This is a genomic window from Pseudarthrobacter sp. WHRI 8279, assembly GCF_040224115.2.
Classification (GTDB): Bacteria; Actinomycetota; Actinomycetes; order Actinomycetales; family Micrococcaceae; genus Arthrobacter.
Map to the genome: position 1 here is coordinate 282,174 of NZ_CP168162.1, position 57,671 is coordinate 339,844.

Consider the following 57,671-nt stretch of genomic DNA (forward strand, 5'->3'; position numbering starts at 1 on the left):
GCAACTCGGACCGCCGCGCCCCGCTGTCCGTAAAGAACTACGCCCGCCAGAACCCGCACTCCATGGGTGCCTGGACTGCCGAGTCAAAGACCAACGTGGCCACCATGGGCCAGGACGACTTCCGCTCCAACGAGAAGTCCGTTGTTATCGACTCTGAGGGCACCATCGCCATCCAGCTGGTCCGCGAGGACGGCTCCGTCAAGGTCCTGAAGAAGGCTTTCCCGGTCCTGGCCGGCGAGGTCATCGACGGCACCGTCATGCGCGCAGCCGCCCTGGACGAGTTCCTCCAGGCCCAGGTTGCCCGCGCCAAAGAAGAGGGCGTGCTGTTCTCCGCACACCTCAAGGCCACCATGATGAAGGTCTCCGACCCCATCATCTTCGGCCACGTGGTCAAGGCCTACTTCTCCGAGCTGTTCGAGACCTACGGCAAGCAGCTCGCCGCCGCCGGCATCAGCCCCAACAACGGCCTGGCCGCCATCCTGAGCAGCCTCGAGGACCTGCCGGAGGACGTGCGCGAAGGCGTGCAGAACCTCATCAAGAAGGGCCTCGAAGAAGGTCCCGCACTGGCGATGGTGGACTCGGACAAGGGCATCACCACACTGAACGTCCCCAGCGACGTGATCGTGGACGCCTCCATGCCCGCCATGATCCGCAGCTCCGGCCACATGTGGGGCCCGGACGGCGAGGAAGCTGACACCCTGGCCGTCCTCCCGGACAGCTCTTACGCCGGCATCTACCAGGTGGTTATTGATGACTGCCGCGCCAACGGCGCCTACGATCCCACGACCATGGGCACCGTTCCGAACGTTGGCCTTATGGCCCAGGCTGCCGAAGAATACGGCAGCCACGACAAGACGTTCGAAATCCAGGAAGCCGGAACGGTCCAGATCGTTGACGGTTCAGGGAACGTCCTGATCGAACACCAGGTTTCCGAGGGTGACATCTGGCGCGCCTGCCAGACCAAGGACCTGCCCATCCGCGACTGGGTCAAGCTGGCCGTGACCCGTGCCCGCGCCTCCCAGACTCCGGCCGTGTTCTGGCTGGATGAGGAACGCGCGCACGACGCCAACCTCATCGCCAAGGTCAACGAGTACCTCAAGGAGCACGACACCGAGGGCCTGGACATCCAGATCATGTCCCCGGTCAAGGCCATCGCCTTCACCCTGGACCGCATCCGCAAGGGCGAGGACACCATCTCCGTGTCCGGCAACGTCCTCCGCGACTACCTCACGGACCTGTTCCCCATCCTTGAGCTGGGCACCAGCGCCAAGATGCTCTCCGTTGTTCCGCTGATGAACGGCGGCGGGCTGTTCGAGACCGGTGCCGGTGGGTCCGCCCCCAAGCACGTCCAGCAGCTGCTCAAGGAAAACCACCTGCGCTGGGACAGCCTGGGCGAGTTCCTGGCCCTGGCCGTCAGCTTCGAGCACCTGGCCACCACCACGGACAACAAGCGCGCCCAGGTCCTGGCCGACACCCTGGACCGCGCCACCGGCACGTTCCTGCTGGAGAACAAGTCGCCCAGCCGCCGTGCCGGCGAGCTGGACAACCGCGGCAGCCACTACTTCCTGGCCCGCTACTGGGCAGAGGAACTGGCCAAGCAGACGGACGACGCCGACCTGGCCGCCTCCTTCAGCTCCATCGCCGGAGAGCTTGCCTCCAAGGAGCAGGCGATCGTTGGCGAGCTGGCTGAGGTCCAGGGATCGCCGGTGGATATCGGCGGCTACTACCACCCGGATGACGCCAAGGCTTCTGCCGTAATGCGTCCTTCGGCAACGCTCAACAAGGTTATTGCAACCCTGAGCTAGGCCTCCACAAAGCGGCGTTCCGGAGATCCGGGACGCCGCTTTGTTGTCTCTTAGGGTAGGCGTGGAGCTTGTGGCGGCCGGAATCGTTGCTAGGGTAGTAAGTACGCTTAGTATCTCGGTTTGCGCCGATGACTGCTGAGGTTGCCGATCCTGAGGAGAAAAAATCGTGCCAGAAGAGAGCAATATCCACATCCCCGGTGTCCCCGCCAGCGAGCCTGCCAGCCTCCAGGAACCCACGACGCCGCGCGAACCGCTGCCGCCGAAACCGGACCAGCAGGCACCGGAGGCTGTGTCGCCCACGGGAAGCCCCACCGGCGCACCGGCCACTGCCCGCGCCCAGTCCGGCCAGTACCTCACCACCGCGCAGGGCCTCCGCCTCGGCGACACTGACCACTCGCTGAAGGCCGGCTCCCGCGGTCCCATCCTGCTGCAGGACCACCACCTGCGCGAAAAGATCACCCACTTTGACCACGAACGCATTCCCGAGCGCGTGGTCCACGCCCGCGGTGCGGGCGCCCATGGAGTGTTCCGTTCCTACGGGACCGCAGCCAACATCACCCGCGCGGGCTTCCTGGCCAAGGACGTGGAGACTCCCGTCTTTGTCCGGTTCTCCACAGTGCTGGGCTCCCGCGGCTCCGCCGATACGGTCCGCGACACCCGCGGCTTCTCCACGAAGTTCTACACGGACGAGGGCACTTACGACCTGGTGGGCAACAACATCCCGGTTTTCTTCATCCAGGACGGCATTAAGTTCCCGGACATCATCCACGCCGGCAAACCGCACCCGGACCGCGAGATCCCTCAGGCCCAGAGCGCCCATGACACGTTCTGGGACTTCGTTTCCCTGCACACCGAGGCGCAGGCCCACACCATGTGGAACATGTCCGACCGCGGCATCCCGCGTTCGTACCGCACCATGGAGGGCTTCGGTGTCCACACCTTCCGTTTCATCAACGCAGAGGGCAAGACCACGTTGGTGAAGTTCCACTGGAAGCCGAAGCAGGGTGTCCACTCGCTGGTGTGGGAAGAAGCCCAGATCATCAACGGCATGGACCCGGACTTCCACCGCCGGGACCTTGCCGACGCCATCGAGGCCGGCGCCTACCCTGAGTGGGAGCTTGGTGTCCAGACCTTCCCGGACACTGAAGACCAGATGTTTGAAGGCATCGACCTGCTGGATCCCACCAAGTTCGTCCCGGAGGAGCTGGCCCCGGTCCAGCCCATCGGCGTCATGACGCTCAACGCCAACCCCACGAACTACTTCGCCGAGACTGAGCAGGTGGCCTTCCACCCCGGACACTTGGTGCCCGGAATCGACGTCACCAACGATCCGCTGCTGCAGGTGCGGCTGTTTTCCTACCTGGACACGCAGATCTCCCGGCTGGGCGGCCCCAACTTCGCCCAGATCCCCATCAACCGGCCGCAGGCACCGGTCAATGACATGCTGCGCGACGGCATGCACCAGCAGGCTGTCCACGGCGGCGCGGCCCCGTACCGGCCCAACTCGCTTGACGGCGGCTGCCCGTTCCTGGCCGGACAGGATGTGGGGGCCTTCATTGACGTCCCGGAGGAGCTGGCTGCATCCATCAAGGAGCGGAAGAACCCGGCGTCCTTTGACGATCACTTCAGCCAGGTGCGGCTCTTCTTCCGCAGCCTCAGCCCGGTGGAGCGGGACCACGTCATCCAGGCCTACACGTTCGAACTGGGCAAGTGCTACGAGAAGTCCATCCGTGAACGCCAGCTCGCGGCCCTCGCCAACGTGGATGCGGAACTGTGTGCCGCCGTCGCGAAGGGGCTGGGCCTTCCCGCGCCGGAGGCAACAGAACAGGTACCGGATTCAGATCCCAGCCCCGCACTCTCCCAGGTGGGCAAGACCTGGCCGGTGGCCGGCCGGGTTGTGGGCATCCTTGCGGACGGGGACAGCGACCTGGCCGCCGTCAATGCCGCCCGGAAGGCTTTGGACGCGGCGGGCATCGTGCCGCTGGTCATTGCTCCGGCGGGCGGCTTCCTTGGGGCCGAGAACGACGGCGGGGTCCCCGTTCAGCGGACCTACCTCACCGCTCGTTCCACCGAGTTCGATGCCGTCATCGTGGCGGCGCCAGCCACCCCGGCTCCCGACGCCGCACCTGGACTCGACGCGAAGGCCGGCGCTCCCGGCGGTGCCTCCGACCCGCGGGCGGTGCTGCTGCTCACGGAAGCGTACCGGCACGCCAAGGCAATCGGCACATGGGATTCCGGCGCCGAAGCCTTGGCCGCAGCGGGCATCCCGCAGGAAACCCCGGGCATCGTGTCCGCGGGCGACGCCGAGTCACTGGTGTCTGAGCTGACGGCGCTGCTGGCCGCACACAGGGTCTGGGAGCGGTTCCCGGCCTCGCCGGCCCAGTCCTGAACCAGCGCCGTCGCCGGGGCAACCGCGGCGTTGCTGCAACACATGATGCACGCAACCGCTGACTGACCGGGGCCCCGCCGGGGAAGCCCCCTTACAGGAGGGGAGCGCCGCCGTCGTTATGACGGGCGCTCCCTTCCTTCGCGTCAGTCGTTGCCTTTGCCCTTGCCCTCATTGTCCTTCTTGTCGTCGTCCTTCTCCGCCTCCGGCGCTGGTGCCGGCGCTGGCGCAGGGGCGGGGACCTCGGCGGCTGGCGGGGGAGTGGCCGCGGCTGCCTGCTCCGCAGCGATCCGTGCCTCTTCGGCTGCCTTGTCCGCGGCCGCTTTTTCCGCCGCTGCAATCGCTTCGTTGAGGTCTGCCCGGACGGCGGTGGCAATCGTGGTGATGCTCCGGCGGCGTTCCTCGGAAATCTGGCCTTCGGACTGCGCCGCTTCCAGTTCGGCTTCCAGCCCCTCCAACGCCCGCAAGGCTGCGGCGGGGTCGTTTTCCGAGGACGCCTGGGTCACTTCGAGGACGCGTGCCTGCAGCTGCCCTGCTGCCTCGCGCTCGAGGCCGGCCTCCGTCGTGGCGCAGCTGGCCAGGAGCGCGGCCGCCAAAACGGCAGCGGAGCACGCGAGCACGGACGTGCGTCGAACAGGGAAGGCCCTCACGGTTCCACGCTCTTCTGGAGCTCCTCAAGGTGTTCGCCCAAGACTCCGGTCACCGTGGGATAGGGCACGACGTCGGGCGGCGACTGGGAGGACAGGGTCATCAGGGCCGCAGCCACCGCGGCTGCGACAACCACCAGCGCCAGGACCGCCGCCAGCCAAAACCGTTTTGTCCGCTTCTTGCTGTCCTTCGCTCGGTCCTGGCTCAGGACCTCGCTCGGGCTGGCTGGAACCTGCTTCCCGGCCGGGGCTGCGTCCGGCCCGGCAGCCTCCCGCAGCTCATCCACAGATTCCTCGGCGGTGATGGACGGCGGGTGGAAGGGCATGGCCGGCAGCACCCTGGTGGTCTCCGGCGCAAGTTCACCCGGGGTGGATGCCGGTGAGACCAATGCCTGTCGCAGCGCGGTTTCAATGTCCGCCGCGGCTGGCCGCTCAAGCGGTTCGAGCGCAGTCATGGAGCGGATGAGGTCAGCCCATTCGGAGGGCAGGTCCTCGGGAATTTCCGGTGCCCGGTGCAGCCGCGCCACAGCCGATTCCACCGCGCTGCCGGGGTATTCCACTGTGCCCTTGATGCATTCGAGCAGCACCAGGCCTAGCGAGTAGATGTCTGTGGAGGGGGCCAGCGGCTGGCCCAGCGCCTGTTCGGGGCTGAGGTAGGCGGCCGTTCCCACCATGGTCCCCGTAGCGGTCAACCGGGTTGAGTCGACGATCCGCGCGATGCCAAAGTCGGTGAGCTTGGGCCGCAGCGGTTCACCGGGGCGGATCTGGACCAGCAGGATATTACCAGGCTTGATGTCCCGGTGGATGATTCCGAGGCCGTGGACATATGCCAATGCGTCTGCGATGCCGGCGCCGACAACGGCCAGTTCCTCCAGCGGTACGGTGCTGTGCCGGATCCGGGCGCGCAGGTCCTGGCCTTCCACGAGTTCCATGGTGAGGAAGGGCCTTGGCTCGTCAGGAATCCGGGTATCAATACCGGCGTCGAACAGCGTCACCAGTCCGGGGTGGTTCAGGGTGGCCAGAAGCTGGATCTCCGCTTCCTGGCGCTTCAGCTCATCGGCGTCCGGGGCTTGCGGAGCGAAGAGCTTCAGTGCCACCTCGCGGCCCAAATTTTCGTCGCGGGCACAGTAGACCGATGACATACCGCCGCGGCCAATGACCTCACCCAACCGGTAACGTCCGCCGACCACTTCATTCTTGATGGAGCTAGGCGATTCCGCCACCATGACCCGTTCCTCCCGGTGCGCTGCGGCACTGTCGTACCTCAAATTATACGGGCGGTGGAGTAAACGGAAGATTCATCCTGGTTTGGCGAACTGCGGCACGCCTGCGGTCCGGCGGCGAAAACTCCCGCCACCGGACCGCCGTTCACAAGGACATGTGTGCTGAATACATGTTGTGCGTGGTCTTGTTTCGTTGCCTGGCCAACCTCCTTTCCCTCAGCCCGCCCCCTGCTGCCGCTTCAGGCGCGTGGGGCAGGCGCTGTCAGTAGGTGGTCGGCGCTACGACACTTTCCGCTTGCGGAGCATCAGGAGTCCCGCCGCCAGAAGCAGCAGGGCGAGCGGGGCAAGGGAGGCGTCCATGCCGGTCTTTGCCAGCGCAGTGGCCCCTTGGCCCGGCGTGTTGCGGGCCCCGGTGATGCTTGCAGCGGTGTCGACGGCGATGGCCCCGCCAACTGCGGTGGACCCGGCAGCAGGTGCTGCGGAGATTCCTCCCGCAATGGCACCTGCGACGCTTCCGTTGCCAGTGGTGCCGGTGGTGCCCGCAGTTCCGTTGTCAGCGCCGGGATCCGTGCTTCCCGAGTCCACGGCGCCGGCGCCGCCGGCGTTGCCGTTACCCGGATCAGTGGTGCCAGGGTTCTCGGTTCCGGGTGTTCCCGTGCCCGGGTTTTCGGTGTCGACGGTGCCGTTGCCGCCGATGCCCAGATCAACGTTGGCGTCGACGAGTTCGCCGGTGGTGCCGTTGTTGCCGCCGATGGTCAGGTCAACGTTGGCGTCTGCGAGGTCGCCGGTGGTGCCGCCGCCGGTGTTGTTGCCGCCGATGGTCAGGTCAACGTTGGCGTCTGCGAGGTTGCCGGTGGTGCCGCCGCCGGTGTTGTTGCCGCCGATGGTCAGGTCAACGTTGGCGTCTGCGAGGTTGCCGGTGGTGCCGCCGCCGGTGTTGTTGCCGCCGATGGTCAGGTCAACGTTGGCGTCTGCGAGGTTGCCGGTGGTGCCGGTGCCGTTGCCGCCGATGGTCAGGTCAACGTTGGCGTCGACGAGGTTGCCGGTGGTGCCGGTGTTGTTGCCGCCGATGGTGAGGTCGGCGTTAGCGTCAACGAGTTCCCCTGTGGTTCCATTGCCGCCCAGGGTGGCATCGACGTCGGCATCTACGAACTCGCCGGTGGTGCCGGTGCCGTTGCCGCCGATGGTGAGGTCGACGTTGGCGTCTGCGAGTTCCCCTGTGGTGCCATTGCCGCCAATGGATGCGTCCACGAGGACCGCCGCGGCGAGGGCTGTGGTGTCCGTGGCCGTGCCGGTGGCACCGCCAAGCGCCACGTCTGCTGCGACGGCAGCGTCCGCTGAAACGGTCGGCGTTGGGTCACCCAGCTGGCCCAACGACGTCGAGTCAACGGACGCCGCCGCCGAGATGAGGGCGGATGCGGAAAGGTCCGATCCGCTGGTGGTGTCCGCGGCGTTTGCCGCAGTGCAACTGAGGGCTAGGAGCCCGCCTGCAAAGAGGGTGCCGAGCATTCCCCGGCGAAGGTTGGGATTCATGGTGATGTCTCCTGAAAAGTTGAATGAAGGCCGCTTGTCAGCGGCCGAATGGCCGCGTTCTGCCGCAAGGGCAGGCGTGCCTCAACTAGTCAGGAGATGAACCGGGGTCGAAAGACACCGGTGCGGGGGCATGCTCGGAAAACTCACCGGCAAGGACAATGCCGGTGGGCGGGAGGGTGAGGTTGAAGGAGCTCAGCCATGCCGCAGTCCCGCTGCCAGCGGCAGAAGGCATGCTGCTTCCGGTGCCGGATCCTGGAGGGGGAGGAACCTGGGAAGGGGCCCGTGAGGGGTCTGCCGTACCGGATTGCTCTTCGGCGGACTCAGGCAGGACTACCGCGGTCTGAAGAGGTACGTAGGCGGTGGCTGCCAGCATCTGGCCAACCGGGGTGGCGTTCGATGCCGCAACCCCAAGTGTTTCTGTTCTGGCCGCCTCTGAGAGCACCGCCGCTGTTGTTGTCGCAGGCACGTTAACTGTTGCGGGCACGGCTACGTGGGGCACAGCCCCAGCCGGGACGGCGTCATCGGGAACCGCCAAGGGAAGTTCCGGAAGCGGAAGCACTGAAGTGTCTGCTGCGAGGTCCGCAACGGGCTGCAGGACCGGTTCGAGTACAGGGAGTGCTTCCGTCACGGATGGGACTACGGTTTCAACTGCCACCGCGGTTGCAGCATCCACAGATTCGGCAACCGGAACTGCAATGACCGACACTGTTCCCGACGGGATGAGATCGCCTACAACGGGTACCGCTGAAATTACCTGGTCCGCAAGCCCGGAGACTTCCCCCGCCACGGGCTGCAGCAGGCCCGGCGATGTACTCGGCGCCGGTGCGGAGACTGCAGGCGCGGCATTAGCAAGGCTGGCCACGGGAAGGGGCACCTCTTCCGCCACCGAAGATACTGAACCGGTGACGCCCCCCAACAGGGAAGTTGCATCCTGCAGCGTGTCCGCTGAAGCGGCCGACGCTGACAAGGTCAGCCACGTGAGGGTGGCTGCGCCTGCGAGGACCACTGGCCGAAGGGCACGCCACGGCGAGCGATTACGAGCCATGCGTACCACCCCCAGTACTGATGCATTCGACGATGGCTACAGCCTAAGACGAAATGTTGCAGGAAGTCTAGGGTCCGCTCAAACAACTCGACAAAACTGAAAACTTCGCATCTTAGGAATTACAGACCGGCCGGAACCGGTCACATCTGCCGTGGTTCCAGGCCCGGGATTGGCTCAGTGCCCGTCGTTCGGGTAGCTCACGCCGAGCTGAGCGCGGACGCCGTCAAAGAGCCGCATCGTATTCAAGGTGTCCTCCAGCGGCATTACCGGGCTTTCCGTGAGCCCCTGCTGGATGCAGCGCGTTACCTCGCGCAGCTCGTAAACGTATCCGCGGCCCACCGACTCGAAGGCTTCTGTCCTGCGCGAGTCCCAGCCCGTGGACACCAAGAGTTCGCCGGGGTTGTTGATGGAGCCCACGCTTTGAAGGTAACCGAGGCTGCCTGCCACGGTGGCGGTCCGGGGACCGTGCGCCAGCAGTGAGGATGTCAGCTGCACCTGCGCCCCGTGGTTGTACCCCAGCGTGAGCGCATTCTGGGCGTCCACGCCGTCGTCGTTGATGAACCCGGTGGCACTCACGGTCTGCGGAAATCCGAGGGTGCCCAGCGCCCACAGGAGCGGGTAAACCGAAAGGTCCAGCAGTGCGCCGCCGCCGTCCTTCCTGGCCCACAACCGGGCGGTGGGAGAGTAGGGCGCCGGAAAGCCGAGGTCTGCCGTGACCCAATGGATGTCGCCCAGCTCACCGGACGCAGCAATCTCGAACGCCCGCTGCATGCTCGGCAGGAAGCGGCTCCACACCGCTTCCATCAGGAACAGGTTGCGGCTGCGGGCAAGATCGATGAGTTCTGAGGCCTCACGAGCGTTGATAGTGAACGCTTTTTCGCACAGGACATGCTTGCCGGCGTTCAGCGCGGCGAGAACGATCTCGTGGTGCTGGGCGTGGGGTGTCGCAACGTAGACGACGTCCACCTGCTCGTCTGCGAGCAGCCGCTGGTAGCCGGCCACGCCGCCGTCGTCACCATAGGCTTTCGCGAAGTCATAGGCCACCGCAAAGGCATCCGCCGTGTCCTGGCCCCTGGAACTGACGGCGTACAGCTCAGCGTCCGCCAGCAGGGCCAGGTCCTGCGAAACAGAACGGGCTATCCCGCCCGTAGCGATGATTCCCCAGCGCAGGGGAGAACCGGTAGCGGAACGGGGGTCCTGGTCGGACTGGCTGGACAGCCACGGCTTGGCAATGGGGGCACTCATGGTGACCATCCTCTCACTCAGGTGAGCAAGGGTTCAGTTATGACCTGCGGGAAGTGCGCAAGCGACTGATCGTGCCGGCGCCCAGTGTGTGACAAACCCTTGACAGCATTGTCGCGGGGGACGTAAGAATAAAGAACCCTTTTCTAGAAACCGTTTTCTTGCAGGGTAAGCACTCGCCAAGAACCGCACGCACCTAGGCATGTGGCCTGTTTGGCATGCCGGAAAAAAGGCCAATGACGTCCAAAACACTAAACATAAGTGCAAACATCCGGACCAGGTTCCGCTTTGGAGGCGGAGTAGCCGCATCCGGATCAGCTCTTGCGCTGGCGGCGGGGCTGGCGGTGGCGGCACCCGCAGCCGCCGGTATGACGCCCGCCAGTCCGGCGCCGACCGGAGGAGGCATTATCAGGGCCGACGACGCGGCACCCACTGGCTGGGCCGCCGTCGGAAGTGGTACGAACGGCGGCGCCGGCGCCCCCGCTGAAAACCGCTATGAGGTCAGCACCCTGGCCGGGCTTAAAGCGGCGCTGGCGAACAACGGTGACCCCAAGGCTCCCAAGATCATCTACGTCAATGGGACCATCGACGGCAACCAGGCGCCCGATGGCCGAATACTGGGGGAGCAGGACTACGCGCCGGGGTACGACATTAACAAGTACATTTCCTGCTTCGGGCCGGAGGGAAAGGCCTGGAGCGACCAGACCTATGAATACTGCAAGAAGCAGAGGCAGCTGCGGCAGACCGGCAGCAACAATATGAAGCGGCAGATCGAGGTGAGCCTGCCCAGCAACACCACCCTGGTTGGCCTTGGCGCCGACTCAGGATTCGTTGGCGCCAACATCGTGATCCTCAGCGCCACCAACGTTGTGATGCGCAACCTCAGCGTCGAAGCGCCCGTGGACTTCTTCAGCACCTGGTCCCCGGACGACGGTGATGGCGCGTGGAATGCGAGGTTCGACGCCGTCTCTTCCGTCACCTCTGACCATCTATGGATAGACCATGTCCGGCTGACTGACGGGCGGTTTCCCGACAGCGAGGCACCGATCGGGCCCGACGGCAAGCCGGCCAACCGGCACGACGGCCTTTTGGACCTCAAGGACGGAACCGACTACGTGACTGTCTCGAACAGCAAGCTGTACAACCACGACAAGACCATGTTGCTTGGGTCAGGTGACGAACATGTGGACAAGGACGGCGGGAAACTGCGCGTCAGCTACATCGGCAACCACCTCGAAAATATCCAGCAGCGCGGTCCCCGGGTGCGGTTCGGGAAAGTCCATGTGCTGAACAACTACTTTGTGGCCAGCACCGATCACCCGCAGTACCCCATGATCAGCGAGGGCCAGGGCGGTAACAGCTACTTCCTGGGTGCCGGCTACGAGTCGCGGATCTTCTCCGAGCGCAACGCCTTCGACTACACCGGACCCGGAGCTGACGAATCGATCATGGTGAGCAGCTATAACGGACACCGTTTCAAGGACACCGGATCCTGGTTCAATGGTGATGAGGCTGACCTCAACGCCGTGGCGCAGGCGTCTTTCGAGCAGAACCGCGCGGCGGCCCTGTCAGAGGCGGCACTCGCCGGGGAGCCTGCTCCGGACTGGACTGGGTGGGACTTCAGCACCGACGTCGGCTGGGACCCTGCGGATGCATACAGTTACAAGGCATTCGCAACGCCCCAGGCCGTGCGGAACCATGCGCTGAACTTCACGGGGCCGGGGGTCCTGACCGTTAAGCAGTAGGACCGGCAGCAGAACCCAGCACAGCCGGCACGCAGAAACGCCCGGCCCCCAAGGGGACCGGGCGTTTTGCCTGCTGCTGCCTACTTGGTGATCGGTTCGAGGACCGGGTCGCCTTCGTAAGCGGTCTTTACGTTCGCAGCGGTGACGATGACCGGCTCCAGCAGGTAGGCCGGAACAGTCTTGACACCGTTGTTGTAGGAGTTCTCGTCGTTGATTTCCAGTTCCTTGCCGGCCTGGAGATCCTTCACCATGGTGATGGCGTGCTCAACGAGCTTGCGGGTGTCCTTGTTGATGGTGGAGTACTGCTCGCCAGCGATGATGGACTTGACGGACTCAACCTCCGAGTCCTGGCCGGTGACAACCGGAAGCTCCTTCCCGGCCGCCTTGACGGAGGTCAGGACTGCGCGGGCCAGGGTGTCGTTCGGGGAAAGAACGCCGTCCAGGGACTCGCTTGAGTAGCTGCCGGTGAGCAGGGTGTCTGCGCGGCGCTGGGCGTTTTCAGCCTTCCAGCCCTGGGTAACAGCCTGCTCGAAACTGTTCTGGCCGGAGAGGACCTTGAGGGTGCCGTCATCGATCTTCGGCTTCAGGACGCTCATGGCGCCGTCGAAGAAGACCTTTGCGTTGGCGTCATCGGGGGAGCCTGCGAAGAGCTCGATGTTGTAGGGTCCTTCGCCCTTCTTCTCTTCGAGGCCTTCCAGCAGCGCCTGGCCCTGGAGCTCGCCCACCTTGAAGTTGTCGTAGGCCACGTAGTAGTCCACGTTCTCGGTGTTCAGCAGCAGGCGGTCGTAGGCGATGATGGTGGCGCCGGAGTCCTTGGCCTGCTTGAGCTGGGTGCCCAGCTGGGAACCGTCGATGGCACCGACGATGATGACCTTGGCGCCCTTGGTGACCATGGCGCTGATCTGGTTCTGCTGCTCGGACACGCCGCCGTTGGCGAACTGTACGTCAGGCTTGAAGCCTGCCTCGGTGAGGCCCTCATTGAACAGCTTTTCCGCGAGTACCCAGTTTTCACTGGTCTTCTGGGGAAGGGCGACGCCAATGGAGGAGTCCTGCTCAAAGCCGCTGGCGCCCTCGGTACCGCCGCCAGTGGAGGTCTCCGACCGTCCGCAGCCCGTCAGCGCCAGTGCTGCGATGGCAGCGACCGCTGCTGCCTTTCCTGCTTTGCCAATCATTCGCATTGTTGGTTCTCTTTCTTTGTGGTGGTGTAACGCTATTCAGGCCGCAAGGCTCAGGCTTCCCTGGCGATCGCTTCCTTGGTTGAGGTGGTTTCGTCCGGTTGGTTGGGGTTGGAGGGCCCCTGCTTCCGGTTGAAGTTCTGGGTGAGCATGCCGATGATCGACTTCTTGCCCTGGCTCTTGTTGTAGACGTCGAAGGCGACGGCGATCAGGAGGACGAGGCCCTTGATGATCTGGGTGAGGTCGGCGCCGACGCCGAGGAGCTGGAGGCCGTTGTTCAGCACTGCCATGACCAGGCCGCCGATGATGGATCCGACGACGGTTCCCACGCCGCCGGTGACTGCGGCGCCGCCGATGAAGACTGCGGCGATGGCGTCCAGTTCCCAGCCGACCCCGTCGAAGGGGCCGGATGCGGTGGAGCGTCCTACGAAGATCATGCCGGCGAGGCCGGCGAGGATGGACATGTTCATCATGACCAGGAAGTTGACCTTCTTGGACTGGACGCCGGAGAGCTCGGCAGCGTGGCGGTTGCCGCCCACTGCGTAGACGTGGCGGCCCAGGACGGTGCGGGAGGAGATGAAGCCGTAGATCAGGACCAGGACGGCGAGGATCAGGCCGGGGATGGGGAACGAGGTGCCGGGGCGGCCGGTTGCGAAGAGGTAGGTGGCGTAGAGGATGGCACCGCAGATCAGGACCAGCTTCAGCGCCGTGACCCACATTTCCGGAACCTCGGCGCCCAGTGCTTTGGCGCGGGCGCGGGACCGCAGTTCGCCCACCACCACGAATGCGGCGGCGGCGATGCCCAGCAGCAGGGTCAGGTTGTTGAATCCTGTGTTGGGTCCGACTTCCGGGAGGTAGCCGGAGCCGAGGTACTGGAAGTCGGCGGGGACGGGGATGGTGTTGGACTTGCCAACGAACTGGTTGAAGCCGCGGAACAGGAGCATGCCGGCGAGGGTCACGATGAAGGCGGGTATCCCCACGTAGGCCACCCACCACCCTTGCCAGGCACCGATCAACGCACCGAGCGCCAGGCCCAGGAGCACGCCGGCGTACCAGGGGATACCCCAGTCGCGGATGGCCAGGGCAACGGTGACCCCCACGAAGGCCGCGATGGAGCCCACCGACAGGTCAATGTGTCCCGCGATGATGACCAGGACCATGCCGATGGCGAGGATCAGGATGTAGGAGTTGCCGTTGAAGAGGTTGATGACGTTGCCGGGCGTGAGGGTCCGGCCGTCGGTGGCGATCTGGAAAAAGACGATCAGTGCAACCAGGGCGAAGATCATGCCGAATTGGCGGGTGTTTCCGCCAAACAGCTTTTTGAGGGCGTTCATGGTGTCAGTCCTTGTGTCCGGAAGGTTCTGGGATGATCCAGAGGGTCAGGCGGCTTCGGCTTTGCGGGCGGAGGTCATCAGTTTCATCAGGCTTTCCTGGCTGGCCTCGTCTTTGTTCAGGACACCGGTGATGGCGCCTTCGAAAATCGTGTAGATACGGTCGGACAGGCCCAGGAGTTCGGGGAGCTCTGAAGAGATGACGATGACTCCCTTGCCCTGGTTGGCAAGCTGCTGGATGATGCCGTAGATCTCGTACTTGGCGCCAACATCAATGCCGCGGGTGGGTTCGTCCAGGATCAGCAGGTCGGGGTCCGTGAACATCCACTTGGCGAGGACCACCTTCTGCTGGTTGCCGCCGGAGAGCTTGGCAACGCCTTCCTCTACCGACGGGGTCTTGGTCCGCAGCGATTTGCGGTACTGCTCCGCCACGGTGAATTCCTGGTTCAGGTCCACCACGGAGTTGTGGCTGATCTTGCGCAGGTTCGCTGCCACCGTGGTGGTCTTGATGTCGTCCAGCAGGTTCAGTCCCAGGGACTTGCGGTCCTCGGTGACGTAGCCCAGCCCGGCGTCGATGGCCTGGCGCACGGATTTGAGGGTGAGCTCCTTGCCGTCCTTGTAGATGTGGCCGTCGATGAAGCGGCCATAGGAGCGGCCGAAGACGGAGCGTGCCAGTTCGGTGCGGCCTGCGCCCATGAGTCCGGCGAAGCCCACGATCTCCCCGCGGCGGACGAAGAAGCTGGAGTCCTTGCACACCAGGCGGTCCGCGACGTTGGGGTGGCCCACGGTCCAGTTCTTGACTTCGAAGAACACCTCGCCGATGTTGGGCGTGTGCTCGGGGAAGCGGGATTCGAGGGTGCGTCCCACCATGCCTTTGATGATCCGGTCCTCGTCCACGCCGTCCGCCTTGACGTTCAGCGTCTCGATGGACTTGCCGTCACGGATGATGGTGATGGAATCGGCGATCTGCTCGATCTCGTTCAGCTTGTGGGAAATGATGATGGACGTGATGCCCTTGGCCTTCAGGCCGAGCATCAGATCCAGCAGGTGCTGGGAATCGGACTCGTTCAGCGCTGCGGTGGGCTCGTCAAGGATCAGGATCTTCACGGACTTGTTCAGCGCCTTGGCGATTTCCACCAGTTGCTGCTTGCCGACGCCGATTTCCTTGATGGGGGTGTCCGGGTCCTCGCGCAGTCCCACCCTGGCCAGCAGGTCCAGGGAGCGGAGGCGGGCTTCGGCCCAGTTGATGACTCCGCGTTTGGTGGGCTCGTTGCCCAGGAAGATGTTTTCCATGATGGACAGCTCGGGGATGAGCGCCAGTTCCTGGTGGATGATCACGATGCCGGCGTGCTCGCTGGCCCGGATGTCCCGGAACTGCTGGACCTGGCCCTGGTAGACGATGTCGCCGTCGTAGCTGCCGTACGGGTACACGCCGGAAAGGACCTTCATCAGGGTGGACTTGCCAGCCCCGTTCTCGCCGCAGATCGCGTGGATCTCAGCGGCCTTCACCCGCAGGCTCACGTTATCCAACGCTTTAACGCCCGGGAATTCCTTGGTGATGGACCGCATCTCAAGGATGATCGGCTCCGTTTGCGTGGTCTGGGACGTCATGAACCCTAACCCTCCAATGCAATGACTTCTTTGTCCGGCCGGCAAAGCGCAGGGCCGTCTGATCCAAAAGTAAACTGGATCACGCCTATTGTCGTCAAGTCTTTAACGCAATCGGCGGGTAACGAAACGGTCTAGGTTTTACGGATTCCGGCATGTTGGAAGACCAAAGCAGCCGCCCCCAGTGCCTCGGCCCGGTCGCCCAGGGAGGACATGGCCAAGGTGGTGGTTTCGCCGATCACCGGTACCGCGTGCCTGATCAGGCCGCGCCTGATGGGGTCCAGCAGGATGTCGCCAAGGCCTGCCAGGGGCCCTCCCACCACAATGACCTCGGGATTGATCAGGTTGGCCACGTTGCCCAGCGCCCGGCCCACTGAGAGTCCGGCGTCGTCCACCACGCGGAGCGTTGCGGGGTCCCGGTTCAGGGCTTTCCTGACGATGTCCGCAGGGGTCAGCGGCCTGTCCTCGCCCCGGCTGAGAAGCTCGATCATGGTGGTGGTGGAGGCGATGGTCTCCAGGCACCCGCGGTTTCCGCAGCGGCATACAAGTCCTTGTTCGTGGATGGTGGCGTGGCCTATCTCGCCGGTGATTCCAACGTTTCCGTAGTAGGGGGCCCCGTTGAGGATCAGGCCCGCGCCGATGCCGGATCCGATCTTCAGGAACATCAGGTTGCTGACCCCGGAATGTTGTCCCCACGTGACTTCGGACCAGGCGCCCAGATTGGCGTCGTTGTCAACGAAAACGGGGATTTGCAGCGTCTCCTCGAGGTGCTGGAGGATGTTGATCCCCACCCATTCGGGGAGGATGGCGCCCTGTGCCACCGTTCCGGTGCGGCGGTCGATTGGCCCGGGAATCCCGACGCCGGCACCCACCATCGCGCTGCGTTCGATCCCGCTTTCCCGCAGCAGTTTGTCCAGCAGGGCCGTGGCGGCGCGGATGCCTTCCTCGGCCTGGTGGCCCAGTGGAAGCATGACGGATTCCTCGGCGATGACGTGGTAGCTGAGGGAGGCCAGAACCACCCGGAGGTGCCGCCGTCCGAAGTCAATTCCGACGGCGACGGCGCCGTTGCTGTTCAGGCGGACGTTCAGTGCGCGGCGGCCGGAGCTGGTGATGGGTTCTGTCGATGCAAGGCCGGAGTCCAGCATGATTTTGACGATGTTTGAAACCGTTGCGGTGGAGAGGCCCGTCTGCCGGGCAAGTTCAGCCTGCGTGGCGGGTCCGCCCATGAGGGTTTCGATAATCCGTTGCTGGTTCAGCTGGCGCAGGGCGGACTGCGATCCCGGATTTTTTGGCTTGCTCCTCGTTGAGCGCGGGGTTGCGGGCATGCTAAGAAGATTGCCCTATCACGGCTCTTGTAGTCAAGAAGTTAACGCAAAGGCCAATTCCGGTAGGAAGAGTGGAAGCCGGGACAATCTGACCCTGTTGAGGCCCCAAGGGGTGCAAACAGCCCGCAATCGGACCACAGGGGCCTCGCTACGCTGGTGGAAGGCCCATCCCGCGGCCGCTCCAACGAAGGAAGGTGGTAGCAGTGCTGCTGGCACTCCTGCAGGAAAAGTCCGCGGTCCTTGATGTGGAGGCCAACTGCCGCGCCGTTGACGCAGCTGCCCGGACCGCGGCAGGCCGCGGGGCGGCCGTCCTGGTCACCCCGGAGCTTTTTCCCGTGGGCTACGCTCCCCGCCGGGTGCGTTCCGGGCTGGATCCCTCCATGCTGCCGGAGATAGAGCAGCGGATGGCGGGCATTGCGCGCAGGAACGGCATCGGGCTGGTCTACAGTCTCCCGCGGGTTACCGCGGAGGGCGACTGGCAGATCAGCGCGACCCTCCTGGATGCCAGCGGCACCCGCCTGCTCAGCTACGGCAAGGTGCATCTCTTCGGCGACGACGAGCGGGCGGCGTTCAGCCCCGCGGGGGAGGCGCCCGCCGTGGTGGACTTCAACGGCATCCCCACCTCCCTGGTGATCTGCTACGACGTCGAGTTTCCGGAGTCCGTCCGCGCCGCGTCCGTCGCGGGCGCGGAGCTGCTGCTGGTTCCCACCGCCCTGGCGCACGGCTTCGATGACGTACCCCAGGTCCTGCTGCGGGCGCGGGCGCTGGAGAGCCAGCTGACCATCGCCTACGCGAACCACTGCGGGGAAGAGGACGGCTGCAGGTTCCTAGGCGGCAGCGTCGTTGCCGGGCCCGACGGCGGACTGCTGGCCGGGGCGGGCGGGGAACCACAGCTTCTTTACGCGGAGGTGGATCCGGGCGCTGCCGCACGCGAGCGGAGGAATGTTCCCTACCTGGCAGAACGCCGCCCTGAGCTTTACCGGACCTGGGGGCTCTGAGCGGGTTCCGCCGGCTCGGCGTCATCCACGTACTGCAGGGCAATCCACAGCTCGGCCCGGGTCTGGGCCTGCCCAAGATCCATGCCCAGCAGCTCTTCCACGCCGTTGATCTGGCGGCGGACGCTGTTCCGGTGCAGTCCCAGGTCCTTGGCGGTGGCATCCCAGCTCCCGTGGGCGCCCAGCCAGGACCGCAGCACCCGGAGCTGTGAGGTCCGGCGTTCCGCATCCTGTTCCAGGACCGGCGCCAGAAGCCGTGCGGCCAACAGGGCGCCCGCGTCGCCGCCCAGCAGACCGGTGACGGACCACGTCAGGTCCTCTTCCCTGACGCTCTTTTGGGCGCCGGCCACCCGCGGGCGCAGCGCACCCGCCCGCCGGTACGCGGCGGTGAGTCCGGGCAGTTCGGTGGGGCCGCCCACCACCAGGCGCCAGCCGAGCTGCTCCACCTCTGCCAGAAGGGTTTCATCCACTTTAAGCCGCGTTACGGCCGCGAACCCGTAGTCCGTCAACTCCACCATCTTGGTGTCGAAGAGCCTGCGCCATTGGAGCAGTTCCCGGACAGGACCATCGGCAGCGGCGGTGGAGGGTTCCGCGCGCACGCCCTGCACCACGCGGACCGGCCCCGGCCGGGATCCGGACACGCTCTGGGCCAGCAGCTCCTGGAGGCTGTCCAGCTCACGGCTGTTGTTCCCGGACAGGCTTTCCGGGTGCAGCAGCAGGGCAGTGGCCAGCTGGCTGGGCGCCAGGGAGCCGCTGGTCCGCTGCCGGACCAGAAGCTCCAGCAGTCCCACCACCGACGAGACCACGTTGTTCTGCGCAGGGGTGAGGGGCTTTTCCGTCCCAAGAACCAGGCACCCCAGGGTGGCGTCCCGGGTGCTGCGAAGCGGGTGGCCGAACACCAGTGCCCGCCCTCCGGCTGTTTCCAGCGATTCAGTTTCCACGCGGGGGCCGCTGCCGCTGAGAAGCTTCCTCAGCAGGGGCTGGAGCTGGGAAAGTCCGACGGCGGCGCCCGCCCGGGCGCGCACCCTCCCGTCCGTGCCGGCAAGGACAGCCCACACGGGAACGCGCTGGATCAGCGCCGCCAGCAGCTCGTGTTCCGGGCGGGCGGAAAGGACCGCCCGCATCAGGTGCCGGTTGGTCTCAGCCAGCTGCCGGAAGACCTGTGCGTTGCCGGATTCGAGAAGCTTGGAAAATTCGAGCCCCAGCGCAGCGAAGGGAACACTGGCCGGCACCTCCACCAGCGTGAGCCCGTGCCGCCGGCAGGCCTCCACCAGATGGTCCGGCACGGCGTCGTAATAGGGTTCCAGGCCGAAGCCCAGGGCCGCCACCCCGGCCCCCACGAGCCGCAGGACGTACTCGTCCGCCTTCGCGGCGCTTCTGTCGCCGCCGCCGCGGAAGGGCAGGCCCGCCGTCAGGACGAATTCGCCGTCCATGAGGTATGGGGTTGGGTCCTCCAGCTCGCTGGGTTCCACCCAGCGCAGCGGGACTTCCGCGGTGCCGGCGTCGTTCACCACCGAAACTTCAGGAGGAAGCGCAGCCAGGAACTGCCCCAGCGTGACGGCGTCGAGCTGCTCCGTGGCGCCGTTTATGGCTGGTGCATTACGTCTCATGGTTGAAGACTATAGGTCATTCTGCACACTTTGAGATGCCGCTCACACCCCTACGCTTGGTGAGGGGAAAACCAGACCAACCAGCCAACGACATGAACGGACGTCAACGATGACTGTGCCTACACTTACCGGCCCGGCAACGGGCGCCCCCGGCGGAACCCCCGCCCGTCCCGCCCTGGGTGCGCAACTGCTGCGCCGCAAGCCGATCGCCCAGATGGTCAGCGAGGCCGAGAGCAACGGCGGCGGCCCCCGCCTGGTCCGGAGTTTCGGCGTCCTTCAGCTGACCATGATTTCCGTGGGCGCCACGCTGGGAACCGGGATCCTGGTGATCCTGGGGGAGTCCGTACCCCTGGCCGGCCCGGCCATCTGGATCTCCTTCGCCATCGCCGGGCTCGCCGCCCTGCTGTCCGCCGTCTCTTACGCGGAGATGGCCGGCATGGTCCCGGTGGCCGGCTCCAGCTACTCCTACACATACGCCACCATGGGCGAAGGCATGGCCTGGATCTGCGGCTGGTGCCTGGTGCTCGAGTACGCAGTTTCCGTCGCCGCCGTCGCCGTAGGAGCGGGGCAGTACGTCAACGAAACCCTGGCGGTGTTCGGCTCGGTCCTCCCAGATGCGGTGTCACAGCCGCCCGGCGACGGCGGCGTGGTCAACATACCGGCCATGGTGATCGTGGTGCTGGCCACCATCCTGCTGGTGCGCGGCGCAAAGGAGAGCGCCTGGATCAACACCTCCATCGTGGTGGTCAAGGTAGGCATCCTCCTGTTCTTCTGCGCCGTGGCGTTCACCGCTTTCAACGCCGGCAACTTTGAGCCGCTGCTGCCCATGGGAGCCGCCGGCGTCTCAGCCGCAGCCTCCCGTGTGTTCTTCTCCTACATCGGATTCGATGCCGCCTCCACGGCAGGCGAGGAAGCCCGCAATCCCAAGCGTGACCTGCCCCGGGCCATCATGCTTTCCATGCTGATCGTCACCACCATTTACGTCCTGGTGGCTGTCGCCGCGATCGGTGCCCGGCCGTGGGGCTGGTTCGACGGTACCGAGGCTGCGCTGGTGAAAATCCTCGAGGAAACCACCGGCCAGCCCTGGATTGCCCTGGTGTTTGCGGTGGGCGCCGTGCTGGCCATCGCCAGCATCGTCCTCACCGTGCTGTACGGCCAGACGCGTATCCTGATGTCGATGTCCCGCGACGGCCTCATCCCCAAAATCTTCGGCCGCGTTTCCCGCCGCACCGGCACCCCTGTTGCCGGCACGCTCCTGGTGGGAACCGCCGTCGCCCTCACCGCCGGGCTGGTGCCCCTTGGCGCGCTCGCCGACGCCACCAGCATCGGCACCTTGTTCGCGTTCGCCCTGGTCAACGTGGCCGTCATCTACCTCCGCCGGACCCGGCCCGAGCTGGAGCGGACCTTCCGGGTGCCGCTCTTCCCGCTCACGCCCATCCTCGGGGCCGCGATGTGCGCCTACCTGATGGCCAACCTCGGCGCCGACACCTGGGTGGTGTTCGCCGTCTGGATGCTGGTGGGCGTAGCCGCCTACTTCGGCTATGGACGCCGGAACTCCAGGGTGGCTGCCATGAGCAATGAGGAATACCGTGAGCTGTCCGGTCCCCGAACTCCAATCCAGCAAAACCCCGAAACGACGAAGGCAGAAATCTCATGACCATCGCCACCGAACTGCCGGCATCCGACCCGTCCAGCACCTCCGCCGGCCCGGCTGCTTCCTCTAGCGCGGAGGGCGCCGCAGCCGGTCCCATCACCATGCTGAACCCGGATTTTCCGTTCAGCTACGATCACTACCTGGCGCATCCGGAGGGACTGGGCTCCGTGCCGGCCGAGCTGCTGGGGACCGAAGTCGCCGTCATTGGAGCGGGGCTCTCCGGCCTGGTCACGGCGTACGAGCTCATGAAGCTGGGGCTGCGGCCGGTTGTCTATGAAGCCGACCAGATCGGCGGACGCCTCCGCACGGCAGCGTTCCCCGCGGCGCCCGGAGTAGTGGCAGACCTCGGCGGCATGAGGTTCCCGGTCTCCGGCAGGGCCTTCTACCACTACGTGGACCTGCTGGGACTGGACACCCAGGAGTTTCCCAACCCTCTGTCCCCGGCTACGTCCAGCACCGTGATCGAACTGGCGGGCAAGAAGCACTACGCGGAAAAGCCGGGCGACCTCCCGCCGTTCTTCCGGGAAGTTGCGGACGCCTGGAAAGCCGCTGTGAACGACGGCGCCAAGTTCGTTGAGATGCAGGACGCCATCCGGTCCAGGGATACCGCCAGGATCAAGGAACTGTGGAACCAGTTGCTGCCCCTGATGGACGAACAGACCTTCTACGGCTTCATCGCGGCCAGCGACTCCTTTAAGAAAGCCGGGTTCGCGCACCGGGAGGCCTTCGGCCAGGTGGGCTTCGGCACGGGCGGGTGGGACACCGACTTCCCGAACTCGATCCTGGAGATCCTCCGCGTGGTGTACACCGACGCCGATGACCAGCACCGGCTCATCAGCGGGGGAGCGCAACGGCTGCCCGAGGCACTCTGGCGGCACGCGCCGTCGGGCATGGCGCACTGGCCCGACGGAACGTCCCTGGCCTCCCTGCACTCCGGTTCACCCCGTGGCGCCGTCGGGAAAATCAGCCGCGACCCGGACGGCACCCTGCGCATCCGCGAACGCTGGGGGCGCGAGGCCAGTTATCCGGCAGTGGTCACAACGTGCCAGTCCTGGCTGCTCTCCACCCGGATCCACACCGAGGAGGCGCTGTTCCCCGCGGAACTGTGGACGGCCATCGAGCGCTCGCACTATATGCAGTCCTCCAAGACCTTCGTGATGGTGGACCGGCCGTTCTGGAAGGACACCGATCCGGACACCGGGAACGAGGTGCTGTCCATGACGCTCACGGACCGGCTCAACCGTGCCACCTACCTCCTGGACAACGGGCCGGACCAGCCCGCCGTCATCCTGCTCTCCTACACCTGGAACGACGACGCGCTCAAGTGGCTGGCGCTGGACGCCGACGAACGCGTGGAACTGATGCTGCATTCGCTGGAGCAGATCTACCCGGGAGTGGATATTGCCGGCCACATCGTGGGCCAGCCCATCACGGTTTCCTGGGAGGCCGACCCCAACTTCATGGGCGCCTTCAAAGCGAACCTGCCCGGGCACTACCGCTACCAGCAACGGCTGTTCACGCACTTCAAGCAGGACGCCCTGCCCGAATCGCAGCGGGGGATCTTCCTGGCCGGCGACGACGTCTCCTTCACCGCCGGCTGGGCCGAGGGCGCCGTGACCACCGGCCTGAACGCGGTCTGGGGCGTGGTGAACCACCTGGGCGGTTCCTCCGCGCCGGGCAACCCTGGTCCGGGCGAACTGCTGGACGCCATCGGGCCGATAAGCCTGGACTAGGAGCGGGCCTGGACTGGCCTGTCCCTACGGGGTGTGCAGCTCCCGGTGGGCCGCAGCCAGCTCGCGGTAGCGGGCGGCGTTGGCGCGGACGCCGTCGTACTCCTCCTCGGTGAGTTCCCGGCGGACCTTGCCCGGGACCCCGGCCACCAGCGAGCGCGGCGGCACCACCGTCCCCTCCAGGACCACGGCGCCGGCGGCAACCAGCGAGCCGGCGCCGATCACGGCCCCGTTGAGGACTGTGGCGCCCATCCCGATCAGGCAGTCGTCCTCCACAGTGCAGCCATGGACGACGGCGGCGTGCCCCACGCTGACGCGTTCGCCCACCGTGCAGGGGAAGCCGGGATCGGCGTGCAGCACCACGTTGTCCTGGAGGTTGCTGCCTTCACCCACGGTGATGGCAGCGGTATCGGCCCGGACGGAGACACCGTAAAAGGCGCTCGAGTCCCGGGCGAGGGTTGCGTTGCCGATGATCGAGGCCGTCGGGGCAACAAAAACGGATTCGTGGACGGCCGGGGTGGTCCCGGCGAAGGGGTACAGAGGAGCCATGGGCCAAGCCTAGGACACTGCACGCACAGGCGTCCGCATCTCGCCCCGCAGGGGACCTTGGGCCTAATGACGGCCTGGGGCCCGATGGCTACGCTGGGCCCATGGAACTATGGCGAGCGGGAATTCCGGGCCTGCACCTGCGGCCGGCCGGGCGTGGGACAACCAGCCGGTTCCGGCAGGTCATGGGAAAGATCGAGCGGCTCAATGCCCTGGACACCCCCGTAGAGGCGGCCAGGCCGCTCGCCAGCCGCCTGGTCCGGAATGAGCGACTCCGGAACGTGCTGCACGGCAAGGCCACCGGCATTCCCCTGCACCCCGTCCTTACCGACGTCCCGTTCGGGGCCTGGTTCATGGCCGTTTACCTCGATTTGTACCCGGATGCCGGGACGCAGCGGGCGGCGACCCGCCTGATAGGCCTCGGTGTCGTGGCCGCTGTGCCCACGGCGCTCAGCGGATGGGCCGAGTGGGCTCTTGCCGGCAGGCAAACGCAGCGGGTTGGCGTGGTTCATGCCGGATTGAACGCGTCAGCGGTTCTCATCTTCGCCGGATCCTGGGCTGCCCGGCGGCGGGGCCGGCGCAGGCTGGGAGTCGGCCTCGCCCGGCTCGGGGCAGTGGTGCTGATCGCGGGAGGCTTCACCGGCGGCTACATGGGCAGGGACCGGGGGGAAGACCGGGTGTGAGGTCCGGCCCGCGTCCCCGGAGCCAGCACCCTGTCAGTTAAAGACCACGGTCCGGTTGCCGTCCAGCAGTACCCGGTGCTCCGCATGCCACTGAACGGCCTGGACCAGGGTGCGGCCTTCCACGTCCCGGCCCATCTGGACGAACTGCTCCGGGGTGCGGGCGTGGTCCACGCGGATGACTTCCTGCTCGATGATGGGGCCCTCATCCAGTGCCGCCGTCACGTAGTGCGCTGTGGCACCGATCAGCTTTACGCCCCGGGCGTGGGCCTGGTGGTACGGCTTGGCGCCCTTGAAGGACGGCAGGAATGAGTGGTGGATGTTGATGGCCTTGCCGGTGAGCTCGGTGCAGAGCTCGTCGGAGAGGATCTGCATGTAGCGCGCCAGGACGGTCAGTTCGATGTCATGCTCGGCGATGATGGCCCGGAGCTTGTCCTCAGCCTGGACCTTGGTGTCCTTTGTAACCGGGATGTAATGGAAAGGAATGCCGTAGAACTCGGCCAGCCCCGCCAGGTCCTGGTGGTTGGAGACGATGGCCGGTATCTCGATGGGCAGCGTCCCGGACCGCTGCTGGAAGAGGATGTCGTTCAGGCAGTGGGCGGAGGTGCTGGCCATCACCAGGGTGCGGACCTTCTGCCCCACAGCGTTCAGGCTCCACTGCATGCCGAAGGCTTCGGCGACCGGCTCCAAAGCGGCCCGGAGCTCTGACGCGGGGGCCGCCGTCGTCACCTCCACCCGCATGAAGAAGTTGCCGGTGGCGGGGCTACCGTACTGCTGCGAATCCATGATGTTGCACCCTGCCACCAGCAGGGCTCCGGCCACTGCATGGACGATTCCCGGGCGGTCCGGGCAGGACAGGGTTACTACGTACGCTTGGTTCAGCTGCTCTTCATTCACGCCTACAAGGTTACCCGCGCAGCGGAGCTGGGATTTGGTAGGCTGGTGGGGTCGCAACTGGCGTTGGGTGGCTAACCACCAGGGAGCGGCAATCACGAAGACCACGGATCGTACGCCTGGGCCGAGGGTCATGTCTTGCCGGATTTGGGGCTGCACCTGCGTCGTATTGCAGCACCATGCCCGCAACTTTCCCGCGCTGTCATCAGTGCGGCGTGAAGGTGCGCCAGCCGGTAGCCTGACCTTAGCAGTGCCCGTACGCCTAGCCAGGAGTTCTTCGTGACTACAGCCACCTCCACCACCGCCGTCAGCAACCAGCCGCTGGCCGAGCTTGACCCCGAAATCGCAGCAGTCCTTGACCAGGAGCTCGGCCGCCAGCGCGGCACCCTGGAAATGATTGCCTCCGAGAACTTCGCCCCCCGCGCCGTCATGGAAGCGCAGGGCTCGGTCCTCACCAACAAGTACGCCGAGGGCTACCCGGGCCGCCGCTACTACGGCGGCTGCGAGTACGTTGACGTGGCAGAGCAGCTGGCCATCGACCGCGTCAAGGCCCTCTTCGGTGCCGAGTACGCCAACGTCCAGCCGCACTCCGGCGCCCAGGCCAACGCCGCTGCACTCTCCGCCATGATCACCCCCGGCGACAAGATCCTGGGCCTGTCCCTGGCCCACGGTGGCCACCTGACCCACGGCATGAAGCTGAACTTCTCCGGCAAGCTCTACAACGTGGCCGCCTACCAGGTGGAGGAGGACAACTTCCGCGTGGACATGGACAAGCTCCGTGAGCAGGCCATCGCGGAGAAGCCCCAGGTGATCATCGCCGGCTGGTCCGCCTACCCGCGCCACCTGGACTTCGCTGCCTTCCGCTCGATCGCCGACGAAGTTGGCGCCCTGCTCTGGACCGACATGGCGCACTTCGCCGGCCTGGTCGCCGCGGGCCTGCACCCCAGCCCGGTGCCGCACTCCGACGTCGTCACCTCCACCGTGCACAAGACCCTCGCCGGCCCCCGCTCCGGTGTGATCCTGGCCAAGCAGGAGTGGGCCAAGAAGCTCAATTCCAACGTCTTCCCGGGCCAGCAGGGCGGCCCGCTCATGCACGTCATCGCCGCCAAGGCCGTGGCCTTCAAGATCGCCGGCACCGAGGAATTCAAGGAGCGCCAGGAGCGCGTCCTTGAGGGTGCGAAGATCATTGCCGACCGCCTTAACCAGGCCGATGTTGCCGAGGCCGGCGTCTCCGTCCTCACCGGCGGCACGGACGTCCACCTGGTCCTCGTTGACCTGCGCAACTCGCAGCTGGACGGCCAGCAGGCTGAAGACCTCCTGCACTCGGTGGGTATCACCGTGAACCGGAACGCCGTTCCCTTCGATCCCCGTCCGCCGATGGTCACCTCCGGCCTGCGCATCGGCACCCCCGCCCTGGCCACCCGCGGCTTCGGCGCGGCCGAGTTCACCGAGGTGGCCGAGATCATCGCCACCGCGCTGAAGGCCGGCAACAGCGCGGACGTGGAGTCCCTGCAGGCCCGCGTGGACAAGCTCGCCGCCGACTTCCCGCTGTACCCGCAGCACGAGCAGTGGTGATCCATGACTGAGATGACCAAGACCGCGCGGATCCTTGACGGCAAAGCCGCAGCGGCAGCCATCAAGTCCGAGCTGAAGGAACGCGTGGCCGCGCTCAAGGCCAAGGGTGTCACTCCCGGCATTGCAACAGTGCTGGTGGGTGCGGACCCCGCGTCCCAGCTGTATGTGTCCATGAAGCACAAGCAGTCGGTGGAGATCGGAATGAACTCCATGCAGCGTGAGCTGCCGGCGGACGCCACGCAGGCACAGGTTGAGGCCCTTATTGACGAGCTCAATGCGGACCCCGCCTGCCACGGGTACATCGTGCAGCTGCCGCTGCCGAAGCACCTGGACACGGACGCCATCCTGGAGCGGATCGACCCCGCCAAGGACGCGGACGGCCTGCACCCGACCAACCTCGGCCGGCTGGTGCTCAACGTCAACGGGGAGATCACCTCGCCGCTGCCGTGCACGCCCCGCGGTGTCATCGAGTTGCTGGTGCGCAACGGCTACGACCTCAACGGCAAGCATGTGGTGGTGGTTGGCCGGGGCGTCACGATCGGCCGCTCGATCGGTTTGCTGCTGACCCGGCGGGAGGTGAATGCCACCGTGACCCTGACGCACACCGGCACCACCAACATGTCGGAGCTGCTGCGGCAGGCGGACGTCATTGTGGGTGCCGCCGGTGTCAAGCACATCGTCAAGGCCGCCGACGTAAAGCCGGGCGCAGCCCTGCTCGATGTCGGTGTCACCCGCGAAACCGACCCCGAGACGGGCAAGAGCAAGGTCCACGGCGACATCGAACCCGCCGCTGCCGAGGTGGCCGGCTGGATTTCGCCGAACCCCGGGGGCGTTGGTCCCATGACTGTCGCATTGTTGATGACCAACGTGGTGGAAGCCGCGGAACGCAGGGTGGCACAGGGAAACGGTCCGGCAACTGCCGGCTAGTTCCTTTTCTTCACGCCCGACGGCGGTACCGCACCTTACTGAACAAAGGTGCGGTACCGCCGTCGTACTTTAAGCGCAGAACCTTTGGCGCAGAACTGAAAGTCCCCTTCCACCTGCCCGCGCGCTCTACTAGTCTGCGGAGGGTGCACAACAAAGCCACCGTGTCCTCCGGCGCCGAAAACGGCGCCGTCCAGCCAGCCCAAGCGCCCTCCACCGAAGCCCGCCGGACCGTCATCACGGCAGAAAACCTCACCAAGACCTACGGTGACGTTGCCGCGGTGGACGGCATTTCGTTCAGCGTCCCCGCAGGGGAGTCCTTCGGCCTGCTGGGGCCCAATGGTGCCGGCAAGTCCACCACCATGAAGATGATCGGCGGAGTCACCCGGCGCACCTCCGGCGCCCTCCACATCATGGGCCTCGACCCCGACCTGCACGGGCCCGAGGTAAGGGCGCACCTGGGGGTGGTGCCGCAGCAGGACAACCTGGACGAGGAACTCCGGGTCCGCGACAACCTCCTGGTCTACGGCCGCTACTTCGGCCTGCCCATGAGCTACCTGAAACCAAAAGCCGACGAGCTGCTGGAGTTCGCCCAGCTGACGGACAAGGCAAAATCCAAGGTGGACGCGCTGTCCGGCGGCATGAAGCGGCGCCTGACCATCGCCCGTTCACTGATCAACGAGCCCCGGATCCTGCTGCTGGATGAACCCACCACCGGGCTCGACCCGCAGGCCCGCCATATCCTCTGGGACCGCCTGTTCCGGCTCAAGGAACAGGGCGTCACGCTTATCCTGACAACCCACTACATGGACGAGGCCGAGCAGCTCTGCGACCGGCTGATCGTGGTGGACAAGGGCAGGATCATGGCTGAGGGATCGCCCGCGCAGCTGATCCGCGAGCACTCCACCCGCGAGGTGGTTGAGCTGCGGTTCGGGTCCGAGCGGAACACCACCATCGCCTCGGAACTGCAGGGAATCGGGGAGCGGCTGGAAGTACTGCCGGACCGGGTGCTGATATACGCGCACGACGGCGAGTCTGCCCTTGAGCAGGTGGCGTCCCGCGGCCTGCGGCCGCTGACATCCCTGGTGCGGAGGTCCTCGCTGGAGGACGTGTTCCTGCGGCTGACAGGCCGAAGCCTTGTTGACTGAGGGCCCTGCGGTGAGGGAGGGCCCTGGCAAGGAGGCCCTGCAGGCCCACAGCCCCGAAACAGCAGCCGCCAAGGCAAGGCGCTGGGGCGCGTTCTATTACGCCGAGCAGGTGCTGCGGGTGATGAAGGGCTACGGCTGGTCCATCATCATGTACAGCGTGGGCCACCCTGTGGCCTATCTGTTTGCCATGGGGGTGGGCCTGGCCACCCTTGTTGATGCCCAGGGTGCCGGAACCTTCGGGGGAGTGGGCTATGTGACGTTCGTGGCCCCGGCGCTGCTGGTTTCCGCGGCCGTTATGACGGCCGCCAACGAGTTCACCTTTCCGGTCATGGACGGCTTCAAATGGCGCCGCACCTACTACGGCCCGCACGCCTCGCCGCTGACCCCCCAGCAGATTGCGGCGGGCCACATCATGGCGGTGACCCTGCGGCTCCTCCTGCAATCCGCCGTCTACTTCGCCGCAATTGTCCTCTTCGGTGCGGCGCCGGGCGGCTGGGGCTGGGCCACAATAGTGGTGGCGACGGTCGCCGGCCTTTCCTTCGGCCTGCCGCTCATGGCGTACTCGGCCTCCATTACCGAGGACAAGGGCCAGTTCGCGCTGGTGATGCGCTTCATCGTGATGCCGCTGTTCCTGTTCTCGGGGACCTTCTTTCCGCTGGACAGCCTTCCGCTGGCGGTGCGCTGGGTGGGCTGGATCTCGCCCATCTGGCATGCCACCGAACTGGGGCGCGTTTTCAGCTACGGGTACCAGCAGCCGCCGCTGCTGACCATCCTCCACGCCGTGGTGCTCGCGGGCCTTGCGGTGCTGGGCTGGGTCCTGACCCGGCGGCAGTTCGCGGCAAGGATGGGCCGGTGAGCGCCGGGCTGCCACTGAAGAGCGCACCGGACCAGGCCCGCAGCAGGACGTTCGGACCGCTGTATTCCCGCAACGCCAGGGCGGTGGTTTCGCGCGGCCTGCTGGCCACACGAAGCACCAACTGGCTGGTGATGCTCTCCGGATTCTTCGAGCCGGTCCTGTTCCTCATCTCCATGGGTGTGGGGCTCGGCTCTATTGTCGGCACGGTCCAGGGTCCCGGCGGCGGAGAGATCAGCTACGCCGCATACATTGCCCCGGCCCTGCTGGCAGTCTCCGCGATGAACGGCGCGGTCTACGACTCGACGTGGAACGTGTTTTTCAAAATGAACTTCGCGAAGCTGTACCAGGGAATGCTGTACACCTCGCTGGGGCCGCTGGATGTTGCCTTGGGGGAGATCTTCCTGGCGCTGCTGCGCGGCCTGCTCTACGCCATGGGGTTCACGGCGGTGATGGGGGTTATGGGGCTGATTACCACGCCCTGGGCGCTCCTGATGGTGCCGGCCTCGGTGCTGATTGCCTTCGGGTTTGCGAGTATCGGGATGGGGATCACCAGTTTGTTGAAGACCTTCCAGCAGATGGACTGGGTCAACTTCGTGATGCTGCCCATGTTCCTCTTCAGCGCCACCTTCTACCCGCTGAGCGTCTACCCTCAGGCCATCCAGTGGCTCATCCAGGCCATGCCGCTCTGGCACGGTGTGGAACTGCTGCGCCAGATCAGTGCGGGCGCGTTCACCGCTGCCACCCCCATCCACATCGGCTACTACCTGGTGATGACCGCCGTCGGCATGCTGCTCACGACTGTCCGGCTGCGGCAGCTCTTCCTGAAGTAGCCCAACTGGGTAGCAGCAGATGTCGTTTAGAGATGTCTAAAGGACAGCTGCTGCTACCTACTTGGGTCTGTTCGCCGGGGGTGGAAGGCGGCGGGAGCATACTCCGGCGTTTGAGAGAATGGGTGCATGCAATCTCTGGGCAGCTCCAAGTCATCCTCCAAACCCGCCAGGGGCGGATTCTCCATGTTCCGTATCAGCGGGCCGGGACTGATGGTCCTCGTCACGGCGTTCGTTGTGGCTGTCATCTTCGCGGCCAACCAAAACGACGTCGTGGGCTGGGTTGTCGCCGTCATCGCCGCCTTCTGGCTTGCCCTTGCCTGCTTTGTGGTCTTCAGCATCCAGAAAGCCGCCAAAAAGGCCGGAGCCAAGCTGACTGAAGCCCAGAACGCCTTCACCACTGCTGCGGGGCGGGGCCCGTACGCCGCGGGAGACCATGGCGGCACCCGGGTTGTCGCTGAGCGCAGCCAGGCGGACGAGGTCCGGGACCTCAAGCTGGACCACTCCTTCAAGATTGTCCAGGTGCAGATCCGCGTGGTGGAGGAGGAGCGTGCCAAGGGCGTCGCTGCGAACCAGGACACCATCAACCGGGCCCTGGAAACCATCGAGATCACAGCCACCAATGCACGGGACATGATCAAGTCCTCCGGCGGCAGCGGAGAGCCGGTCACCGGAACCATCATCGACTAGAGTGGAGCGGGTGATCTCGGCATTGAAGAAGGACCACCTTCGCATCGCTTCCGTTAATGTCAACGGCCTCCGGGCTGCCTACAAAAACGGCATGGCGGCGTGGCTCGAGCCGCGCGGAGTGGACATCCTCTGCCTGCAGGAAGTCCGTGCCCCTGACGCCATCGTCCGGCAGTTGCTCGGCGAAGGCTGGCACATCCTGCACGCCGAGGCTGAAGCCAAGGGCCGGGCCGGCGTCGCGATCGCTTCCCGGGACGAACCCCTGGCAACCCGCAACGGCATTGGCGATGACTACTTTGCCACCGCCGGACGCTGGGTGGAGGCCGATTTCCGGTTTGCCGATGCCGCCGGACACCCTGTCCAGCTGACTGTTGCAAGTGCATATGTCCACTCCGGTGAGGTGGGCACGCCTAAGCAGGACGACAAGTTCCGGTTCCTGGATGTCATGACCACGCGGCTGCCGGAACTGACCAAGCACAGCGACCACGCCCTGGTGGTGGGTGACCTCAACGTGGCCCACACGCCCCTGGATATCCGGAACTCGAAGGCCAACGTCAAGAAGGCGGGCCACCTGCCGGAGGAACGCGCGTACTTTGACCGGTTCTTTGGCGAGGAGATCGGCTGGCGTGATGTCCACCGCAACCTGGCCGGCGAGGTGGACGGACCCTACACGTGGTGGTCCCAGCGCGGGAAGGCGTTCGACAACGACACCGGCTGGCGCATCGACTACCACCTGGCCACCCCGGCCTTGGCTGCAGCGGCCATCTCAGCCGTTGTTGACCGGGCGCCATCGTGGGACACCCGCTTCTCCGACCATGCCCCGCTGGTAGTGGACTACCAGCTCTAAGCCCCGAAGGTTCCTCCCCAATGACTAGCCAGATTTCCCCGGCAACCAAGAAGCGCATCCTGTCCGGCGCCAAGCCCACGGCGGACTCCCTGCACCTGGGCAACTACATCGGCGCTGTCCGCAACTGGGTGGACATGCAGGCTGAATACGATGCCGTCTTCTTCATTCCGGACCTGCACGCCATCACAGTGGACTTCGACCCCGCTGAACTGGCCAAGCGCACCCGGATTGTGGCCGCCCAATACATCGCAGCGGGCATCGACCCGGACAAGAGCATCTTCTTTGTCCAGTCGCACGTGCCTGAGCATGCACAGCTTGCCTGGGCACTGAACTGCATCACCGGATTCGGCGAAGCCTCGCGGATGACCCAGTTCAAGGACAAGACACAGAAGTCCGGCGCCGACGCCGCCACTTTGGGCCTGTTCGCCTACCCCACCCTGATGGCTGCCGATATCCTGCTCTACCAGACCGACCTGGTGCCCGTGGGAGAGGACCAGCGCCAGCACCTGGAGCTCACCCGCAACCTGGCCCAGCGCTTCAACACCCGGTTTGGCCACACGTTTACTGTTCCCGAGGCGACCATCGTCAAGGAGAGCGCCAAGATCTACGACCTCCAGAACCCCAGCGCCAAGATGTCCAAGACGGGGGAGTCGCCCAACGGGGCCATCCAGCTTTTGGAGGACCCCAAGATCGCGGCCAAGCGCATCAAGTCGGCAGTGACCGACGCGGGAACGGAAATCCGCTTCGACGCTGAAGAAAAGCCGGGCGTCTCAAACCTGCTCACCATCTACTCGTCGCTGACAGGCAAAACCATCCCCGAGCTCGAAGCCGAATACCAGGGCAAGATGTATGGCCACCTTAAGGTGGACCTCGCTGAGGTTATGGTTGAGTTCGTTACGCCGTTGCGGAACCGCACCAATGAGCTGATGAGCGATCCTGCGGAACTGGACAGGCTGCTCGCACACGGTGCCGAGCGTGCCCGCGAGATCGCCTCGGTCACCCTCGCCCAGGTCTATGAGCGCATGGGTTTCCTTCCGTCCCTCAGCCTCGCCGGAGTCCGCTAGCGCCATGTCCTCCAGCAAAGTCGCGGCAAGGGAAGGTGCCCGTTCCACCCACAGGGTGGCGGGGACGCCCGGCGGTTCCCACGGAGAGCCTGCGGACCACCGTGCTGCGGCAGTACGCCCCGAGTCCCGCCCGGAAGACATCAGCGTTGGCGTGATCCTGGGGTTCCCGGCTGAGATTGCGGAAGAGCTGCAGCGCTGGCGGGCGTCGTTCGGCGATCCCCTGGCGGACGTAGTACCGGCACACATCACACTGGTCACCACAACCACCACCCGTGACTGGGAAGGCACCCTGGAACATGTCCGCGAGGTGGCCCGCCGGCAAAGCCCGTTCAAGGTCAGCATCGCGGGCACCGGAACATTCCGGCCCGTTTCCCCGGTGGTCTTCATCAATGTGGAGGACGGATTCGAGGACTGCGTTGCCCTCCACGAAAAACTCCAGCAGGGACCCCTCCACCGCGAGTTGCCGTTTGCCTACCACCCGCATGTGACCATCGCCCACGACGTCGCCCCGGAAAACCTCGATGAAGCCGAAACGGTGCTGAGGAACTACAGGGCCGCCTTCCCCGTGGTTAGCATGGGACTTTACGAGCACGATGCCAATGGCATCTGGCAGCTACGGGAAGAGCTGGACTTTGGGACCCAAACTGACAACGACGGCACCCGATCCGCGGATACCGCCCCGGACACAGCCGACGGCGGGGCAGCAGCCGCTTCCCACTGACCGCGCCCACCTGAAGCTGGCCGTCATCCAGAAACGGATGGAGTGGAACAAGGCCCGCAGATCCGGCGGCGGGCCCGTGGCCAGCGTGATGACCATGGTCCAGTGGCTGCTTGCCCGCCTGAACGTGCTCCGGCCCATGCGGGCCTTCCGGCATTACAGCCTCCAGCACGGCCCGCTGATGAGCGCCGGCATCGGGTTCAACATGTTTTTCTCCATCACCGGCCTCCTGGCCACCGGCTTTTCGATCGCAGGGCTGGTCCTGAGGGGACAGCCGGTGCTGCTGGAGACCATCATTGGCAGCGTGGCCCAGAGTGCTCCGGGCTTGTTGAAAGTCAACGGCGGCGAAGGCCTGGTTGATCCCCAGGACCTGCTGAATCCGGACGGCCTGGGCTGGACGGCCGTTATCGCGGCAGCCGTAACCGTCTATACCTCGCTGCGGTGGATCGCCAGCCTGCGGGACGGCCTCCGCGGCGTGCTGGAACTTCCCCCGTCGCTGGTGAACCCCATCCTCCTGAAGCTGCGTGACGCCGGCACGCTGCTGCTACTGGGCGTGGCCCTGGTCATCAGTGCCGGCGCGTCCCTGGTCTTCGGCACGGCCGCCGGGTGGGTCGCTGACTTCCTCCGGCTCGACGACGCACTGGCCGGCCCGCTGACCACCTCCATCAAGATAGGCGTACCCCTGGTTTTGAACTGGGTCACCGCGCTCATCATGTTCCGGCTGGTCGCAGGCTTGAAGCTCTCCCGCCGTGCCCTGCTGGAGGGCACCATCCTGGCAGCGCTGGGCACCACGGTCCTGCAGATCTTCAGTACCGAGCTTCTCGCCGGTGCCGGCCGCAACCCGCTCCTGGCACCGTTCGCCATCATCATCGGCCTGCTGATCTGGTTCAACCTGGTGAGCCAGGTGTACCTCGTTTCCGGAGGCTGGTCCGCGGTACGCGAGGCAGACCACGGCACCGCCTCCTCCAGCCACGAGAAGGGAACCTGGGGCGCCCGGCAGGTCCAGCCGGGAAAGGTACCGGTGCAGCCGGGGAAAGTGCCGGCGAACGCGGAGGCGGGCATGCAAAGCCCGGCCCGAGCCGCAGCTGCCCGGCGCAGGGGCAACGGCCGCACGCGGCAGCGTTGACCGCAGCCCCCGCGGACGGGCGCAGCCCCGTACCTGAAATGCACTGCCGTGCTGCGGGGAACGAGCGCTATGGCGCAGCCACCAGCCCCTCCCACGCCACTGTCCAGCCGGCGGGGAATCCCGGGGCATGGCGGTCCGGGCCGCCGTCCCAGCCCGCGGCCATCAGGGCTGTGGCGGCAAGCAGGCCGCCGTTGCCGGGAAGGTACAGCGGCAGCGAGTCGGTCTGGCGGTTGTGCCCGTTGGCCAGCACTGTGTTCTTCCGGGCGTCCAGCAGGAGGGCGTTGACGGCGGCCTCCGGGTCCTCCAGGCGCGCGGCGGTCATGGCCAGCACGGGATAGTCCCAGCCCCAGGTGCTGTCCCAGTCCCAGTCGGCAAGGACGTCGGCGAGGGTCGCCCGCATGATGTCCTTATCGATCAGGTCGGTTTCGGGCAGGACGCCGAGGGCGCACAGCATCGAGGGATGGTCTGTCCTGATGGTGAAGGGCTCCACGTCGATGGCAGCGTAGACGCCATCCATTACCCGTGGCTTCACCATTTGCCCGGCCACCTCCTGCCACGCCGGAACCGGTTCAAGCCCTAAGCGGTCCCGCCAGGTGGCCGCAACACGAAGCGCCCACTGCCAGTACGCCAGCTCGAAGGTGGGATTGGTGACGGATGCCCTGATGGAGCCGTAGCTCTCCTGGGCGGGAATCAGGGGCGGGCCGAGTTCAAAGCCCCGAGGCGTCCGGTGGGCGAAGCTCGCCATGAACATGGCGGATTCGAAAACGATCTCCGCAAACTCCTCGAGCACTTCCCGGCACGGGTTGGCGCGGTAGACGAGTTCCGCCAGGTGGATGGGATGCGGCTGCTGCCAGACCAGGAAGGTGCCGATAGGGCTGGGACTTTCCCTCCCGTCCGGACCTACCTGCTTCGGCCAACGGACGCCGTCGAAGCCCTGCGACCTGGCGGTCTGCCGTGATGCCTCCAGCACCGTGGAGTACCAGCGCAGCGACGGGAGGAGGAGCTCCACCCGGTTCCAGTGGGCGAAGTGCGCGGCGTGCCACCAGTGCATCTCCAGATGGAAGCGGCCCCGCCAGGAATTGCACACCAGCCCGGTTTCCTGTGGAGGCAGGGAGCCGGAGCAGTTGATGGCCGTCAGGTACTGGGAGAGGACGATCCTGCGCTCCAGCTCCTTGGCCCTGGGATCGTGCGTCGCTGCAAGCTCAATGGCGCCGCCGGACAGCCAGAACCCGGGCCAGTAGGCCTCGGAGGCGGCTGCCACGCTGCTGCCTGCCGGGAGGCCGGCAGGGCCGGAAGGCACGACGGCGGGCCGGGCCGTCGTGCCCGCGTCCTGCCGTGCTGCGGCCAGGGTTGCGCCGGTGTCACCACGGGGGACACAGTCCCCGTCCCCGGCGGAGGCGAAAGCAACCGCCAGGTCCATCACGCCTTGGCCCTCGCCGCTGCAGGGGTTGGGGCTGATTCGGAGACGGTGCTGCCCCGTCTGCGCCACGGTGAGGCTGCGTCCCGTGATCACAACCTGGTAGCGGGAGTCATCGAGCTCGCGGCGGGTGGTCCAGGCTGTGGACCCGGCATGCAGCCCGGACGCGGCAGGCTCCCCGAGCGTTGTGGTGTGGGCGTCCTGGCTTGTCCAGTCGGCGGCGTCGTGCCACGCTTCGGAACCGTAGGGGAAGTCGATGGTGATGGCCAGGCTGTCCGGGAGGCTCCGCGACTCCACCCGAATGCCGAGTTCGTCCCGTTCGGGGTGGCAGGCGGTCATGACTGCCACGGGGTGCCCGGCGAGCAGGAAGCGGCTGGTGACTGTCCCCGTCCAGAGGTCGAGCGTCTGCTCGGCATTGGTGACATCGTCTTCGGTGAGGGCGCGGTCTTGTCCTGCCTCCACCAGCCTGAAGCCGATGCGTCCCAGGTCAATGCGGTGCGGGTTGGCCCGCAGCCAGGTTTCGGCAGCCGACGTGCCTGCCTCACGGTCGTTGACGATGTCGCCCACCATGTCCACGTAAGGCACGGGTCCGCGCGGCGAGTCGTAGAGGACCGTGGAGCCCGAAAGCTCGTACGTCTGGGCGGGAGGAACGGAGTGCCATGCCCACTGGGCCTGCGTGCCAAGGAGCGTGCCGGGCGGAAGGTCATCCCTTGCTCCCACGGGATACGAACCCGGGAGTGATTGGAGGCCAGTGAGGTCCATTGTGAAGGCGAATTCACCGTTGCCTACTGACACCGGGCTCCGGGGGTCGAGCGCCTGCTGGTGGACGTTATGCCGCCGGACGAGTGCGTTCCTGTCAATGGGGCCGCCCTGGGGAAAGTTTGGGGACGGCACCTTTGGGGACGGCGCGGTCGGGGAGGTGCTGGTTGGAGTGCTCACCGTGCCTGCCTCCCGGGAGCTGTTCCGCTGTTACTGACGACTGTTGCCGGGGGATCAAGGACCACGGTGTCCTCCAGTTCTTTGAGGTGATGGAAGGAAGCCCGCTCGTGCGGGCTGTTGTTCGGTTGATGCAGGGTAAGGAGGAGCTGTCCGTCAAAGGTCCTGGCGATCATGCCGTGGCCGCCGTCGGTACTCCATATGGGCTTGTCCTCCTGGTGCCATGGGCCCAGGACCGTACCGGACCCGCTGCGCGCGATGCCCATGGCGTATCCCTGGTCTCCGAAGCTCGACCACAGCATGATGAGGCCGCCATTGCTGAGACGGTGCAGGTAGGGGCCGTCGGTGACGTAGACCGGGAATTCCAGTTCCGCTGTTGAGGGAACCTGCAGGGGGCGGGACCAGGGTGCTTCCGAACCGCTGAACAGGAGGACGGGAGCGCCTTCGGCTTGTCGGAGGTCCGGGCTCAGCCGCTGGGCCGTGACGGTTCCGTCGTGGACCTGCTTCCACTCGTGGCAGAAGACCATCCATGGTGCGCCGCCAGCATCCACGTGCAGCGTGCCGTCGAGGCACTGCCAGTTCCGGGGAGTCACGGGCCCGTTGCTCCAGGGTGTATAGGGGCCCTCGGGCCGGTCCGCGGAAAGTATCTGTGTGCCGCGGAAATGTCCGGGCGCGTAGAAGGTGGCGAACATGAAGAAACGGCCTTGGTAGCGATGCACTTCCGGGGCCCAGAACTGCTCCTGGCTCCAAAACCCGGGCGGGGGACGGAACGCCGGCACTGGACCGTCCCAGCTGACCAGATCCGAACTGCGGTAGTAGTCGAACCCCGTGGCGGGTCCGGACCAGATGTTGGGGTCCGTGCTTCCGAACAGCAGGTATTCGTTGGTCTCCGGTAGCGGCAGGACGAAGGGATCCCGAATCTGGATATCATTCAACTGCTGTGGCATGGCGTCCATTCTCTGGTCCTACGCAGCCGCCCCCTTGTGGGCTTTTAGAAGCTATTGACCCGTCGGCGGCAGCTTGATACGTTTCACGAAACCGTTTTCTGACGTACAAGGAAGCATACCCAATGGAGCGTACGATTTTCCGAACTGTCCGTAAATCCGTTGCCGCCCTCGCAGCTGTAAGCCTGCTGAGCGTTACGGTGGCCTGTTCCAGTACCCCGCCCAACGAGGCCCAGGAGGGGCCCGTTGAAATTCGTTTCTCATGGTGGGGAAATGAGGGGCGGGCGCAGCTGACCACCAAGGCCATCGCGGAATTCGAGGCCGCCAACCCGGACATCAAGGTGAAACCCGAATACGGCGACATCAGCGGCTACTTCGACAAACTTGCCACGCAGGTGGCCGCCAACGATGCTCCGGACGTCATCACCATGGGCGGGGCCTATCCTGCCGAGTACGCCAACCGCGGCGCGCTCTTGGACCTGTCCGAGGTCGGCGAATCCCTGGACCTGTCGGCGATGGACCCCGGAGCGCTGGAGAATGGCCAGGTGCAGGGCACTCAGTACGGGGTTTCCACTGGAGCCAACGCCCTGGCCATTGTTGCCAATCCCGCTGTTTTCGCCGCCGCCGGGGTACCGCTGCCGGATGACAGCACGTGGAGCTGGGACGACTTCGCGAAGACCGCGGCGGATATTACGGCCAAGAGCCCGAAGGGCACCTACGGAACAGCAACGGTCCTCACGCACGATTCACTGGACGCCTTTGCCCGCCAGCGCGGTGAATCCCTCTACACCCAGGACGGCCAGCTGGGCCTGGACAAGGACACCGTCCAGGACTATTTCGACTTCTCCCTGAAACTGAGCGAATCCGGGGCGGCACCAAATGCCTCCGAAACAGTGGAGAAGCTGAATGTCAGCACTGAGCAGACGCTGATGGGCATGGGCCAGGCCGGCATGATGCTCACCTGGAGCAACTCGCTGTCCGCGCTCAGCAAGGCCTCCGGCGCGGACTTGAAGCTGCTCAAGCTCCCGGGCGAAACGCCCACGGCGGGCATCTGGCTCCAGTCATCCCAGTTCTACACAATTTCAGCCCGCAGCAAGCACCCTGAGGCTGCGGCCAAGCTGGTGGACTTCCTGGTCAACAAGGAGGCCGCGGCAAAGATCATCCAGAGCGACCGCGGCGTTCCCAGCAACTCCGGCATGCGTGCCGCAATCCAGGACCTGCTGACGCCGCAGGGCAAGGTGGAAGCCGAGTACATCGACCAGATTGGCAAGATGGACTTTGCCCCCACATACATCGGACCCACTGGCTCCACGGCGGTTTCCGAGATCACGGCCCGCATGAACACCGAAGTTCTCTTCAAGCGGCTTTCGCCCGAGAAGGCTGCGGAGCAGTGGATCAGCGAAAGCAATGCCGCGATCGGCAAGTAGGGTCCAGGCAGCAGGCAGCAGGCAGCCGCAGGCCGGTTATTGCCCGGCGTCGAGGTACTGGTCGGCCCAGGCCGCGATGATACGGGCAGCCCGGGCCGCCTGGCCCTTTCCGGTAAGGAGGTGGTCGCTTCCCTCGAGGGATACGAAGTTCCGGGGATGGCGGGCTGTCTGGAAAATGGTGCTGGCATTCTCGATTCCCACAGTGTTGTCCGTGGGGGAGTGGAGCACCATCAGCGGCTTGTGCAGCTGCTTGATGCAGTCCGTCAGGTCCGCGTTCTCGAGGTCTTCCACGAAGTGCTTGCGGATCTCCACACGCTTCCCGCCAAGGTCCACTTCGGCGCTGCCCTCGCTCAGGATCTTGTCCAGGGCGGCGTCGAAGACGTGTGCCACATGCTTGGGCGAGAAGGGGGCACCAACGGTGGCAACGGCGTCGAGCTCCGGGATCTCCCGTGCGGCGGCCAGTACGGCCGCGCCGCCGAAGGAATGACCCACCAGCAGGGAAATCTGCTTCCCTTCGGCACGCATGAACTCGGCCGCCTTGACGGTGTCCGCCACCTTGTGGCTGAAGGATCCCGCGGACCACTCACCGGCGGAGCCACCCAGGCCAAGGTTGTCGAACCTCAGCATGCCCACGCCGCTGTCCGCCAGCGCCTTGCACATCCGCGCGGCGGAAGGGCTGTCCTTGCCGAGGGTGAAGCCGTGCGAAAACACGCCCCAGCCCTTGACCGGCCCTTCCGGGACATCGATGATGCCGGAGAGCGTCTCACCGGTGGAGCCTTCGAAGGTGACCTTTTCGGAGCGGGACACGGCGTCCCCTTTCACTTGGTACGAATGGCTATGGGCCCACGCCCGCCGGGTTCCCTGGCCGCGCTTGCGAGGTCAGGGGGCGGGTGGGGAGAAACAACGACGGCGCCATCCCCCTTAGTGGGGGACGGCGCCGTCGTCCGCTAAATCCTTTGTCAGATCTTGCGGGAGAGGATTGCCTGCTTGACCTCGGCGATGGCCTGGGTCACCTGGATGCCGCGCGGGCATGCTTCGGAGCAGTTGAAGGTGGTGCGGCAGCGCCACACGCCTTCCTTGTCGTTGAGGATTTCGAGGCGCATGTCCCCGGCGTCGTCGCGTGAATCGAAGATGAAGCGGTGGGCGTTGACGATCGCAGCCGGGCCGAAGTACTGGCCGTCGGTCCAGAACACCGGGCAGGACGACGTGCACGCCGCGCAGAGGATGCACTTGGTGGTGTCGTCGAAGCGCTCACGGTCCTCGGCGGACTGCAGGCGCTCCCGGGTGGGCTCGTGGCCCTTGTTGACCAGGAAGGGCATGACCTCGCGGAACGACTGGAAGAACGGTTCCATGTCCACGATCAGGTCCTTCTCCACCGGCAGGCCCTTGATGGGCTCAACCGTGATGGGCTTGGACGTGTCCAGGTCCTTCAGGAGGGTCTTGCAGGCGAGGCGGTTGCGGCCGTTGATGCGCATGGCATCGGAGCCACAGACGCCGTGGGCGCAGGACCGGCGGAAGGAGAGGGTGCCGTCCGTTTCCCACTTGACCTTGTGCAGGGCATCCAGCACACGGTCCGTGCCGTACATCGTGAGGTGGAAATCGTCCCAGGTGGCTTCCTCGGAAACCTCCGGGTTGTACCGGCGGACGCGCATGTGCACATCGAACGTGGGGATCTCGCCGCCACCGCCGACGCCGGCTGGCAGTTCAATCTTTGAGGCTGGCTCAGCGATTTCAGCGGTCATCTTAGTACTTCCTCACCATCGGCTCGTAGCGGGTAAAGACGACCGGCTTGGTGGCCAGGCGGATGCCGGCGATTGACTCTGCCGATCCGTCTGCCGGCGCGTGGTCATCCTTGTACGCCATGGAGTGCTTCATGAATTTTTCGTCGTTGCGGTCCGGGAAGTCCTCGCGGAAGTGTCCGCCGCGGGATTCCTCGCGGTAGAGGGCTGCAACGGTCATTACCTTGGCCAGTTCCAGCAGGAACCCGAGTTCAACGGCTTCGAGCAGGTCAAGGTTGAAGCGCTTGCCCTTGTCCTGGACGTTGATCCGCTTGTACCGCTCCTCGAAGGAGGCGATGTCGCGCAGGACCTGGTTCAGGGTTTCCGCCGTGCGGAACACCTGCATGTTGGCGTCCATGGTGTCCTGGAGTTCCTTGCGGATCACGGCCACCTTTTCGTCGCCGGTGCCGTTCCGGGCAATGTCCAGCAGTTCGGTGGTGTAGGCCACCGGGTTCTCCGGCAGTTCCACGAAGTCGGCCGTCTTGGCGTACTCGGCCGCCGCGATGCCGGCGCGCTTGCCGAACACGTTGATGTCCAGCAGCGAGTTGGTGCCCAGGCGGTTGGAGCCGTGCACCGAAACGCAGGCCACCTCGCCGGCTGCATACAGTCCGGGGACCACGGTGTCGTTGTCCTGCAGGACTTCGGTGGTGATGTTGGTGGGGATGCCGCCCATGGCGTAGTGCGCCGTCGGGAACACCGGGACCGGCTCCGTGTAGGGCTCAACGCCGAGGTAGGTGCGGGCGAACTCGGTGATGTCCGGCAGCTTGGCATCGATGTGCGCGGGCTCCAGGTGCGTGAGGTCCAGGAGGACGTAGTCCTTGTTCGGGCCGCAGCCGCGGCCTTCGCGGACCTCGTTGGCCATGGAACGGGCCACGATGTCGCGGGGTGCCAGGTCCTTGATGGTGGGGGCGTAGCGCTCCATGAAGCGCTCACCCTCGGAGTTGCGGAGGATGGCACCCTCGCCACGGGCGGCTTCGGAAAGCAGGATGCCCAGGCCGGCGAGGCCTGTCGGGTGGAACTGGAAGAATTCCATGTCCTCCAGGGGAATGCCGCGGCGGAAGGCGATGCCCATGCCGTCACCGGTGAGGGTGTGTGCGTTGGAGGTGGTCTTGAAGACCTTGCCCGCGCCGCCGGAGGCGAACACCACGGACTTGGCCTGGAAGACGTGCAGTTCACCGGAGGCGAGGTCGTAGGACACCACGCCGGCAACACGCTTCTGCTTGTAGGGCGTGCCGTCCTCGCGGACAGCGTCTTCTTCAACGGTCAGCAGGTCCAGGACGTAGTACTCGTTGTAGAACTCAACGTTGTGCTTGACGCAGTTCTGGTACAGGGTCTGCAGGATCATGTGGCCGGTGCGGTCTGCGGCGTAGCAGGCACGGCGCACCGGGGCCTTGCCGTGGTCGCGGGTGTGGCCGCCGAAGCGGCGCTGGTCAATCCGGCCCTCGGGCGTGCGGTTGAACGGCAGGCCCATCTTTTCCAGGTCCAGCACGGCGTCGATGGCTTCCTTCGCCATGACCTCGGCGGCGTCCTGGTCAACCAGGTAGTCCCCGCCCTTGATGGTGTCGAACGTGTGCCACTCCCAGTTGTCTTCCTCGACGTTGGCGAGTGCTGCACACATGCCACCCTGCGCGGCACCTGTGTGCGAGCGGGTGGGGTAGAGCTTGGTCAGTACTGCTGTGCGCGCGCGCTGACCGGATTCGATCGCGGCGCGCATGCCGGCGCCACCGGCACCGACGATGACGACGTCGTACTTATGGACCTGCATACCAGATGCTCTTTCTCTCAAAATTCGCTATAAAACAACGGGCGGGCGTTGCCTGCGCCGCAAAACAGGGCCCGCGGAGATTCCCGCGGGCCCGGGGTGGTGCTGGTGCTAGGCAGGGCAGAATCCGCCAGGCAGGGGAACGCCGTCAACCACGGGGCAGGGATCGAAGGTGAAGATCACCAGGGTGCCCAGGACGATGATGACCACCGTGGCCGAGTAAAGGACGGTCTTCAGCCAGCGGCGGGTTGAGTCCTTTTCTGCGTAGTCGTTGATGATGGTGCGCACGCCGTTGGTTCCGTGCAGCATGGCCAGCCACAGCATCGCAAGGTCCCAGAACTGCCAGAACGGGTCAGCCCATTTGCCGGCCACGAAACCGAAGTCGATGGCCTTGATGCCTTCCCCCACAAGGAGGTTCACGAAGAGGTGCCCGAAGATGAGGACTACCAGGACCACGCCGGACAGGCGCATGAAGAGCCAGGCGATCATCTCGAAGTTGCCCTTGCTGCCACCGTGACGGCGGTACTGGGGGGCGATCCGCCCGCTGCGGGGGCTCTCGATTGTTGCACTCATGGCTTAGTGACCTCCCAGGGCGAGGGACAGGTGGCGGATGGAGAAGGCGACCATGGTGACCAGCCACAGGCCAAGGACTGCCCACAGCATCTGCCGCTGGTACTTGGCGCCCTTCTTCCAGAAGTCAACAGCAATGATGCGCAGGCCGTTGAACGCGTGGAAAACGATGGCAGCGACAAGGCCGGTCTCGCCCAGGGCCATAAGGGGGTTCTTGTACGCACCGATCACGGCGGTGTAGGCCTCGGGAGACACACGCACCAAGGAGGTGTCCAAAACGTGGACCAACAAGAAGAAAAAGATCACTACACCGGTAATGCGGTGTCCTACCCAGGACCACATGCCTTCACGGCCGCGGTACAAGGTGCCAGCTGGTTTTGTCGGCACTGATAAACCTCCCTGCAACACAGCGGCGCTGGCATGAGATCCACGCGGGGGGAACGCCTGCTGCGAGAGCACTCGTAGCTCGAGCCTAAATCTAGGCTCCGCTAACAGCTTATTCAATTTAGGAGCTCCTTGGTGACCAGCAGTGGCGCGGATCTTCCAAATTTATGAGACAAAGGACACACTGCCCCGTGCGGGTGTGCGGTGCACGGTTGCGTCACGGCGGATCCGGGGCGGTAAAGTCCCGCCGGAAGCGGCGCGCCGGGGTTCCGCTAAAGTAGGCGGTGATGAGTACAGACACAGTGACAAGCCCGGCATCACCCCTTGACCGCTTCATTGCGGTGATCCCGGCCGGCGGTGTGGGGACCCGCCTCTGGCCCCTGTCACGCGCCGCAGCTCCCAAATTCCTTCACGACCTCACCGGCTCGGGCAGTACACTCCTGCGCGCCACCTACGACCGGCTGCATCCGCTCGCCGGCAGCAAGATGCTGGTGGTCACCGGAAAAGCCCACCGGGACGCCGTGTGCCGCCAGCTCCCCGAACTCCACGATTCGGACCTCGTCCTCGAGTCCGAGCCGAAGGACTCCGCGGCCGCGATCGGCCTTGCAGCGGCTATCCTGCACGAACGCGATCCGGACACCATCATGGGTTCATTCGCCGCTGACCAGGTGATCAGCCCGGACCACCTCTTCCAGCAGGCCGTCCGCGAGGCAATCCACACAGCTGCGGCCGGCAAGATCGTGACCATCGGCATCAAGCCCACCCACCCCTCCACGGGGTTCGGCTACATCCGCTCCGGCCAGGAACTGCACATCGAAGGTGCCCCCAGTGCACTTGACGTGGTGGAGTTCGTGGAAAAGCCGGACGAGGAAGTAGCCCAGCAGTACGTGGACAGCGGCAACTACGTATGGAACGCCGGAATGTTTGTTGCCCCGGTTGCCCTTCTGCTCAAGCACCTGGAAGCCAACCAGCCCGAACTGTTCAGGGGCTTGCAGGAAATCGCCCAGGCCTGGGACACCCCCGCCCGTGACGAGGTCACCGCCCGGGTATGGCCCACCCTGCCGAAAATTGCCATCGACTACGCGGTGGCCGAGCCCGCCGCCGAAGCCGGGGACGTCGCCGTCGTGCCCGGTTCCTTCCGCTGGGACGACGTGGGGGACTTCGCCTCCGTGGGCCGGCTCAACAGTGCCAAGGAAGTCGACGACGTCACCGTGCTGGGTGAAGGCGCGCGCGTCTTCACGGAGAACTCTTCCGGTGTAGTGGTTACCGACACCAAGCGCGTCATTGCCCTGATCGGGATCCAGGACGTCGTCATCGTTGACACACCCGATGCACTCCTGGTGACCACCATGGCAAACTCGCAGCGGGTGAAGGCCGCCGTCGACGCCCTGAAGGCCAGCGGCGACACCGACGTCCTTTGATGTAACGCTGCGACCGTGATGGCCGGTAATCAGCTGACCCTCGCTAGAGTGAAACAGTGCGCAACTACACTACTGAAGCCGAGCCCACCGACCTGGTGGCTCCCTGGCTCGAGCCCCTCCTGCCGGAACTGATCGACTTCCGGCGGGACCTGCACGCGCATCCGGAACTGTCATTCAAGGAGTTCCGCACCACGGACAAGCTGGCCGAGCGGCTTGAGGCTGCGGGGCTCGCGCCCCGCCGCCTTGAGGGAACCGGCCTCACGGTGGACGTGGGGGAGGGGCCCATCGCCACAGCGCTGCGCGGTGATATCGACGCCCTGCCCATCATTGAGGAAACAGGCCTGCCCTTCGCCTCGAAGAACCACGGCGTCACCCACGCCTGCGGCCACGACGTCCACACCACCACAATGCTGGGCATCGCCCTGGTACTGCACCGGATGCACCAGGAAGAGCCGCTGGGGGCCACGGTCCGCATCATCTTCCAGCCTGCCGAGGAAACCATGCCCGGCGGCGCCCACGCCTGCATCGAGCAGGGCGTGCTGGAGGGAGTTCCGCGGATCCTGGCACTGCACTGCGATCCGCGGATCGAGGTGGGCAAGATCGGTACCCGCATCGGCGCCATCACCTCAGCCTCGGACACCATCCGCATCGAGCTTTCCGGGCGCGGCGGGCACACCTCCCGCCCGCACCTGACCGAAGAGCTGGTGTTCGCGCTGGCACAGATCGCGGTCAACGTGCCCGCCGTCCTGTCACGCCGGGTGGATGTCCGCAGCGGAGTCTCCGTGGTCTGGGGGCAGATCTCCGCAGGATCCGCACCCAACGCCATTCCCGGCACCGGCTACATGGCGGGAACCATGCGCTGCCTGGACCGCGACGCCTGGCACGAGGCCGGCGAGCTCCTGGACGAGGTGGTCCACCAGGTAGCGGCACCCTACGGCGTGGATGTCCGGCTCGAGCACACCAGGGGAGTCCCCCCGGTGGTCAACTCCGAACACGAAACCGCCATCATCGAGGCGGCCGCCCGCGCCGAAATCGGCGAAGATGCCGTGGTCCTCACGCCGCAGTCCATGGGCGGGGAGGACTTCGCCTGGTTCCTCGCCGAACTTCCCGGTGCCATGATGCGGCTGGGCACCAAGACTCCCGGCGGCGAGGAGTACGACCTGCACCGCGGTGATTACATCGTGGACGAGCAGGCCCTCGGCCTGGGTGTCCGGGTCCTGACCGCGGCGGCCCTGCGCACCATCCGCCACCGGTAGGCCCACGCCGCCCGCGGTCGTCGGGCCTTACCCTTCACTTTGCCTAGGGAGCACAAGTAAGTTGTGCACAACTTACTTGTGTACTATCGTTTATTGTATGACCGATGCACCCAGGCTGGACCACCAGGTCTGCTTTGCGCTCTATTCCGCCTCCCGGGCTGCCACCGCGGTTTACCGCCCCGTCCTCGAGGAGCTGGGCCTGACCTATCCGCAGTACCTCGTGATGCTCGTGCTGTGGGAGAACGAGCCCCGCGGCGTGAAGGAGATCGGCGAGGAGCTCGGGCTGGACTCCGGCACCCTGTCCCCGCTGCTGAAGCGGCTGGAGGCCCTGGGGCTCTGTGAGCGGCGCCGGTCCGGCGAGGATGAGCGCCGCGTCGCCATCCACTTGACTCCCGCCGGCCGGGAGCTGAGCGGCAAAGCCGGTGCCATACCGCAGCGGCTCGCGCAGGCCGCGGGGCTGACCGCAGAGGAACTCGACCAGCTGCGCGACACGCTGGGCCGGCTGACGGCCGCCCTGCACGATGCTCATTGACAGCACCGGTCCGAAACTTTCAACCCACCAACAGGACGGATAACCGTGAAACCTCTTTACACTGCCGAGGCCCTCGCTTCGGGCGAAGGACGCGACGGCACTGCACGGACCAACGACGGAAAGCTGGATGTCACCCTGTCCAGCCCTGTCGAACTGGGCGGAAGCGGCCAGGGGACCAACCCTGAGCAGCTGTTTGCCGCCGGCTATGCGGCCTGCTTCCACTCTGCCCTCCGGCTGGTTGGCCGCAAGGAACAGGCCGACCTGACCGACTCCGCCGTGGCCGCGAAAGTGCACCTGGGCCAGCTCGAGGACGCCGGCTTTGGACTTGCCGTTGAGCTGGAGATTGCGCTGCCCGCGCTGGACCTTGCCACCGCCGAGGCGCTGGTGGCCAAGGCGCACCAGATCTGCCCCTACTCCAACGCAACCCGCGGCAATATTTCCGTAGACATCAAGATCCTGGAGTTCGCCGCATGAGCCTTCCTTCCGTTACCCGCGAAATCCAGCTGGCCTCGCGCCCGGTGGGCCGTCCCGTCCCGGAGAATTTCCGGCTGGCCGAGTCTGCGCTGCCCGAACTTGGTGACGGCCAGATCCTGGTCCGGAACCTGTTCATCTCGGTTGATCCCTACATGCGCGGCCGCATGAATGACGTGAAGTCCTATTCCGCTCCGTTCGCCCTGGACAAAGCGCTCGACGGCGGCGCGGTGGGCGAGGTGCTGGCCTCCCGTTCCAGCCGGCACAAGGAGGGCGACGTCGTCGTGCATTCCCTTGGCTGGCGGGAATACGCGGTGGTTGAGGAAGATGCGGCCACCACCGCCGACACTGGGCTGGCGCCGGCGTCCGCGTTCCTGGGAGCCCTGGGCATGACCGGACTCACGGCCTATGCAGGGCTGCTGAAAGTTGCGGCGTTCGCTCCGGGAGATGCGGTGTTCGTCTCCGGTGCGGCCGGAGCCGTGGGCTCGCTGGTGGGCCAGATTGCCAAGGCAATGGGCGCTTCGCGCGTCATCGGCTCGGCGGGCTCGCCCGCAAAGGTGGCCCGGCTGCTGGAGCTCGGCTTTGACGCCGCCTTCGATTACCACGACGGCCCGGTGCGGGAGCAGTTGGAAAACGCTGCCGGCCCCAACGGCATCGATGTCTACTTCGACAACGTGGGCGGGGAGCATCTTGAAGCGGCGCTGTCCGTCCTCAACGTGGGCGGACGGGTAGCCATGTGCGGTGCCATAGCCCAGTACAACTCGACCGAACCTACCCCCGCGCCCCGCAACCTGATGCTCGCGATCGGAAAGCAGCTGACGCTCAAGGGGTTCCTGGTAGGCGGCCAGCGGCAGCACGCCGCGGAGTTCGCCGGGAAGATGGGGGGCTGGCTGGCTGACGGCACTGTCCGGTACGACGAGACGATCGTTGATGGCCTGGAGAACGCTCCCCAGGCGTTCATGGACCTCCTGGACGGTGCCAACACCGGAAAAATGCTGGTCCGGCTCCAGGGCTGACCGGCCCCGTTCATCCAGTAGGGGTGCCGCTTTTCTGCGGCACCCCTACTGGTTGGTAACAACTTGTAAACAATCTTCGGGATACCCCGCCGGCGTGCTACGGGCACGTGGCGCAGGCCACTAAAGTTGGTGCCATCAGTGCGCTCCGGCGCAGTGCTGCGTGCCCTCAGTGAAAACAGAATTTCAGTGCAGAAACGGACACTCATTGAATTCGAGCCGTAGCGCCTCTCTCTTCATCCTGGAGGAAAATTGAAGAACTCACTGCGTGCAAGCTTCAAACGGGGTTCAATGGCCGGCGTGGCTACCCTCGGTGCTTCGGCGCTCCTGTTGACCGCCTGCGGCGCAGCACCCGAAGCCGGGAGCCCCTCAACGGCCGAAGCCAGCGACTACACCGGCTGTATTGTCTCCGACTCCGGCGGGTTCGATGACCAGTCCTTCAACCAGTCCTCCTACGAGGGTCTGAAGAAGGCCGAGACCGACCTGGGTATCAAGGTCAACCAGGTTGAGTCCAAGACCAACAACGACTTCGAGCCGAACCTGCGCGCCATGGTCAGTGCCGGCTGCGATCTCACCGTCACGGTGGGGTTCCTGCTGGGCGACGCCACCAAGGCCCAGGCTGAGGCCAACCCGGACAGCCACTTTGCGATTGTCGACTTCGGCTACGAGACCCCGATAGCCAACGTCAAGCCGATCATCTACGACACCGCCCAGGCCGCGTTCCTCGCCGGGTACCTCGCAGCCGGCACCACCAAGACCGGCACGGTTGCCACCTTCGGCGGCATCAAGCTTCCCACCGTAACGATCTTCATGGACGGCTACGCTGACGGCGTCAAGTACTACAACGAACAGAAGGGCAAGGACGTCAAACTCCTTGGCTGGAACAAGGAAGCCCAGGACGGCAGCTTCACCGGCGACTTCGAGAAGCAGGACGTCGGCAAGCAGCTCACCCAGAACTTCCTGGACCAGGGCGCGGACATCGTGATGCCCGTAGCCGGTCCGGTGGGCAAGGGTGCCGGCTCCGCGCTCAAGGAAGCCAAGGCTGCCGGCAAGGACGTCAAGCTGATCTGGGTTGACTCCGACGGCTACCTCACTGCTCCCGACTACAAGGACATCATGCTGTCCTCCGTCATGAAGACCATGGGCGACGCCGTGGAGAACGTGGTCAAGGAGGACAAAGAAGGCAACTTCGACAACACCCCGTACGTGGGCACGCTGGCCAACGAAGGCGTCCAGCTGGCGCCGTTCCACGACCTCGACTCCCAGGTCCCCGCAGAACTGAAGTCCGAGCTTGAGCAGATCGAGAAGGACATCATCGACGGGAAACTGAAGGTCGAATCGGCGGCAAGCCCGAAGGCCTGATCCCTGCCTGAGCGCCACCCCCGGCCGGTTACCGACTGGCCGGGCGGTGGCGCTTTTTGCTGACTGCCCCGCACCGGACGGCAGCCCGCGTATCCCAGGACTGCACCCACTAGGCTGGTGCTGCAGCCACATATCCCGTCCGGTCGATCACTGGACGCATCGAGATTGGTCAGAGTTTTGAAACTTGAACTCAGAGGGATCACTAAACGCTTCGGCACCCTGCTTGCCAACGACCACATCGACGTGGTGGTTGAGCCCGGACAGATCCACTGTCTCCTGGGTGAAAACGGGGCCGGAAAGTCCACCCTCATGAACGTGCTGTATGGCCTGTATGAACCGTCCGAGGGCGAAATCCTGGTTGACGGCAAGCGTGTTTCCTTCCGCGGGCCCGGTGACGCCATGGAGGCGGGCATCGGCATGGTCCACCAGCACTTCATGCTGGTTCCCGTCTTCACCGTCGCGGAGAACGTGGCGCTCGGGGCCGAGCCCACCAAGGCCGCCGGCTTCCTCAACCTGGACGAGACCCGCCGCCGGATCAAAGAAATCTCGGACCAGTACGGGTTCGACGTTGACCCCGACGCCCTCGTGGAGGACCTGCCCGTGGGCGTCCAGCAGCGCGTTGAAATCATCAAGGCGCTGGTCCGCAACGCCAAGGTCCTCATCCTGGACGAACCCACCGCCGTCCTGACACCCCAGGAAACCGATGAACTGCTGGACATCATGCGGCAGCTCAAGTCCGGCGGGACGTCCATCGTCTTCATTTCGCACAAGCTGCGGGAGGTTAAGGCAGTCTCGGACACCATCACCGTGATCCGGCGCGGCAAGGTGGTAGGGACGGCTGACCCGGCTGCTTCCACCACCGAACTGGCGTCCATGATGGTTGGCCGCGCCGTCAGCCTCACCCTGGACAAGGCCCCGGCACAGCCGAAGGAGAAGACGTTCGAGGTCCGGGACCTGACTGTTATCGCCCCCAATGGCCAGCACGTTGTGGACGGACTCAGCTTTGATATTGCCCGCGGAGAAATCCTTGCGGTAGCCGGCGTGCAGGGCAACGGCCAGACGGAACTGACCGAGGCCATCCTCGGCCTCCAGGACCGCGTCCACGGTTCCATCCTGCTGGACGGTCAGGAACTCCTGGGCCGCAGCGTCAAAGAGGTGCTGAATGCAGGCGTCGGGTTCGTCCCCGAGGACCGCTCCGTGGACGGCCTGATCGGGACCTTTTCGATTGCGGAGAACCTGATCCTGGACCGGTACGACCAACCCCCCTTTGCCAAGGGCATCAGCATGAGCCCTGCCAGGGTGCTCGAGAATGCCAGGACCCGGATCGAAGAGTTCGATGTCCGGACCCCGTCGGGTGCACTTGCCGCTGGAACATTGTCCGGCGGAAACCAGCAGAAGGTGGTGATGGCCCGAGAGCTGTCCCGCCCGCTGCGCCTGTTCATTGCCTCCCAGCCCACCCGCGGCGTGGACGTGGGAAGCATCGAATTCCTGCACAAGCGGATTGTGGCAGAACGGGACCAGGGCACGCCGGTGATGATCATCTCCACCGAACTGGACGAGGTCATGGAACTGGCCGACCGGATTGCCGTGCTCTACAAGGGCAAGCTCGTGGGTGTGGTCCCGGCCGGCACCAGCCGGGATGTCCTGGGCCTCATGATGGCCGGCATCCCGCCAGAGGAACATGCCCAGGCCATCCCCGCCCGAAAGGCCGCGGACACCACGAGCACCTCCGACGCCGAAGGAGGCGACCATGCCTGACCAGCAATCACCCAAACACGCCGGAGGCGAGCCCGCTGACCGGCGGCCGCAGGCCACACCCGCTGCCGAGGAAACCGCAGCGATCGCATCCGTTGATACCGCCGGCGGCGCCATGGAACCGTCGGCAGTCCCCGCGACGGCCCAAAGCGGCCAGCTCCCGGGTGGTCCCGATACCCTGCTCCGGAAGATTTTCACCGGCAGCGGCATGGTTTCGGTCCTGGCGGTGCTGCTGGCCCTCGTCATCGGCGGGCTGCTCATCGCCAGCACGGACAGGCAGGTTGCCACCACGGCCACGTACTTCTTCGCCCGGCCTACCGACTTCCTGGCTGCCGTCTGGAACGCGGCCACACGGTCCTACATTGCCCTGTTCCAAGGGTCGGTCTTCAACCCGCGGGGCAACGGGGTGGCGGCCCAGTTCGCGCCCTTCATGGAAACCCTCACCATCGCCACCCCGCTCATCACGGCCGGCCTGGGCGTGGCACTGGCCTTCCGCGCGGGTCTGTTCAACATCGGTGCGCAGGGCCAGATCATCGTGGCCGGTATCCTCGCCGCCTTGGTGGGGTTCGCGCTCGACCTGCCGATGGGCCTGCACTTGCTCCTGGTCCTGGTGGCCGGCATCATCGGCGGTGCCTTTTGGGGCGGACTCGTGGGCGTCCTCAAGGCCCGCACCGGTGCCCATGAGGTCATCCTGACCATCATGTTCAACTACATCGCGCTGTATTTCCTGCGGTACCTCCTCAACACTCCTGCCTTCCAGCGGCCGGGGGAGTCGAACCCGATCTCGCCCATCCTGGACCCCACCGCCGTGTACCCGCAGATTTTCGGCAGCCAGTACCGGCTCCACCTTGGCTTCCTCCTGGCCATAGCCGCCACCGTCCTGGTGTGGTGGCTCCTGAACCGCTCCACTGTGGGCTTCGAGTTCCGTGCGGTGGGGGCAAACCCCAAGGCAGCGCAGACTGCGGGCATTAACGTGTCCCGCTCCACCATCCTGGTCATGGCCATCGCCGGCGGGCTGGCCGGCATGTCCGGCGTGGCACAGGTTGCGGGTACGGAGAAGGTCCTCACCGACGGTGTTGCGGCCACCTATGGTTTTGACGCCATCACAGTTGCCCTCCTGGGACGTTCGACGCCGTGGGGCACCTTCGCGGCGGGCCTCCTGTTCGGCGCCTTCCGTGCCGGAGCAGTCCAGATGCAGATCCAGACCGGAACCCCCATCGACATCGTCCTGGTGGTCCAGTCCCTCATTGTCCTGTTCATCGCGGCTCCGCCGCTGGTCCGGGCCATCTTCGGCCTCAACCCCAGGCGCCGGAAGCCCGCGCGCCCGGCCAAGTCCCGCGAGGCAGCAACCACCGGAGGTGCAGCAGCATGAGCACGACAGTATCCTCATCCAGGCCCGGCAACCCGCAGCCCGGAAACGCAGGCAAAGATGCTGCCGCCGCCACTGTCTCGGCCAAGCCGGTGGGCTGGAAGACACCCGTGTTCCTGGCCGCCTTCGCGGTCATCGCACTGGTGTTCTTCGGTCTGCTCGCACCCAACCAGACCGCCAGCTTCGGAATCTCCACGGGCAGCGACTTTTTCCAGCTGCCGGCCCTCCAGGTGAACGCCTTCGTTGGCGGCCTGGTGCTGTCCATCCTCCTGCTGGCACTGGCGGCCTACGCCATCTACCTAAAAACCAGGGACAAGCCCGTCCCGGGCTGGCTGACCGTGGCGTTCATCGTCCTGTTCGTGGCCGCGTTCCTCATCTGGGTGGTGGGCGGAGCCCGGACCCCCAGCATCTCGCTGGCCGGGCTCATCGCAGGGTCAGTCACCCTGGCCGTTCCGCTGGTCTTCGGATCATTGTCCGGCGTCCTGTGCGAGCGGGTGGGCGTGGTGAACATCGCCATTGAGGGCCAGCTGCTGGGCGGGGCTTTCACCGCTGCGATCGTCGCCAGCATGACGCAGAACCCCTTCATCGGGCTGCTGGCCGCCGCCGTGGCAGGTGCCGTGGTTTCCATGGTGCTGGCACTGTTCAGCATCAAGTACCTGGTCAACCAGATCATCGTCGGCGTGGTCCTGAACGTGCTGGTCTCCGGCGTGACCGGCTTCCTGTTCAGCACCGTGATGCAGGCCAACAAGGCGCAATTCAACTCACCTCCCGGCCTGGACATCATCGAGATTCCCGTCCTGTCCAGCATCCCGGTGATCGGCCCCATCCTGTTCCGCCAGTCCCTGGTGGGCTACCTGATGTACATCGCGGTCCTGGTGGTCTGGGTGGGCCTCTTCAAAACCCGGTGGGGACTGCGCGTGCGGGCGGTCGGCGAGCACCCGCAGGCGGCGGACACCCTGGGCATCAACGTGAACGCCACCCGGTTTTGGAACGTCACCCTTGGCGGGGCAGTGGCCGGCATTGGCGGGTCCTTCTTCACCCTGGTGGCCATCGACAGCTTCACCAAGGAGATCTCCGGCGGCCGCGGCTTTATTGCCCTGGCGGCCCTGATCTTCGGCCGGTGGAACCCGATCGGGGCTTTCTTCGCCGCGCTGCTGTTCGGATTCGCGGACAACCTGCAGAGCATCGTCACCATTATTGGCACTCCGGTTCCCAGCCAGTTCATGGCCATGCTCCCGTACCTGGTGACGGTCCTGGCGGTGGCAGGGCTGGTGGGTAAATCCAGGGGACCAGCTGCCAGCGGCATTCCGTATGTCAAAGGCTGACGGCGTGGACGGACTTGCAGAAGTGCGCGGCGATACAGGCACTGACGGCGATACGGGCACCGACAAGGTGCAGCCGGTTGACTGGGAGGCTTTGAAGGTTGCCGCGGTCGCGGCCATGGAGCATGCCTACGTTCCCTATTCGAAGTTCCCGGTGGGGGCTGCGGCCCTCACCGGCGACGACCGGCTGGTCAGCGGCTGCAACGTGGAGAACGCCAGTTACGGCCTCACCCTCTGCGCCGAATGCGCGCTGGTGGGCAACCTGCACATGACCGGCGGCGGCCTGCTTCGCGCGTTCTACTGTGTGGACGGGAGCGGAAACGTCCTGATGCCCTGCGGGCGCTGCCGCCAGCTGCTGTACGAGTTCCGCGCCCCGGACATGGAGCTCATGACAACCCAAGGCATCAAAACGATGGACCAGGTGTTGCCTGACGCCTTTGGTCCCCAACACCTGGAGGAAACACCGTGACTGACAAGGTGGCACAGACCCCCGCCGTGGACAACATTGCCGAACCGTTCGACGCCGTCGACATCATCCGCGTGAAGCGGGACAAAGGTGTCCTGAGCCCGGAACAGATCGACTGGACCATTGACGCCTACACCCGCGGTGCCATCGCCGACGAGCAAATGGCGGCCCTGAACATGGCTATCCTGCTCAACGGCATGAACCGCACGGAGATTGCCCGCTGGACGGCGGCGATGATCGCCTCGGGCGAGCGGATGGACTTCTCCAGCCTGCGCCGGCCCGACGGCGGCCTGAAGTACACGTCGGACAAGCACTCAACGGGCGGCGTGGGGGACAAGATCACACTGCCGCTCGCGCCGCTGGTTGCGGTCTTCGGGGTGGCTGTTCCGCAGCTCTCGGGCCGGGGGCTTGGCCACACCGGGGGCACCCTGGACAAACTCGAATCCATCCCGGGGTGGCGTGCTTCCCTGAGTAACGAGGAGATGCTCGCGCAGCTCCAGGACGTGGGCGCGGTGATCTGTGCAGCCGGCGCAGGCCTGGCCCCCGCTGACAGGAAGCTCTACGCGCTGCGTGACGTCACGGGAACGGTGGAGGCCATCCCCCTGATTGCCTCGTCCATCATGAGCAAGAAAATCGCCGAAGGGACAGGCTCCCTGGTCCTGGACGTCAAGGTGGGCAGCGGCGCGTTCATGAAGGACGAAGCCCGGGCGCGCGAGCTTGCCGAGACCATGGTGGCGCTGGGCAAGGACGCGGGCGTGAACACCGTGGCGTTGCTCACCAACATGGATACCCCGCTGGGACTGACGGCGGGCAACGCCATCGAGGTTGAGGAATCCCTGGAGGTGCTGGCAGGCGGCGGACCGGACGACGTCGTGGAGCTGACGGTCCGGCTCGCTGAGGAAATGCTTGCCTGCGCCGGAGTGTCGGACGCCGATCCCGCCGCCGCGCTCAAGGACGGCCGGGCCATGGACGTCTGGAACCGCATGATTGAAGCGCAGGGCGGGGACCCGCGGGCCAAGCTGCCCGTCGCCCGCGAGTCCGAGGTGGTCTACGCCCCGGCGGACGGGGTGCTCGTGGAGCTGGACGCCCTCGCCGTCGGCGTTGCGGCATGGCGCCTCGGTGCGGGGCGCGCCCGCAAGGAGGACGCCGTCCAGGCAGGCGCCGGAGTCCGGATGCATGCCAAACCCGGCGCCACGGTCCGGGCGGGGGAGCCGCTGATGACCCTGCTTACGGACACTCCGGAGCGGTTTGCGCGGGCCAAGGAAGCGCTGGAACATGCAGTGGTCATTGCACCGGAGGGATCGCGGCCGGCACAGCGGTTGATCATCGACCGAATAGCATAGGGATCCATGCAGGCCATCAATGACTTCATCCTTGCCGCCGCAGGACAGCCCTGGGTGCTGTTCGTCGTCCTTGCATGCTGCATCATTGACGGCTTCTTCCCGCCCATTCCCAGCGAATCGGTGGTGGTGGGACTGTCCGCAGTCGCCGCCACCGCCGACGTCCCCAATCCCTGGCTGCTGATGCTGGTGGCCGCCCTGGGTGCTTTTTCGGGTGACAACATCGCGTACCTGATTGGCCGCAGGGTGGGCACCCGGCGCTGGTCCTGGATGCGGGGGCCGCGGATGCAGAGCGCCTTCAGGTGGGCCGGCAGGGAACTGCGCAAGCGGCCTGCGTCGCTGATCCTGGTGGCCCGGTTCGTCCCGATCGGCCGGGTGGCGGTCAACCTCACCGCCGGGGTAACGCACTATCCGCACCTGCGTTTTGTGGGGCTGACCATCCTGTCCGCCACGCTCTGGGCCGGCTACTCGGTGGGAATCGGACTGTTTTTTGGCCAGTGGTTCGAGGACAACCACCTGCTGGGGGCGGTCATCGCCATTGTGTGCGCGGTGGCCCTGGGAATCGTCGTGGACCTTGCCATCAACCGGCTCCGGCGGCAGCCGCCAATGGTGGAGCGCATGAAGGAACCCGAAGCGTAGGCGAAGCGTTGTTCCAGCAGGCAGGGGGCGTAGCGAAGGTGCCCTGCCCATGGGAGACTTAGAGACGATTTCCGCTTGGCCGGTCACTGACGGCTACGCCAATGTGCATAGGAGCAACACCCGCGTGGAGTTTATTAATGAGGCCGTGCTCCATGCAGCGGGTCAGTGGTGGATCTACCCGCTCCTGCTGGTGTTCTTCTTCGTTGACGGCTTCGCCATGGTGGTCCCCAGTGAAACGCTGATCGTGGCCCTGGCGGCCTTTTCCCGGCACAGCGGCGAGCCGAACCTCTGGATCCTGGGCTTCACCGCCCTGGTTGGAGCCATCGCAGGGGACAACATGGCGTTTATGCTCGGAAGGCGCATTGGGCTCAAGCGGTGGAAGTGGATGCGCCGTCCCAAGGTCCAAAAGGCCTTCAGTTGGGCCCGCTACGAGCTGGACAAGCGCGGCGCCGTGCTGATCTTCACCGCCCGCTACATTCCGTGGGGCCGGGTGGCCGTCAACTACGTCGCAGGCAGCACGGGATTCCCGCACCGCCGCTTCTTCCTGCTCGATGCTTTCGC

50 protein-coding genes (2 of these 50 cut by a window edge) are annotated in these 57,671 nt (G+C 65.5%); 31 read left to right on the forward strand and 19 right to left on the reverse strand.

The features are described 5' to 3' along the window. Both ABRP28_RS01325 and ABRP28_RS01330 read left to right on the forward strand, forming a co-directional pair. Positions 1-1,805: the 3' portion of an NADP-dependent isocitrate dehydrogenase gene (locus tag ABRP28_RS01325; protein WP_350004299.1), read on the forward strand. 415 nt of this gene lie to the left of the window's left edge; only the last 1,805 of its 2,220 coding nucleotides appear in the window; its start codon lies off the left edge, out of view; its stop codon occupies positions 1,803-1,805. Positions 1,806-1,971: 166 nt separating this feature from the next. Then, positions 1,972-4,194, forward strand: a complete 2,223-nt coding sequence (locus tag ABRP28_RS01330; protein ID WP_350004298.1) for a catalase — start codon at positions 1,972-1,974, stop codon at positions 4,192-4,194. Between the two features lie 143 nt (positions 4,195-4,337). On the opposite strand, the gene ABRP28_RS01335 is transcribed toward ABRP28_RS01330, so the two are convergent. From ABRP28_RS01335 to ABRP28_RS01355, 5 genes are all read right to left on the reverse strand, one after another. Then, on the reverse strand, positions 4,338-4,841 hold the full coding sequence (locus ABRP28_RS01335; RefSeq protein WP_350004297.1) for a hypothetical protein: 504 nt from the start codon (positions 4,839-4,841) through the stop codon (positions 4,338-4,340). Next, entirely contained in the window at positions 4,838-6,064 is a 1,227-nt protein-coding gene (locus ABRP28_RS01340) for a serine/threonine-protein kinase (RefSeq protein WP_350004296.1), read from the reverse strand. Before ABRP28_RS01340 ends, ABRP28_RS01335 begins: the two co-directional genes overlap by 4 nt. Positions 6,065-6,340: 276 nt before the next feature. After that, positions 6,341-7,594 carry a hypothetical protein gene (locus ABRP28_RS01345; RefSeq protein ID WP_374152909.1) on the reverse strand — a complete coding sequence of 418 codons (1,254 nt, stop codon included), beginning with the start codon at positions 7,592-7,594 and terminating at the stop codon, positions 6,341-6,343. Between the two features lie 85 nt (positions 7,595-7,679). Then, positions 7,680-8,639 (reverse strand): hypothetical protein, encoded by a 960-nt coding sequence (locus ABRP28_RS01350; protein WP_350004295.1) that lies wholly within the window; start codon positions 8,637-8,639, stop codon positions 7,680-7,682. 174 nt (positions 8,640-8,813) lie between these two features. Beyond that, entirely contained in the window at positions 8,814-9,884 is a 1,071-nt protein-coding gene (locus ABRP28_RS01355) for a Gfo/Idh/MocA family oxidoreductase (RefSeq protein ID WP_350004294.1), read from the reverse strand. Positions 9,885-10,117: 233 nt separating this feature from the next. On the opposite strand from ABRP28_RS01355, the gene ABRP28_RS01360 reads away from it, so the two are divergent. Next, positions 10,118-11,626 carry a pectate lyase gene (locus tag ABRP28_RS01360; protein ID WP_350004293.1) on the forward strand — a complete coding sequence of 503 codons (1,509 nt, stop codon included), beginning with the start codon at positions 10,118-10,120 and terminating at the stop codon, positions 11,624-11,626. Positions 11,627-11,706: 80 nt separating this feature from the next. Here the strand turns inward: ABRP28_RS01360 and ABRP28_RS01365 are convergent, their stop codons facing one another. The 4 genes from ABRP28_RS01365 to ABRP28_RS01380 form a co-directional block, all read right to left on the reverse strand. Continuing rightward, positions 11,707-12,804, reverse strand: coding sequence for a sugar-binding protein (locus ABRP28_RS01365; protein WP_350004292.1), 1,098 nt, complete (start codon positions 12,802-12,804; stop codon positions 11,707-11,709). 50 nt (positions 12,805-12,854) lie between these two features. Beyond that, a complete protein-coding gene (gene mmsB, locus ABRP28_RS01370) occupies positions 12,855-14,135 on the reverse strand; it encodes a multiple monosaccharide ABC transporter permease (RefSeq protein ID WP_066274312.1) in 1,281 nt (426 codons plus the stop codon). A 45-nt stretch (positions 14,136-14,180) separates the two neighbouring features. Continuing rightward, complete coding sequence (gene mmsA, locus ABRP28_RS01375) at positions 14,181-15,743, reverse strand: multiple monosaccharide ABC transporter ATP-binding protein (RefSeq protein WP_350004291.1); 1,563 nt, start codon at positions 15,741-15,743, stop codon at positions 14,181-14,183. Between the two features lie 131 nt (positions 15,744-15,874). Further along, a complete protein-coding gene (locus ABRP28_RS01380) occupies positions 15,875-17,065 on the reverse strand; it encodes an ROK family transcriptional regulator (protein ID WP_231455876.1) in 1,191 nt (396 codons plus the stop codon). Between the two features lie 203 nt (positions 17,066-17,268). Here ABRP28_RS01380 and ABRP28_RS01385 point away from each other — a divergent pair, with 203 nt between their 5' ends. Further along, complete coding sequence (locus tag ABRP28_RS01385) at positions 17,269-18,063, forward strand: nitrilase-related carbon-nitrogen hydrolase (protein ID WP_350004290.1); 795 nt, start codon at positions 17,269-17,271, stop codon at positions 18,061-18,063. Here the strand turns inward: ABRP28_RS01385 and ABRP28_RS01390 are convergent. After that, positions 18,042-19,670, reverse strand: coding sequence for a PucR family transcriptional regulator (locus tag ABRP28_RS01390; RefSeq protein WP_350004289.1), 1,629 nt, complete (start codon positions 19,668-19,670; stop codon positions 18,042-18,044). The two genes, ABRP28_RS01385 and ABRP28_RS01390, sit on opposite strands and share 22 nt — an antisense overlap. Before the next feature lie 109 nt (positions 19,671-19,779). On the opposite strand from ABRP28_RS01390, the gene ABRP28_RS01395 reads away from it, so the two are divergent. Together ABRP28_RS01395 and ABRP28_RS01400 are read left to right on the forward strand one after the other, a co-directional pair. Beyond that, complete coding sequence (locus ABRP28_RS01395) at positions 19,780-21,327, forward strand: amino acid permease (RefSeq protein ID WP_350004288.1); 1,548 nt, start codon at positions 19,780-19,782, stop codon at positions 21,325-21,327. Then, entirely contained in the window at positions 21,324-23,057 is a 1,734-nt protein-coding gene (locus ABRP28_RS01400) for an FAD-dependent oxidoreductase (protein WP_350004287.1), read from the forward strand. The genes ABRP28_RS01395 and ABRP28_RS01400 overlap by 4 nt, the downstream gene beginning before the upstream one ends. A gap of 24 nt (positions 23,058-23,081) precedes the next feature. Here ABRP28_RS01400 and ABRP28_RS01405 read toward each other — a convergent pair whose 3' ends face one another. Then, positions 23,082-23,603 carry a gamma carbonic anhydrase family protein gene (locus tag ABRP28_RS01405; protein WP_350004286.1) on the reverse strand — a complete coding sequence of 174 codons (522 nt, stop codon included), beginning with the start codon at positions 23,601-23,603 and terminating at the stop codon, positions 23,082-23,084. A gap of 101 nt (positions 23,604-23,704) precedes the next feature. Between ABRP28_RS01405 and ABRP28_RS01410 the strand changes: the two genes are divergently transcribed. Next, positions 23,705-24,283 (forward strand): DUF2231 domain-containing protein, encoded by a 579-nt coding sequence (locus tag ABRP28_RS01410; protein ID WP_350004285.1) that lies wholly within the window; start codon positions 23,705-23,707, stop codon positions 24,281-24,283. 33 nt (positions 24,284-24,316) lie between these two features. Here the strand turns inward: ABRP28_RS01410 and purU are convergent, their stop codons facing one another. After that, on the reverse strand, positions 24,317-25,177 hold the full coding sequence (gene purU / locus ABRP28_RS01415; protein WP_350004284.1) for a formyltetrahydrofolate deformylase: 861 nt from the start codon (positions 25,175-25,177) through the stop codon (positions 24,317-24,319). A gap of 276 nt (positions 25,178-25,453) precedes the next feature. Between purU and glyA the strand changes: the two genes are divergently transcribed. From glyA to ABRP28_RS01465, 10 genes are all read left to right on the forward strand, one after another. Beyond that, positions 25,454-26,749: a serine hydroxymethyltransferase gene (gene glyA, locus ABRP28_RS01420; protein ID WP_104185421.1), complete on the forward strand. Its 1,296-nt coding sequence runs from the start codon at positions 25,454-25,456 to the stop codon at positions 26,747-26,749. A 3-nt stretch (positions 26,750-26,752) separates the two neighbouring features. Then, complete coding sequence (locus tag ABRP28_RS01425; protein ID WP_350004283.1) at positions 26,753-27,676, forward strand: bifunctional methylenetetrahydrofolate dehydrogenase/methenyltetrahydrofolate cyclohydrolase; 924 nt, start codon at positions 26,753-26,755, stop codon at positions 27,674-27,676. 161 nt (positions 27,677-27,837) lie between these two features. Continuing rightward, positions 27,838-28,821, forward strand: a complete 984-nt coding sequence (locus tag ABRP28_RS01430; protein ID WP_374152996.1) for an ABC transporter ATP-binding protein — start codon at positions 27,838-27,840, stop codon at positions 28,819-28,821. A gap of 10 nt (positions 28,822-28,831) precedes the next feature. Next, positions 28,832-29,677: an ABC transporter permease gene (locus ABRP28_RS01435; RefSeq protein WP_350004282.1), complete on the forward strand. Its 846-nt coding sequence runs from the start codon at positions 28,832-28,834 to the stop codon at positions 29,675-29,677. After that, complete coding sequence (locus tag ABRP28_RS01440; RefSeq protein WP_350004281.1) at positions 29,674-30,507, forward strand: ABC transporter permease; 834 nt, start codon at positions 29,674-29,676, stop codon at positions 30,505-30,507. Before ABRP28_RS01435 ends, ABRP28_RS01440 begins: the two co-directional genes overlap by 4 nt. Before the next feature lie 126 nt (positions 30,508-30,633). Beyond that, a complete protein-coding gene (locus tag ABRP28_RS01445; RefSeq protein ID WP_350004280.1) occupies positions 30,634-31,194 on the forward strand; it encodes a hypothetical protein in 561 nt (186 codons plus the stop codon). Between the two features lie 10 nt (positions 31,195-31,204). Beyond that, on the forward strand, positions 31,205-32,038 hold the full coding sequence (locus ABRP28_RS01450; protein ID WP_350004279.1) for an exodeoxyribonuclease III: 834 nt from the start codon (positions 31,205-31,207) through the stop codon (positions 32,036-32,038). A gap of 20 nt (positions 32,039-32,058) precedes the next feature. Continuing rightward, the gene (gene trpS / locus ABRP28_RS01455) at positions 32,059-33,102 is read left to right on the forward strand and encodes a tryptophan--tRNA ligase (RefSeq protein WP_231455901.1); all 1,044 of its coding nucleotides are present in this window, start codon (positions 32,059-32,061) and stop codon (positions 33,100-33,102) included. A gap of 4 nt (positions 33,103-33,106) precedes the next feature. Continuing rightward, positions 33,107-33,823, forward strand: coding sequence for a 2'-5' RNA ligase family protein (locus ABRP28_RS01460; protein ID WP_350004278.1), 717 nt, complete (start codon positions 33,107-33,109; stop codon positions 33,821-33,823). Positions 33,824-33,860: 37 nt separating this feature from the next. After that, positions 33,861-34,946: a YihY/virulence factor BrkB family protein gene (locus ABRP28_RS01465; RefSeq protein WP_350004277.1), complete on the forward strand. Its 1,086-nt coding sequence runs from the start codon at positions 33,861-33,863 to the stop codon at positions 34,944-34,946. A 67-nt stretch (positions 34,947-35,013) separates the two neighbouring features. Here the strand turns inward: ABRP28_RS01465 and ABRP28_RS01470 are convergent, their stop codons facing one another. Both ABRP28_RS01470 and ABRP28_RS01475 read right to left on the reverse strand, forming a co-directional pair. After that, the gene (locus ABRP28_RS01470) at positions 35,014-37,125 is read right to left on the reverse strand and encodes a hypothetical protein (RefSeq protein WP_350004366.1); all 2,112 of its coding nucleotides are present in this window, start codon (positions 37,123-37,125) and stop codon (positions 35,014-35,016) included. Between the two features lie 173 nt (positions 37,126-37,298). Beyond that, a complete protein-coding gene (locus ABRP28_RS01475; protein ID WP_350004276.1) occupies positions 37,299-38,246 on the reverse strand; it encodes a glycoside hydrolase family 43 protein in 948 nt (315 codons plus the stop codon). A gap of 122 nt (positions 38,247-38,368) precedes the next feature. Here ABRP28_RS01475 and ABRP28_RS01480 point away from each other — a divergent pair, with 122 nt between their 5' ends. After that, entirely contained in the window at positions 38,369-39,670 is a 1,302-nt protein-coding gene (locus ABRP28_RS01480) for a sugar ABC transporter substrate-binding protein (RefSeq protein ID WP_350004275.1), read from the forward strand. 36 nt (positions 39,671-39,706) lie between these two features. On the opposite strand, the gene ABRP28_RS01485 is transcribed toward ABRP28_RS01480, so the two are convergent. From ABRP28_RS01485 to sdhC, 5 genes are all read right to left on the reverse strand, one after another. Continuing rightward, on the reverse strand, positions 39,707-40,477 hold the full coding sequence (locus ABRP28_RS01485; RefSeq protein ID WP_231455909.1) for a S9 family peptidase: 771 nt from the start codon (positions 40,475-40,477) through the stop codon (positions 39,707-39,709). Between the two features lie 152 nt (positions 40,478-40,629). Next, the gene (locus tag ABRP28_RS01490) at positions 40,630-41,412 is read right to left on the reverse strand and encodes a succinate dehydrogenase iron-sulfur subunit (RefSeq protein WP_231457915.1); all 783 of its coding nucleotides are present in this window, start codon (positions 41,410-41,412) and stop codon (positions 40,630-40,632) included. 1 nt (position 41,413) lies between these two features. Beyond that, positions 41,414-43,213 carry a succinate dehydrogenase flavoprotein subunit gene (gene sdhA, locus ABRP28_RS01495; RefSeq protein WP_231457914.1) on the reverse strand — a complete coding sequence of 600 codons (1,800 nt, stop codon included), beginning with the start codon at positions 43,211-43,213 and terminating at the stop codon, positions 41,414-41,416. A 108-nt stretch (positions 43,214-43,321) separates the two neighbouring features. Next, positions 43,322-43,783 carry a succinate dehydrogenase hydrophobic membrane anchor subunit gene (locus tag ABRP28_RS01500; RefSeq protein ID WP_231457913.1) on the reverse strand — a complete coding sequence of 154 codons (462 nt, stop codon included), beginning with the start codon at positions 43,781-43,783 and terminating at the stop codon, positions 43,322-43,324. Positions 43,784-43,786: 3 nt separating this feature from the next. After that, entirely contained in the window at positions 43,787-44,167 is a 381-nt protein-coding gene (gene sdhC, locus ABRP28_RS01505; protein ID WP_074446982.1) for a succinate dehydrogenase, cytochrome b556 subunit, read from the reverse strand. A 284-nt stretch (positions 44,168-44,451) separates the two neighbouring features. Between sdhC and ABRP28_RS01510 the strand changes: the two genes are divergently transcribed. The 13 genes from ABRP28_RS01510 to ABRP28_RS01570 all read left to right on the forward strand — a co-directional run. Continuing rightward, complete coding sequence (locus tag ABRP28_RS01510) at positions 44,452-45,585, forward strand: mannose-1-phosphate guanylyltransferase (RefSeq protein ID WP_231457912.1); 1,134 nt, start codon at positions 44,452-44,454, stop codon at positions 45,583-45,585. 56 nt (positions 45,586-45,641) lie between these two features. Beyond that, a complete protein-coding gene (locus tag ABRP28_RS01515; RefSeq protein WP_350004274.1) occupies positions 45,642-46,841 on the forward strand; it encodes an amidohydrolase in 1,200 nt (399 codons plus the stop codon). 97 nt (positions 46,842-46,938) lie between these two features. After that, positions 46,939-47,373, forward strand: a complete 435-nt coding sequence (locus tag ABRP28_RS01520; protein WP_350004273.1) for a MarR family transcriptional regulator — start codon at positions 46,939-46,941, stop codon at positions 47,371-47,373. Positions 47,374-47,418: 45 nt separating this feature from the next. Then, entirely contained in the window at positions 47,419-47,847 is a 429-nt protein-coding gene (locus ABRP28_RS01525; RefSeq protein WP_350004272.1) for an organic hydroperoxide resistance protein, read from the forward strand. Next, on the forward strand, positions 47,844-48,860 hold the full coding sequence (locus tag ABRP28_RS01530; RefSeq protein ID WP_350004271.1) for an NADP-dependent oxidoreductase: 1,017 nt from the start codon (positions 47,844-47,846) through the stop codon (positions 48,858-48,860). Before ABRP28_RS01525 ends, ABRP28_RS01530 begins: the two co-directional genes overlap by 4 nt. A gap of 288 nt (positions 48,861-49,148) precedes the next feature. Further along, a complete protein-coding gene (locus tag ABRP28_RS01535) occupies positions 49,149-50,219 on the forward strand; it encodes a BMP family ABC transporter substrate-binding protein (RefSeq protein ID WP_350004365.1) in 1,071 nt (356 codons plus the stop codon). Between the two features lie 177 nt (positions 50,220-50,396). Beyond that, positions 50,397-51,977 carry an ABC transporter ATP-binding protein gene (locus ABRP28_RS01540; RefSeq protein ID WP_350004270.1) on the forward strand — a complete coding sequence of 527 codons (1,581 nt, stop codon included), beginning with the start codon at positions 50,397-50,399 and terminating at the stop codon, positions 51,975-51,977. Next, positions 51,970-53,346 (forward strand): ABC transporter permease, encoded by a 1,377-nt coding sequence (locus ABRP28_RS01545; protein WP_350004269.1) that lies wholly within the window; start codon positions 51,970-51,972, stop codon positions 53,344-53,346. The genes ABRP28_RS01540 and ABRP28_RS01545 overlap by 8 nt, the downstream gene beginning before the upstream one ends. Then, positions 53,343-54,668 (forward strand): ABC transporter permease, encoded by a 1,326-nt coding sequence (locus ABRP28_RS01550; protein ID WP_350004268.1) that lies wholly within the window; start codon positions 53,343-53,345, stop codon positions 54,666-54,668. The genes ABRP28_RS01545 and ABRP28_RS01550 overlap by 4 nt, the downstream gene beginning before the upstream one ends. A gap of 67 nt (positions 54,669-54,735) precedes the next feature. Next, entirely contained in the window at positions 54,736-55,134 is a 399-nt protein-coding gene (locus ABRP28_RS01555) for a cytidine deaminase (RefSeq protein WP_350004364.1), read from the forward strand. Then, positions 55,131-56,474: a thymidine phosphorylase gene (locus ABRP28_RS01560; RefSeq protein ID WP_350004267.1), complete on the forward strand. Its 1,344-nt coding sequence runs from the start codon at positions 55,131-55,133 to the stop codon at positions 56,472-56,474. The genes ABRP28_RS01555 and ABRP28_RS01560 overlap by 4 nt, the downstream gene beginning before the upstream one ends. Before the next feature lie 6 nt (positions 56,475-56,480). Beyond that, positions 56,481-57,110, forward strand: a complete 630-nt coding sequence (locus ABRP28_RS01565; RefSeq protein ID WP_350004266.1) for a DedA family protein — start codon at positions 56,481-56,483, stop codon at positions 57,108-57,110. A 124-nt stretch (positions 57,111-57,234) separates the two neighbouring features. Continuing rightward, positions 57,235-57,671, forward strand: the 5' portion of a protein-coding gene (locus ABRP28_RS01570) for a DedA family protein (RefSeq protein WP_350004265.1). It continues 292 nt past the right edge of the window; 437 of the gene's 729 nt are visible here — the first part of the coding sequence; it begins with the start codon at positions 57,235-57,237; its stop codon lies off the right edge, out of view.

Bases quoted from the DNA above. Each gene is read 5' to 3' on its own strand.
- ABRP28_RS01390 (WP_350004289.1), bottom strand. From the start codon at position 19,670: ATGAGACGTAATGCACCAGCCATAAACGGCGCCACGGAGCAGCTCGAC.
- ABRP28_RS01380 (WP_231455876.1), bottom strand. From the start codon at position 17,065: ATGCCCGCAACCCCGCGCTCAACGAGGAGCAAGCCAAAAAATCCGGGA.
- ABRP28_RS01345 (WP_374152909.1), bottom strand. From the start codon at position 7,594: ATGAATCCCAACCTTCGCCGGGGAATGCTCGGCACCCTCTTTGCAGGC.
- ABRP28_RS01550 (WP_350004268.1), top strand. From the start codon at position 53,343: ATGAGCACGACAGTATCCTCATCCAGGCCCGGCAACCCGCAGCCCGGA.
- ABRP28_RS01500 (WP_231457913.1), bottom strand. From the start codon at position 43,783: ATGAGTGCAACAATCGAGAGCCCCCGCAGCGGGCGGATCGCCCCCCAG.
- mmsB (WP_066274312.1), bottom strand. From the start codon at position 14,135: ATGAACGCCCTCAAAAAGCTGTTTGGCGGAAACACCCGCCAATTCGGC.
- trpS (WP_231455901.1), top strand. From the start codon at position 32,059: ATGACTAGCCAGATTTCCCCGGCAACCAAGAAGCGCATCCTGTCCGGC.
- ABRP28_RS01565 (WP_350004266.1), top strand. From the start codon at position 56,481: ATGCAGGCCATCAATGACTTCATCCTTGCCGCCGCAGGACAGCCCTGG.
- ABRP28_RS01365 (WP_350004292.1), bottom strand. From the start codon at position 12,804: ATGCGAATGATTGGCAAAGCAGGAAAGGCAGCAGCGGTCGCTGCCATC.
- ABRP28_RS01480 (WP_350004275.1), top strand. From the start codon at position 38,369: ATGGAGCGTACGATTTTCCGAACTGTCCGTAAATCCGTTGCCGCCCTC.
- ABRP28_RS01355 (WP_350004294.1), bottom strand. From the start codon at position 9,884: ATGAGTGCCCCCATTGCCAAGCCGTGGCTGTCCAGCCAGTCCGACCAG.
- ABRP28_RS01490 (WP_231457915.1), bottom strand. From the start codon at position 41,412: ATGACCGCTGAAATCGCTGAGCCAGCCTCAAAGATTGAACTGCCAGCC.
- ABRP28_RS01350 (WP_350004295.1), bottom strand. From the start codon at position 8,639: ATGGCTCGTAATCGCTCGCCGTGGCGTGCCCTTCGGCCAGTGGTCCTC.
- ABRP28_RS01410 (WP_350004285.1), top strand. From the start codon at position 23,705: ATGGAACTATGGCGAGCGGGAATTCCGGGCCTGCACCTGCGGCCGGCC.
- ABRP28_RS01465 (WP_350004277.1), top strand. From the start codon at position 33,861: ATGGAGTGGAACAAGGCCCGCAGATCCGGCGGCGGGCCCGTGGCCAGC.
- ABRP28_RS01425 (WP_350004283.1), top strand. From the start codon at position 26,753: ATGACTGAGATGACCAAGACCGCGCGGATCCTTGACGGCAAAGCCGCA.
- ABRP28_RS01545 (WP_350004269.1), top strand. From the start codon at position 51,970: ATGCCTGACCAGCAATCACCCAAACACGCCGGAGGCGAGCCCGCTGAC.
- mmsA (WP_350004291.1), bottom strand. From the start codon at position 15,743: ATGACGTCCCAGACCACGCAAACGGAGCCGATCATCCTTGAGATGCGG.
- ABRP28_RS01520 (WP_350004273.1), top strand. From the start codon at position 46,939: ATGACCGATGCACCCAGGCTGGACCACCAGGTCTGCTTTGCGCTCTAT.
- ABRP28_RS01395 (WP_350004288.1), top strand. From the start codon at position 19,780: ATGACTGTGCCTACACTTACCGGCCCGGCAACGGGCGCCCCCGGCGGA.
- ABRP28_RS01400 (WP_350004287.1), top strand. From the start codon at position 21,324: ATGACCATCGCCACCGAACTGCCGGCATCCGACCCGTCCAGCACCTCC.
- ABRP28_RS01530 (WP_350004271.1), top strand. From the start codon at position 47,844: ATGAGCCTTCCTTCCGTTACCCGCGAAATCCAGCTGGCCTCGCGCCCG.
- ABRP28_RS01470 (WP_350004366.1), bottom strand. From the start codon at position 37,125: ATGGACCTCACTGGCCTCCAATCACTCCCGGGTTCGTATCCCGTGGGA.
- sdhA (WP_231457914.1), bottom strand. From the start codon at position 43,213: ATGCAGGTCCATAAGTACGACGTCGTCATCGTCGGTGCCGGTGGCGCC.
- ABRP28_RS01405 (WP_350004286.1), bottom strand. From the start codon at position 23,603: ATGGCTCCTCTGTACCCCTTCGCCGGGACCACCCCGGCCGTCCACGAA.
- ABRP28_RS01445 (WP_350004280.1), top strand. From the start codon at position 30,634: ATGCAATCTCTGGGCAGCTCCAAGTCATCCTCCAAACCCGCCAGGGGC.
- ABRP28_RS01535 (WP_350004365.1), top strand. From the start codon at position 49,149: ATGGCCGGCGTGGCTACCCTCGGTGCTTCGGCGCTCCTGTTGACCGCC.
- ABRP28_RS01460 (WP_350004278.1), top strand. From the start codon at position 33,107: ATGTCCTCCAGCAAAGTCGCGGCAAGGGAAGGTGCCCGTTCCACCCAC.
- ABRP28_RS01360 (WP_350004293.1), top strand. From the start codon at position 10,118: ATGACGTCCAAAACACTAAACATAAGTGCAAACATCCGGACCAGGTTC.
- ABRP28_RS01340 (WP_350004296.1), bottom strand. From the start codon at position 6,064: ATGGTGGCGGAATCGCCTAGCTCCATCAAGAATGAAGTGGTCGGCGGA.
- ABRP28_RS01475 (WP_350004276.1), bottom strand. From the start codon at position 38,246: ATGCCACAGCAGTTGAATGATATCCAGATTCGGGATCCCTTCGTCCTG.
- ABRP28_RS01510 (WP_231457912.1), top strand. From the start codon at position 44,452: ATGAGTACAGACACAGTGACAAGCCCGGCATCACCCCTTGACCGCTTC.